The sequence below is a fragment of the Vreelandella sulfidaeris genome (assembly GCF_042429665.1).
GTDB lineage: Bacteria > Pseudomonadota > Gammaproteobacteria > Pseudomonadales > Halomonadaceae > Vreelandella.
Genome location: NZ_JBHMAC010000011.1, coordinates 1 through 57,671, shown reverse-complemented (window position 1 = coordinate 57,671; position 57,671 = coordinate 1). Strand labels below are relative to the sequence as shown.

At 52.7% G+C, this 57,671-nt stretch carries 51 protein-coding genes, 2 tRNA genes and 1 rRNA gene; 30 read left to right on the top strand and 24 right to left on the bottom strand.

Features of this window, described 5'->3' with window-relative positions; translation table 11 throughout:
* The first annotated feature begins 51 nt into the window (after nt 1–51).
* Together ACFFLD_RS12180 and ACFFLD_RS12175 are read left to right on the top strand one after the other, a co-directional pair.
* Nucleotides 52–128: transfer RNA gene (locus ACFFLD_RS12180), tRNA-Val, on the top strand.
* 22 nt (nt 129–150) lie between these two features.
* Nucleotides 151–227: transfer RNA gene (locus tag ACFFLD_RS12175), tRNA-Val, on the top strand.
* Between the two features lie 65 nt (nt 228–292).
* Here the strand turns inward: ACFFLD_RS12175 and ACFFLD_RS12170 are convergent.
* The 4 genes from ACFFLD_RS12170 to ACFFLD_RS12155 all read right to left on the bottom strand — a co-directional run bounded on the left by ACFFLD_RS12170 (nt 293) and on the right by ACFFLD_RS12155 (nt 3,447).
* Nucleotides 293–778, bottom strand: coding sequence for a GAF domain-containing protein (locus ACFFLD_RS12170; RefSeq protein ID WP_386040981.1), 486 nt, complete (start codon nt 776–778; stop codon nt 293–295).
* A 98-nt stretch (nt 779–876) separates the two neighbouring features.
* A complete protein-coding gene (locus ACFFLD_RS12165) occupies nt 877–1,668 on the bottom strand; it encodes a MetQ/NlpA family ABC transporter substrate-binding protein (RefSeq protein ID WP_386040979.1) in 792 nt (263 codons plus the stop codon).
* 101 nt (nt 1,669–1,769) lie between these two features.
* Nucleotides 1,770–2,423 (bottom strand): methionine ABC transporter permease, encoded by a 654-nt coding sequence (locus ACFFLD_RS12160; RefSeq protein ID WP_386040977.1) that lies wholly within the window; start codon nt 2,421–2,423, stop codon nt 1,770–1,772.
* A complete protein-coding gene (locus tag ACFFLD_RS12155; protein WP_386040975.1) occupies nt 2,404–3,447 on the bottom strand; it encodes a methionine ABC transporter ATP-binding protein in 1,044 nt (347 codons plus the stop codon). The genes ACFFLD_RS12160 and ACFFLD_RS12155 overlap by 20 nt, the downstream gene beginning before the upstream one ends.
* Nucleotides 3,448–4,052: 605 nt before the next feature.
* Between ACFFLD_RS12155 and ACFFLD_RS12150 the strand changes: the two genes are divergently transcribed.
* The 10 genes from ACFFLD_RS12150 (at nt 4,053) to moaE (ending at nt 11,880) form a co-directional block, all read left to right on the top strand.
* Nucleotides 4,053–4,679, top strand: coding sequence for a riboflavin synthase subunit alpha (locus ACFFLD_RS12150; protein WP_386040973.1), 627 nt, complete (start codon nt 4,053–4,055; stop codon nt 4,677–4,679).
* A gap of 206 nt (nt 4,680–4,885) precedes the next feature.
* Nucleotides 4,886–6,184: an NCS2 family permease gene (locus ACFFLD_RS12145; RefSeq protein ID WP_386040971.1), complete on the top strand. Its 1,299-nt coding sequence runs from the start codon at nt 4,886–4,888 to the stop codon at nt 6,182–6,184.
* A 40-nt stretch (nt 6,185–6,224) separates the two neighbouring features.
* Nucleotides 6,225–6,770 carry an adenine phosphoribosyltransferase gene (locus ACFFLD_RS12140; RefSeq protein ID WP_386040969.1) on the top strand — a complete coding sequence of 182 codons (546 nt, stop codon included), beginning with the start codon at nt 6,225–6,227 and terminating at the stop codon, nt 6,768–6,770.
* Nucleotides 6,771–6,775: 5 nt separating this feature from the next.
* Nucleotides 6,776–7,255, top strand: coding sequence for a xanthine phosphoribosyltransferase (gene gpt / locus ACFFLD_RS12135; RefSeq protein WP_386040967.1), 480 nt, complete (start codon nt 6,776–6,778; stop codon nt 7,253–7,255).
* A 2-nt stretch (nt 7,256–7,257) separates the two neighbouring features.
* Nucleotides 7,258–7,941: a uracil-DNA glycosylase gene (ung, locus tag ACFFLD_RS12130; protein ID WP_386040965.1), complete on the top strand. Its 684-nt coding sequence runs from the start codon at nt 7,258–7,260 to the stop codon at nt 7,939–7,941.
* 93 nt (nt 7,942–8,034) lie between these two features.
* Nucleotides 8,035–8,664, top strand: coding sequence for a uracil phosphoribosyltransferase (gene upp, locus ACFFLD_RS12125; RefSeq protein ID WP_386040963.1), 630 nt, complete (start codon nt 8,035–8,037; stop codon nt 8,662–8,664).
* Between the two features lie 86 nt (nt 8,665–8,750).
* Nucleotides 8,751–9,983, top strand: a complete 1,233-nt coding sequence (locus ACFFLD_RS12120; RefSeq protein ID WP_386040961.1) for a uracil-xanthine permease family protein — start codon at nt 8,751–8,753, stop codon at nt 9,981–9,983.
* Between the two features lie 57 nt (nt 9,984–10,040).
* Nucleotides 10,041–10,619: a molybdopterin-guanine dinucleotide biosynthesis protein B gene (gene mobB, locus ACFFLD_RS12115; RefSeq protein ID WP_386040959.1), complete on the top strand. Its 579-nt coding sequence runs from the start codon at nt 10,041–10,043 to the stop codon at nt 10,617–10,619.
* A 5-nt stretch (nt 10,620–10,624) separates the two neighbouring features.
* The gene (gene moaC, locus ACFFLD_RS12110; RefSeq protein WP_386040957.1) at nt 10,625–11,422 is read left to right on the top strand and encodes a cyclic pyranopterin monophosphate synthase MoaC; all 798 of its coding nucleotides are present in this window, start codon (nt 10,625–10,627) and stop codon (nt 11,420–11,422) included.
* 2 nt (nt 11,423–11,424) lie between these two features.
* Nucleotides 11,425–11,880: a molybdopterin synthase catalytic subunit MoaE gene (gene moaE / locus ACFFLD_RS12105; protein ID WP_386040955.1), complete on the top strand. Its 456-nt coding sequence runs from the start codon at nt 11,425–11,427 to the stop codon at nt 11,878–11,880.
* Nucleotides 11,881–11,974: 94 nt separating this feature from the next.
* Here moaE and ACFFLD_RS12100 read toward each other — a convergent pair whose 3' ends face one another.
* Nucleotides 11,975–13,588: a ribonuclease J gene (locus ACFFLD_RS12100; RefSeq protein ID WP_386041538.1), complete on the bottom strand. Its 1,614-nt coding sequence runs from the start codon at nt 13,586–13,588 to the stop codon at nt 11,975–11,977.
* Nucleotides 13,589–13,828: 240 nt separating this feature from the next.
* On the opposite strand from ACFFLD_RS12100, the gene purU reads away from it, so the two are divergent.
* The gene (purU, locus tag ACFFLD_RS12095) at nt 13,829–14,683 is read left to right on the top strand and encodes a formyltetrahydrofolate deformylase (protein WP_386040953.1); all 855 of its coding nucleotides are present in this window, start codon (nt 13,829–13,831) and stop codon (nt 14,681–14,683) included.
* Between the two features lie 24 nt (nt 14,684–14,707).
* Nucleotides 14,708–15,379, top strand: coding sequence for an energy-coupling factor ABC transporter permease (locus ACFFLD_RS12090; protein WP_386040951.1), 672 nt, complete (start codon nt 14,708–14,710; stop codon nt 15,377–15,379).
* Between the two features lie 22 nt (nt 15,380–15,401).
* On the opposite strand, the gene lexA is transcribed toward ACFFLD_RS12090, so the two are convergent.
* Nucleotides 15,402–16,079 carry a transcriptional repressor LexA gene (lexA, locus tag ACFFLD_RS12085; RefSeq protein ID WP_386040949.1) on the bottom strand — a complete coding sequence of 226 codons (678 nt, stop codon included), beginning with the start codon at nt 16,077–16,079 and terminating at the stop codon, nt 15,402–15,404.
* A 267-nt stretch (nt 16,080–16,346) separates the two neighbouring features.
* On the opposite strand from lexA, the gene ACFFLD_RS12080 reads away from it, so the two are divergent.
* The 4 genes from ACFFLD_RS12080 to ACFFLD_RS12065 all read left to right on the top strand — a co-directional run bounded on the left by ACFFLD_RS12080 (nt 16,347) and on the right by ACFFLD_RS12065 (nt 19,286).
* Nucleotides 16,347–17,024, top strand: coding sequence for a TetR/AcrR family transcriptional regulator (locus tag ACFFLD_RS12080; RefSeq protein WP_386040947.1), 678 nt, complete (start codon nt 16,347–16,349; stop codon nt 17,022–17,024).
* Nucleotides 17,002–17,538: a L,D-transpeptidase family protein gene (locus ACFFLD_RS12075; protein ID WP_386040945.1), complete on the top strand. Its 537-nt coding sequence runs from the start codon at nt 17,002–17,004 to the stop codon at nt 17,536–17,538. Before ACFFLD_RS12080 ends, ACFFLD_RS12075 begins: the two co-directional genes overlap by 23 nt.
* Nucleotides 17,539–17,630: 92 nt before the next feature.
* Complete coding sequence (gene nagZ / locus ACFFLD_RS12070) at nt 17,631–18,659, top strand: beta-N-acetylhexosaminidase (RefSeq protein WP_386040943.1); 1,029 nt, start codon at nt 17,631–17,633, stop codon at nt 18,657–18,659.
* Nucleotides 18,660–18,707: 48 nt separating this feature from the next.
* Nucleotides 18,708–19,286 carry a hypoxanthine-guanine phosphoribosyltransferase gene (locus ACFFLD_RS12065; RefSeq protein WP_386040941.1) on the top strand — a complete coding sequence of 193 codons (579 nt, stop codon included), beginning with the start codon at nt 18,708–18,710 and terminating at the stop codon, nt 19,284–19,286.
* A gap of 54 nt (nt 19,287–19,340) precedes the next feature.
* On the opposite strand, the gene ppsR is transcribed toward ACFFLD_RS12065, so the two are convergent.
* On the bottom strand, nt 19,341–20,174 hold the full coding sequence (gene ppsR / locus ACFFLD_RS12060; RefSeq protein WP_386040939.1) for a posphoenolpyruvate synthetase regulatory kinase/phosphorylase PpsR: 834 nt from the start codon (nt 20,172–20,174) through the stop codon (nt 19,341–19,343).
* Nucleotides 20,175–20,539: 365 nt separating this feature from the next.
* Here ppsR and ppsA point away from each other — a divergent pair, with 365 nt between their 5' ends.
* A complete protein-coding gene (gene ppsA / locus ACFFLD_RS12055; RefSeq protein ID WP_386041536.1) occupies nt 20,540–22,915 on the top strand; it encodes a phosphoenolpyruvate synthase in 2,376 nt (791 codons plus the stop codon).
* A 112-nt stretch (nt 22,916–23,027) separates the two neighbouring features.
* Nucleotides 23,028–24,818 (top strand): gamma-glutamyltransferase, encoded by a 1,791-nt coding sequence (ggt, locus tag ACFFLD_RS12050; RefSeq protein ID WP_386040937.1) that lies wholly within the window; start codon nt 23,028–23,030, stop codon nt 24,816–24,818.
* A 7-nt stretch (nt 24,819–24,825) separates the two neighbouring features.
* Here the strand turns inward: ggt and ACFFLD_RS12045 are convergent, their stop codons facing one another.
* From ACFFLD_RS12045 to acnB, 3 genes are all read right to left on the bottom strand, one after another.
* Nucleotides 24,826–26,766 carry a glycerophosphodiester phosphodiesterase family protein gene (locus ACFFLD_RS12045; RefSeq protein WP_386072468.1) on the bottom strand — a complete coding sequence of 647 codons (1,941 nt, stop codon included), beginning with the start codon at nt 26,764–26,766 and terminating at the stop codon, nt 24,826–24,828.
* A gap of 9 nt (nt 26,767–26,775) precedes the next feature.
* Nucleotides 26,776–27,273: a ribonuclease E activity regulator RraA gene (gene rraA, locus ACFFLD_RS12040; protein ID WP_386040933.1), complete on the bottom strand. Its 498-nt coding sequence runs from the start codon at nt 27,271–27,273 to the stop codon at nt 26,776–26,778.
* A gap of 286 nt (nt 27,274–27,559) precedes the next feature.
* Nucleotides 27,560–30,163, bottom strand: a complete 2,604-nt coding sequence (gene acnB / locus ACFFLD_RS12035) for a bifunctional aconitate hydratase 2/2-methylisocitrate dehydratase (protein WP_386041534.1) — start codon at nt 30,161–30,163, stop codon at nt 27,560–27,562.
* Between the two features lie 524 nt (nt 30,164–30,687).
* Between acnB and miaE the strand changes: the two genes are divergently transcribed.
* On the top strand, nt 30,688–31,359 hold the full coding sequence (gene miaE / locus ACFFLD_RS12030; RefSeq protein ID WP_386040931.1) for a tRNA-(ms[2]io[6]A)-hydroxylase: 672 nt from the start codon (nt 30,688–30,690) through the stop codon (nt 31,357–31,359).
* Between the two features lie 30 nt (nt 31,360–31,389).
* Nucleotides 31,390–35,289 carry an AAA family ATPase gene (locus ACFFLD_RS12025; protein WP_386040929.1) on the top strand — a complete coding sequence of 1,300 codons (3,900 nt, stop codon included), beginning with the start codon at nt 31,390–31,392 and terminating at the stop codon, nt 35,287–35,289.
* A gap of 59 nt (nt 35,290–35,348) precedes the next feature.
* Here the strand turns inward: ACFFLD_RS12025 and ACFFLD_RS12020 are convergent, their stop codons facing one another.
* From ACFFLD_RS12020 to queC, 4 genes are read right to left on the bottom strand one after another with little or no spacing between them, the layout of a single operon-like run.
* A complete protein-coding gene (locus tag ACFFLD_RS12020; RefSeq protein ID WP_386040927.1) occupies nt 35,349–35,606 on the bottom strand; it encodes a YkgJ family cysteine cluster protein in 258 nt (85 codons plus the stop codon).
* Nucleotides 35,603–36,448 carry a 6-carboxytetrahydropterin synthase gene (locus ACFFLD_RS12015; RefSeq protein ID WP_386040924.1) on the bottom strand — a complete coding sequence of 282 codons (846 nt, stop codon included), beginning with the start codon at nt 36,446–36,448 and terminating at the stop codon, nt 35,603–35,605. Before ACFFLD_RS12015 ends, ACFFLD_RS12020 begins: the two co-directional genes overlap by 4 nt.
* Nucleotides 36,448–37,092, bottom strand: a complete 645-nt coding sequence (queE, locus tag ACFFLD_RS12010; protein WP_386040922.1) for a 7-carboxy-7-deazaguanine synthase — start codon at nt 37,090–37,092, stop codon at nt 36,448–36,450. The genes ACFFLD_RS12015 and queE overlap by 1 nt, the downstream gene beginning before the upstream one ends.
* Nucleotides 37,092–37,802, bottom strand: coding sequence for a 7-cyano-7-deazaguanine synthase QueC (gene queC, locus ACFFLD_RS12005; protein WP_386040919.1), 711 nt, complete (start codon nt 37,800–37,802; stop codon nt 37,092–37,094). The genes queE and queC overlap by 1 nt, the downstream gene beginning before the upstream one ends.
* A gap of 208 nt (nt 37,803–38,010) precedes the next feature.
* Between queC and ACFFLD_RS12000 the strand changes: the two genes are divergently transcribed.
* Nucleotides 38,011–38,439, top strand: a complete 429-nt coding sequence (locus ACFFLD_RS12000) for an SRPBCC family protein (RefSeq protein ID WP_386040916.1) — start codon at nt 38,011–38,013, stop codon at nt 38,437–38,439.
* 31 nt (nt 38,440–38,470) lie between these two features.
* On the opposite strand, the gene ACFFLD_RS11995 is transcribed toward ACFFLD_RS12000, so the two are convergent.
* The 9 genes from ACFFLD_RS11995 to ACFFLD_RS11955 all read right to left on the bottom strand — a co-directional run bounded on the left by ACFFLD_RS11995 (nt 38,471) and on the right by ACFFLD_RS11955 (nt 47,500).
* Nucleotides 38,471–38,710, bottom strand: a complete 240-nt coding sequence (locus ACFFLD_RS11995; RefSeq protein ID WP_386040914.1) for a DUF2789 domain-containing protein — start codon at nt 38,708–38,710, stop codon at nt 38,471–38,473.
* Between the two features lie 88 nt (nt 38,711–38,798).
* A complete protein-coding gene (locus tag ACFFLD_RS11990) occupies nt 38,799–39,875 on the bottom strand; it encodes an asparaginase (RefSeq protein ID WP_386040912.1) in 1,077 nt (358 codons plus the stop codon).
* A gap of 27 nt (nt 39,876–39,902) precedes the next feature.
* Entirely contained in the window at nt 39,903–41,114 is a 1,212-nt protein-coding gene (locus ACFFLD_RS11985) for an MFS transporter (protein ID WP_386040910.1), read from the bottom strand.
* An 8-nt stretch (nt 41,115–41,122) separates the two neighbouring features.
* Nucleotides 41,123–41,626, bottom strand: a complete 504-nt coding sequence (locus ACFFLD_RS11980; RefSeq protein ID WP_386040908.1) for a hypothetical protein — start codon at nt 41,624–41,626, stop codon at nt 41,123–41,125.
* Nucleotides 41,627–41,727: 101 nt separating this feature from the next.
* Entirely contained in the window at nt 41,728–42,984 is a 1,257-nt protein-coding gene (locus ACFFLD_RS11975) for a DEAD/DEAH box helicase (protein WP_386040906.1), read from the bottom strand.
* 286 nt (nt 42,985–43,270) lie between these two features.
* A complete protein-coding gene (locus ACFFLD_RS11970; RefSeq protein WP_386040904.1) occupies nt 43,271–43,762 on the bottom strand; it encodes a helix-hairpin-helix domain-containing protein in 492 nt (163 codons plus the stop codon).
* A gap of 88 nt (nt 43,763–43,850) precedes the next feature.
* A complete protein-coding gene (locus ACFFLD_RS11965) occupies nt 43,851–44,438 on the bottom strand; it encodes a PqiC family protein (RefSeq protein ID WP_386040902.1) in 588 nt (195 codons plus the stop codon).
* A 10-nt stretch (nt 44,439–44,448) separates the two neighbouring features.
* Entirely contained in the window at nt 44,449–46,149 is a 1,701-nt protein-coding gene (gene pqiB, locus ACFFLD_RS11960) for an intermembrane transport protein PqiB (protein WP_386040900.1), read from the bottom strand.
* Nucleotides 46,142–47,500, bottom strand: a complete 1,359-nt coding sequence (locus tag ACFFLD_RS11955) for a PqiA/YebS family transporter subunit (protein ID WP_386041532.1) — start codon at nt 47,498–47,500, stop codon at nt 46,142–46,144. The genes pqiB and ACFFLD_RS11955 overlap by 8 nt, the downstream gene beginning before the upstream one ends.
* A gap of 363 nt (nt 47,501–47,863) precedes the next feature.
* On the opposite strand from ACFFLD_RS11955, the gene ACFFLD_RS11950 reads away from it, so the two are divergent.
* From ACFFLD_RS11950 to ACFFLD_RS11925, 6 genes are all read left to right on the top strand, one after another.
* The gene (locus ACFFLD_RS11950) at nt 47,864–48,838 is read left to right on the top strand and encodes a calcium/sodium antiporter (protein WP_386040898.1); all 975 of its coding nucleotides are present in this window, start codon (nt 47,864–47,866) and stop codon (nt 48,836–48,838) included.
* Between the two features lie 199 nt (nt 48,839–49,037).
* Nucleotides 49,038–50,456, top strand: coding sequence for a cytochrome ubiquinol oxidase subunit I (locus ACFFLD_RS11945; RefSeq protein ID WP_386040896.1), 1,419 nt, complete (start codon nt 49,038–49,040; stop codon nt 50,454–50,456).
* A gap of 2 nt (nt 50,457–50,458) precedes the next feature.
* A complete protein-coding gene (gene cydB / locus ACFFLD_RS11940) occupies nt 50,459–51,460 on the top strand; it encodes a cytochrome d ubiquinol oxidase subunit II (protein ID WP_386040894.1) in 1,002 nt (333 codons plus the stop codon).
* 4 nt (nt 51,461–51,464) lie between these two features.
* Entirely contained in the window at nt 51,465–53,138 is a 1,674-nt protein-coding gene (gene cydD / locus ACFFLD_RS11935) for a thiol reductant ABC exporter subunit CydD (protein ID WP_386040892.1), read from the top strand.
* Nucleotides 53,135–54,838: a thiol reductant ABC exporter subunit CydC gene (gene cydC / locus ACFFLD_RS11930; RefSeq protein ID WP_386040890.1), complete on the top strand. Its 1,704-nt coding sequence runs from the start codon at nt 53,135–53,137 to the stop codon at nt 54,836–54,838. The genes cydD and cydC overlap by 4 nt, the downstream gene beginning before the upstream one ends.
* Before the next feature lie 38 nt (nt 54,839–54,876).
* The gene (locus tag ACFFLD_RS11925; protein ID WP_386040888.1) at nt 54,877–55,869 is read left to right on the top strand and encodes an adenosine deaminase; all 993 of its coding nucleotides are present in this window, start codon (nt 54,877–54,879) and stop codon (nt 55,867–55,869) included.
* Nucleotides 55,870–55,924: 55 nt separating this feature from the next.
* Here the strand turns inward: ACFFLD_RS11925 and ACFFLD_RS11920 are convergent, their stop codons facing one another.
* Complete coding sequence (locus tag ACFFLD_RS11920; protein ID WP_386040886.1) at nt 55,925–56,911, bottom strand: cytochrome-c peroxidase; 987 nt, start codon at nt 56,909–56,911, stop codon at nt 55,925–55,927.
* Nucleotides 56,912–57,401: 490 nt separating this feature from the next.
* Between ACFFLD_RS11920 and ACFFLD_RS11915 the strand changes: the two genes are divergently transcribed.
* Nucleotides 57,402–57,671, top strand: a 16S ribosomal RNA gene (locus tag ACFFLD_RS11915); the annotation flags it as partial.

Sequence of the window (57,671 nt, the reverse complement as noted above, 5' to 3'; positions counted from 1 at the left end):
GCGTAAGATATGCATCCGTTGCTCGGCACGCTTTGTTGCTGACGGTAAAGCAGGACCATAGCTCAGTTGGTTAGAGCGCCACGTTGACATCGTGGAGGTCGGCGGTTCAAATCCGCCTGGTCCTACCAGCTTTATGCAACCCTTTTTCATAGGACCATAGCTCAGTTGGTTAGAGCGCCACGTTGACATCGTGGAGGTCGGCGGTTCAAATCCGCCTGGTCCTACCAGTTACGGTCAAACAGTTTTTTCAAGCGCCCCATGCTTAGTTGCATGGGGCGTTTTTTTATGTGGTCTATGCCACATTTTGCACTAGGTTGGGTAAGTCAGTTTGGCGTATGAAGGTGGCTACCAGAGCTTCAATGCCCGCTTGGTCCTGTTCGCTAAAACGCCCGTGTAGAGGGCTATCCAGATCAAGTACCCCCCACAGGTGGTTATCAACAACGATTGGAACCACTAACTCTGAGCGGGAGTTGGCGTCACAGGCGATGTGATCCGCCACCGCATGAACATCCTCGACCCGCTGAGTGGTTTCCAGGCGAGCGGCAGCGCCGCATACGCCTTTGTTGAACGGGATTGGGTGGCAGGCGGGCTGGCCTTGGAACGGCCCCAGGCCCAATACCTTAGGCTGGCGCTGTAAATAAAAGCCTGCCCAATTTAAGTTGCCGAGCTGTTGGTAAAGAAAAGCGCTGGTTTGGGCGCTATTGGTAATCCAGTCGCGGGTATCAAGCAGTGCTTCAAGCTGGCGATTGAGAAGTGTGTAGTCGACAGAGGAATGCATTCTATTTCCTTAGCTCAAGAGCGCATAAAACCGGCACTAGGCCGGTTTTATTGTATCGTAACCACCCGCAGCAACGCGGTGGGTGGTTAATCGGGGTTTTACTCGGTCCAGCCAGGCACCGCTGCGCCTTTAAACAATTCTTCAGCTTTTTCGATTACTTCGTCGCGCTGATAAGCGTCGACCAGCTGACGGATCTCTTCGCGATCTTCATCACCACCGCGGACAGCGATCAGATTCACATAAGGTGACTCCGGGCCCTCTTTGATCAAGGCATCATCCAAGCTTAAACCGGCTGGCTGCGCGAAGGTGTTGTTAATAAAGGCCATGTCAACATCGGGCAGGACGCGAGGAAGCTGTGCCGCTTCGATTTCACGGAAACGAAAGCCGCGTGGGTTTTCGGCGATATCGAGAGGCGTCGCTTCCAGGAATTCGGGATCGTTTAGCGTAATCAGGCCTTCATTATGCATCAGGATCAATGCACGACCTTCATTGGAAGGGTCGTTGGGTAGCGCAATTTGGGCGCCATCAGGTAGATCGTCGATGCTTTCGTATTTTTCTGAGTAAGCGCCAATCGGGTAGACGAAGGTGTAGCCTGCAATGGCCAAGTCATAGCCACGGTCATCAACCATCGACTGTAAGTAGGGTTCGTGCTGGTAGGCGTTGGCATCTAGGCTGCCATCAGCAAGGGCCGCATTGGGTGTGACGTAATCAGTGAACTCAATGATTTCGACATCCAGGTCGTACTCTTCTTTGGCGATCCGCGCAGCGACTTCCATTACTTCTGTTTCTGGGCCGGCCACAGTGCCCATCTTAATACTGCGTGTGTCGGCATTGGCGACATTAACTGCAAGTGCTAGCGCCGTCAGGCTACCAATAATAAGTTTTTGCATGATGAGTTCTCCAGTGACGTTGTTCATGATTATCAATGATGAGGCAATAAAAAACCGTTGTCTAATGCGTTTTTGTTATAAGTAATGGGAGTGGCATGGGTTTATTTACGGTCACTTTTACGTACAAGGTAGTCGCCAAGGCTTTGGAAGCCCTGCACCATTACCACCAGAATTACCACTGTAATCAGCATGATAGTGGGATTGAAGCGGTTGTACCCATAGCGGATACCTAAATCGCCTAGGCCACCGCCGCCGACCGCGCCAGCCATGGCGGAGTAGCTAACCAGTGTAACCACCGTGATGGTTAAACCGGTCATAATGCCTCCGCGGGCTTCTGGAATCAGTACTTTGCGAATGATTTGCCATGGTGTTGCTCCCATGGCTTGGGCAGCCTCGATTAAACCAGGCGAAATCTCATTGAGCGCTGCCTCTACCAGTCGCGCGACAAATGGGATGGCGGCGATAGTGAGTGGTACGGAGGCGGCGTTGATGCCAATCGACGTGCCAACGAGCATGCGTGTAAAGGGAATGATCGCGACCATCAAAATAATAAACGGAATCGAGCGGCCAACGTTGGTGATAATACTTAGCGTTTGATTTAGCACTGGCTGCGCCAGAATCTGGCGTGGCCGCGTCACATACAGCAGCACGCCTAGCGGTAAACCTACCAGGGTGGAGATAAGTCCCGATACGGCCACCATGTAAAGAGTATCCAGCGTGGCCTGTAAAATAAGATCAATCATTGCGCTGGACATGGCCGAGTACCTCTACCTGTAGTTGATGAGATTCAAGATACGTCATCGCTTGCTGGGTTTGCGCCGGGGTGCCTAAAAGCTCGGCTATCATTAAGCCTAAGGTGCGTTCCTGAATTGATTCTACTTTCGCTTGCAAAATGCTCACATCGACCCCGCACTCCCGGGCAAGACGCGAAATCAGCGGAGTGGACACCGCATCACCTGAAAAGGTAAGCCGTACCACGGGGTGAGTGTTGTCGCCGGGGGTGTCGGCTAGCCTTTCGATTAGCTCTTTGGGAGGAGATAGCTGAAGAAAATCGTTCAGGAAATCACGCCCAAGCTGAGTACTGGGGGCGGTAAAGAAATCGCCTACTTCTGCATCTTCTACCAGTTTGCCGTCAGAGATCAGACTCACCCGATGGCAAATCGACTTAACCACTTCCATCTCGTGCGTGATTAATAAAATGGTAATGCCTAGCTGGTGATTGATGTCGCGCAGTAGCTCCAATATAGAGCTGGTGGTTTGCGGGTCTAGGGCAGAGGTCGCTTCATCGCACAATAAAACTTGAGGTTTGCTGGCGAGCGCTCGGGCAATCGCGACACGCTGCTTTTGACCACCCGAAAGTTGAGCAGGGTACTGGCTCTCTTTATCTGCCAGGCCGACCATCTCTAATAGCTCAAGCACGCGTTCGCGAATAGCGTGGCGCTTTTGTCCCATCAACTCCAAAGGCAGGGCCACGTTGTCAAAGACAGTGCGGGTGGTTAATAAATTGAAATGTTGAAAAATCATGCCGATACGGTGGCGTGCACGATTAAGGTCTGCGTTACTTAATTGAGTCATCTCTTGACCATCCACCGTAACGCTTCCGCTGGTGGGGCGCTCTAGTAGATTAACGCAGCGTATTAATGTGGACTTTCCAGCACCAGAGAGGCCAATAACACCATGAATAGTGCCTTTGGGCACGATGAGGTTGGCTTCTTTTAGGGCATGTACGGCGTTTGCACCGCTGCCATAGGTTTTACTAACGTTGCTAAGTTCGATCATAGCGTCTGCCTTAACGGTAGGCCGAAAACCAAATCCGAAAGTCAATTGCGGGAGTGCGCACTAATGTAGCTATACATTGGCGGCTAATAACCGGGCGGCTAACGTGGGGTGGTCCAAGCATAGCGGATAAAAAAAGGCCACCCTAATGGGCGGCCATCAACGCTGGACACACCCTTTTAGCTGCACTTCACCAGGTCATTGATCTGGTGGACGCCCGCAATCTGGGTACAAATCGGCGCCTTTACATTTGGGGCGGGATTTTAAAGATACAAAAGAGCCATGTCAATTGTAACCGTCTGATTTTGCGGATTTGTCTTGAATAATAACGTTATTTTCTGCAGTGCGCGTATTTATCAGTGGTTAAGACTACTGGCGACACCTAGAAGATTCATATTGAAGGCAGCGTCAGAATGCTTGGTCAAGCTTAAAATGGACAGCGCTGGAGCGTTAAGGACAGCTAATGCGTCAACGGAGAGTGCACAAACGATAGCATCTAGTAGTAAGCTTAGTAATTTGCTGTAGCGATACCCTCGCTCACAATTGCAATTCAGTTTTCCTCATGCATTTTCATCATCCCGTTTTATTACTCAGGAGTAAAAAGCCATATGTTTACCGGCATTGTGCAAGGGGTAGCCAAGGTGGTGGCTGTACGTGAGCTGGACGATTTTCGCGTGCATGTGGTTGAAATGCCTCCTGCCATGCGCGAAGGGCTTGAGATCGGCGCATCGGTCGCTCATAACGGGGTGTGCCTCACTGTTACCGCGATAGAAGGCGATAGCGTTAGTTTTGATTTGATGCGTGAAACGCTGCGACTGACTAATCTTGGTGCAATCTCGCCAGGGCAATGCGTCAATATAGAGCGCGCAGCGCGCTTTGGTGATGAGATTGGCGGCCACTCCATGTCAGGCCATATTATTTCCATGGCAGAGGTGGTCTCAATAGAGGAGGCGCCCAATAACCGTCGTTTGTGGTTTGCGATGCCGGAGCGATTTGCTCGTTTCGTGTTTGAAAAAGGTTACATCGGCGTAGACGGCATTAGCTTGACCATTGGCGATGTGCGGCGTGCTGAAGAGGGGGGAGTGGAGTTTAGCGTCAATTTGATTCCAGAAACGTTGTCTCGCACCACGCTTAAAGATCGTGCCTCAGGCGGGATGGTGAATATAGAAATCGATCCGCAGACTCAGGTGATCGTTGAAACAGTCGAACGCGTGTTAAATCAGCAAGGCCGGTAACCTTGCTATCGGTCCATAAATTGACCGATCGGTTAAGTCATGGCCTAAAGATTGCTTTGCATTAAGGAGCGGGGTGGGGTCCCGCTATTAGACAGTCGCGATGCTGTGGCGCTCGCATCACTCGGTGCGTTTCGGTAGTATGTGCGGCTTTTCTCAGCCCCTTGAATGCACACACATTGGCATTAGCGCTAAGGACAAGAACAGTCATGAAACTTCTGGATAATTATTTCAAGCTCACCGAGCACAAAACCAGCGTCAAAACAGAAGTTATCGCCGGAATAACCACCTTCCTGACGATGGCCTACATCATTTTTGTTAACCCCAGTATCTTGTCTGAAGCGGGCATGGATTATGGCGCGGTCTTCGTGGCAACCTGCCTGGCAGCGGCGGTTGGCTGTTTCGTGATGGGGCTATGGGCTAATTATCCTATCGCTCAAGCGCCTGGAATGGGGCTAAATGCCTTTTTCACTTACGGGGTGGTGTTAGGCATGGGGTATAGCTGGGAGGCCGCGTTGGGTGCTGTCTTCTTCTCTGGCCTCACCTTTTTCGTATTAAGCATTTTTAAAATTCGCGAATGGATCATTAATTCCATTCCCATGACGTTACGGCTGGGTATCGCCGCTGGCATCGGGCTGTTTTTGGCCATGATTGCGCTAAAAAATGCCGGCATTGTGGTGGCTAACCCCGCCACCTTCGTATCGTTAGGGGATCTTTCTCAGCCGCCGGCGATTTATGCACTATTGGGTTTCTTTGCGATTACCGCGCTGTCCTATTTACGGGTTACCGGTGCTGTCATGATCGGCATTTTGGGGATTACGGTCATGGCGATAGTGCTTGGGCATAACGAATACGGGGGATTGATGTCCATGCCGCCGTCGATTGCGCCGACCTTCATGGCCATGGATCTTATGGGCGCGCTGGACGTGGCCATGCTAAGCGTGATCTTTGCATTTTTGTTTGTTGATTTATTCGATACCTCCGGCACATTGGTGGGCGTTGCCCATCGTGGCAAGCTGTTGGATAAAGACGGTAAATTGCCGCGTATTGGTCGGGCGATGATGGCTGACAGCACGGCGTCGATGGCAGGGGCGGCACTGGGTACCTCAACCACCACCAGTTATATTGAATCGACAGCAGGCATTGCTTCGGGTGGGCGTACCGGCTTAACCGCAGTAGTGGTCGGTGTACTGTTTCTTATCAGCCTGTTTTTCGCGCCGTTGGCGGGCTCGATACCTGCTTACGCTACCGCTGGGGCGCTGCTTTACGTGGCGGTGCTAATGGCGGGCAGTTTGGCACACGCTAACTGGGAAGATCCGACGGATGCGGCACCAGTATTGATAGCTGCGCTGGCGATGCCGCTGACCTTTTCTATTGCTGAGGGTATCGCGCTAGGCTTCATCAGCTTTGTTGGGATCAAGACGCTATCTGGTCGTTTTAAGGATCTGAATCCGGCGGTTGTGGTTTTGTCGCTGCTGTTTGCGGCACGCTATCTATTCCTCGTTTGAACGATCTTTACCACTTTTCTATTACTCAATGAGAGACGCGATGAGCATTTACGGCGACTACATTAAGTCCGTTATTCGCACGGTTCCCAACTGGCCTGATCAGGGCGTGAATTTTCGTGATATCACGCCTTTATTACAAAATAGCGCTGCCTTTCGTAAGCTGATCGATAGCTTCGTCCATCGGTATCAAGAGATGAACCTGGATGCCATCGCAGCTATTGATGCCAGGGGCTTTATTATTGGGGCGCCGCTGGCCTACGAGTTAGGCTGCAGCTTTGTGCCGGTGCGTAAGAAAGGCAAGCTGCCTTTCAAAACCATTAGCGAAACCTATACTTTGGAGTATGGGCATTCTGAAGTAGAGCTTCACGCTGATGCGTTTCAAAAAGATGACCGCATTCTGCTAATGGATGATTTGATTGCCACTGGGGGCACCATGTTGGCCGCGGCCAATCTTATCCAGCGCAGCGGTGGTCATGTAGTGGAAACAGCGACCATCATTGACCTGCCAGAGCTGGGTGGATCACAAAAAATTCGCGATGCAGGCTACAGTGTATTCGCCGTTTGCTCTTTTAACGAAGACGAGTAACCGCTATGAGCAGCGAGCGCTACCACCAGCACTTTACGGTCTCCTGGGATCAACTTCACAGAGATGTTCGTGCCCTTTGTCATCAAATGATCGAGCGTGATTTTAAGGGTATCGTGGCCATTACTCGCGGTGGTCTGATTCCGGCGGCGTTGATCGCCCGAGAGCTTAATATCCGCTTGATTGATACTGTATGCATTAAAAGCTATGACCACATGGATCAGGGTGGTCTGGATATTATGAAAGGTGTCGAACATGATGGTGACGGCTGGTTATTGGTTGATGACCTGGTAGACACTGGTAAAACCGCCCGGGCAGTTCGCAAAATGCTCCCCAAGGCGCACTTTGTGACGATTTATGCTAAGCCGGATGGCCGTCCTCTGGTGGATCAGTACCTGACGGAAGTGGCCCAGCAGTGCTGGATTCAATTCCCGTGGGATATGGGTGTGGCTTATGTAGAGCCGCTTGTCGATCAAATAAAGAGGTAAGCATGACCAACCCCCTTCCAGAAGAGTGGCATCAGTGGCTGGGTGATGAATTTCAAGCCGACTATATGCGCTCATTGAAAGCGTTTTTAGCGCAGCAAAAAGCGGCGAAAAAAGTTATCTATCCTCACTCCTCTGATTGGTTTCGTGCCTTTGAGCTGACACCGTTGAGTAACGTGAAGGTGGTTATTTTAGGGCAAGACCCTTATCACGGACCGAACCAGGCGCACGGTATTAGTTTTTCCGTTCAGCCTGGGGTAAAAGTGCCGCCATCGTTGGTCAATATCTATAAAGAGTTGGTCAGCGATGTTGGCTTTAAGCCGGTTCAGCATGGCAATTTAGAAAGTTGGGCAAAGCAGGGCGTGTTACTTTTAAATACCTCGCTGACAGTGGAGCAGGGCAATGCCGGGTCTCACCGCGGAAAAGGGTGGGAGACATTTACCGACCGTGCCATTGAAACCGTTAGCCTGCATGCACCACCCTGCGTGTTCTTTTTATGGGGCAGCCATGCGCGCCAAAAAAAGACGTTGATTGACCAGAATCGCCATTTGGTGCTGGAGGCGCCGCACCCTTCACCGCTTTCGGCGCACCGCGGTTTTTTCGGCACTCGACATTTTTCCCAAGCAAATCAGTTTCTCCAAGCGCAAGGGCGCTCACCCATTGAGTGGCAATTGCCCGAAACCTCTTAACCTCGTTGGTAGTTGCGGGTAGAATGTGCGCAATTTTGCGCCTAGTGAATCCCCCAGGTTGCTATTCTGAACCCCCTGCAGTGAGGAAGTCCCATGAGTGTTTACGCCATTAACCATCCGCTTGTTCAGCATAAGCTGGGACTGATGCGCGAAGTTGATCTGAGCACTAAAAGCTTTCGTGAGTTGGCAGGCGAAGTAGCTAAGCTGTTGACCTATGAGGCAACCAAAGGGCTTGAGCTTGAAGATCACGAAATTCAGGGATGGAACGGAGAGCCGATTGCAACGCGTCGGCTCAAGGGAAAAAAAGTGACCGTCGTGCCTATTCTGCGTGCTGGGCTGGGTATGCTGGAGGGCGTAACGGATCTGATTCCCAGCGCGCGAGTCAGCGTAGTAGGGCTTTACCGCGATGAAAAGACGCTGCAGCCAGTTCCCTACTTCGCCAAGTTTGCCAATGACATTGAAGAGCGCATGGCGATTGTGATTGACCCAATGCTTGCGACCGGTGGTTCGATGGTAGCGACGCTCGATATGCTGCGCGAGCGCGGGTGTGAGCACATGAAGGTAATCGTGCTCGTGGCTGCGCCTGAAGGTATCAAGCGGGTTCAGGAAGCGTATCCCGACATTGAAATATACACCGCGTCAGTGGATGACCGCCTTGATGAAAATGGTTATATCGTTCCAGGGTTAGGTGACGCGGGCGATAAGATTTTCGGTACTCGCTAAGCCTGCTTTACTTAATATTGCCCCTACGCTTCGCGTTAGGGGCATTTTTTTGTACATCTGACGCTATTGATCGTAGGAAAACACTTATGTCTGACGCCGCCCACCCAGCTGATTCGTGGCCCCATATTGCGTTAACGGGTGCCCAAATGCTGTTTGTTGCATTTGGTGCCTTGGTATTGGTACCTCTTCTGACTGGCCTTGATCCGAGTGTTGCGCTTTTTACGGCAGGGGTGGGAACGCTGGTTTTCCATGCCACGACTAAGCAAAGCGTACCGGTATTTCTAGCCTCATCATTTGCCTTCATTGCACCTATACAAGGCTCAGTGGCGAATTTTGGCGTTTCAGCCACTATGGGCGGGCTAATGGCCTCAGGGTTGGTCTATGTGGCGATTTCGCAAGCAGTTCGATTAAAAGGCACTGGCTGGCTGCATCGTCTGCTGCCTGCAGTGGTGGTGGGGCCGGTGATTATGGTGATTGGACTGGCGCTGGCGCCGGTAGCGGTCAGTATGGCAACGGGTGAAACCAGCGATAATATCAGTTACGGAGCGGCAATTTTTCTCTCGATGGCGAGTTTGCTGGTGACGCTGGTGCTTGCTGTTTTTGGTCGAGGTCTGCTTCGTTTGGTACCTATAATGGGCGGTATTGTCACGGGCTATCTACTCTCGTTAATAATGGGAGTAGTAGATTTTTCGCCAGTGCACGAGGCTGCATGGCTATCGGTACCCGCTTTTACCGCCCCCAGTTTTCACTGGGCGGCAATCCTGTTCATGATTCCTGTCGCTATTGCCCCTGCCGTTGAGCACATCGGCGACATGGTGGCGATTGGCTCGGTGACGCGGAAAAACTACCTGGAAAAGCCGGGTCTACATCGCACCTTGTTAGGTGACGGGTTGGCTACCTGCGTGGCGGCCCTGTTTGGCGGGCCGCCAAATACGACCTACTCGGAAGTGACGGGTGCTGTCACCCTGACGCGGGCGTTTAACCCTCAATATATGATAGTGGCAGCGATTATAGCGATCTTGCTGGCGTTTATTTCCAAGCTCGGCGCGCTGCTGCAGACCATTCCTGGCCCTGTAATGGGGGGAATAATGGCATTGCTTTTTGGTTCTATCGCGGTCGTTGGTATGAACACACTGGTACGCGCTGGGCAGTCGCTGACGGCGCCGCGTAATTTAGTGGTTGTGTCGCTTATCCTAGTATTCGGCATCGGTGGCATGCAGTTTGGAAATGGCCAATTTACCCTGCAAGGGGTGAGTTTGGCCGCCCTTGTGGGTATTGCGTTAAACTGGTTGTTACCCAGTGAGCAAGAAGGCGAGTAAGGTAATGCCGCGTATCGGTGGTGATATCAGTGAAGGGCAAGCAGGAGGCTCAGCTGCATGACGAAAGAAATAACGGCATCTTTTCCCATTCTAGGGATTGCAGCCTGGAGCGGCACTGGCAAAACGACGTTGCTAACAAAATTATTGCCACGGTTGGCGGAGTTTGGCCTTAAAGTGGCCGTGATTAAACATGCTCATCATTCGTTTGAAGTAGACCAGCCTGGCAAGGACAGCTATAAATTGCGCAGTGCAGGTGCCGCACCGGTGCTGATAGCGTCCCGCCAGCGGTTTGCGCTGATGCAGGAAACGCCGGGCCAGGAAGAGCCCGACTTGGCTCAGCTCATTGCCATGATGACCCCGCATTGCCCGGACCTTATCATTATCGAAGGCTTTAAAGCGTGGCCGATACCCAAGCTGGTACTGTATCGCGACGGCATTGGCGATAAGGCTATTTTAACCGACCCGTGGGTGCAGGCCGTCGCATTGAGCGCTCCAGCCCCTATTGCCTTGGGCGATGGGGTGGCTGAGCTCAATCTTGATGATGAGAAAGACGTTGCGCGCTGGATACTCGATTGGGTAAGCACCAAAAATCACACATCGGCTTCAACATTGCTGGCTCCAGGAGAGGAAAGGTGAACAATATGCAGCTAACCCACCTAAATGCGCACGGTGAAGCCAACATGGTAGATGTAGGCGACAAACAGTCAACGTACCGTGAGGCAGTCGCCTCTGGCCGTATAGTGATGCAGCCGGAAACGCTTGCATTACTTATTGAGGGAGGATTACCCAAAGGTGATGTGCTGGCGACAGCGCGTATTGCCGGTATTCAAGCGGCAAAGCGAACCCATGAGCTAATCCCGCTATGTCATTCACTGGCGCTCTCTAAAGTGTCGGTAGAGTTCGATGTCGATGTGGCCGCCAGCTGTGTTCACGTGACGTCTTTATGTCGCTTGAAAGGACAAACCGGCGTAGAAATGGAGGCGTTGACGGCCGTATCGGTGGCTTGTTTAACCCTTTACGATATGTGTAAAGCCGTTGATAAAGGGATGCATATAGAGGCTATCCAACTGGATAGTAAGCAGGGCGGACAGCGCGGCGATTACCAACGAATGCGTACGCAGGCGCCAATTGTCACAGGTGATAGCATGGCGGGTGAAGTGAGTTTGGGCCAGCGCTGTGCTTCTCCTTGTGTGCGGGTTAAGTTTTTGGCCGAGTTGCGTGAGCGTGTAGGTGAGAGCGAGGCTGTCGTCAGCCTGGATAAGCTTGCTAGTCGCGATATTCATGGCTTAAAAGCCGCCCTGGCTGAGCGCGACCAACGCTTTAGGTTGCTTACTGACCAGCGAACGCTGTGTGCTATCAATCAAGTGATGGCGAACGACGATGCGCTTGTCACCGACGATGATGAAGTGGCGTTTTTTCCGCCGGTCACAGGAGGATAGCGTTGGATATTAAGGTAGTCATACAAGCCTCGCCTTTTACAATGAACTACGGCTATGACGACGCGTTATCAGAGCGTAGTGACATTGGTGCCGTAGTGAGTTTTACCGGGTTGGTGCGTGATTTTAACGAAACGCCGGATGTCACCGGATTGACCCTGGAACACTACCCAGGCATGACCGAGCGCACGCTGTCTGATATTGGCGAGCAGGCCTGGCAGCGCTGGTCGCTGCAGGCCGTGCGGATAATTCATCGGGTAGGCTACTTGACGCCAGGTGATCCGATTGTGCGTGTGCTGGTGGCTAGCGCTCACCGTCGTGATGCATTTGAGGCCTGTGATTTTATTATGGATTTTCTTAAGACACAGGCGCCTTTCTGGAAAAAAGAGCATTCCACTCAGGGTGAATATTGGGTCAAGGAACGTCACACCGATCAGCAGGACGCAGAGCGTTGGGGCTGAAAGCGTAATAACACTGACGCTTCATGACTAACCCCAACGGCAAGGCAAGCAACATAAGCTGATCCGCTTTTGCGGGCTCAACCAGTAGTGAAGCTCATCGATTGGCCACGCTATCCATGGAAACCGACTCAGACATTTCGGCGGCCATAATTTGTAAATGAATGTCGGGCATGTGCTGTAGATGCTCTGCTAGCCAATGCACTAGCCGTGGCTGTAGTGCCTGACGAAGGTCGGCGAGGGTGTCAGCGGCTATCTCATCAAGCTGATCATCCAGCCAGTCGCTAAAGCTATCTTCGTCGAGCGGGCTGGCGCCAGTGGTATCCAGCATCAAACGACCCATGCGTGTCCATCCCGTCTCGGTGGCAGTCACCGGGAGAGCGAGGTACAAGCTGCCTCGGCGAGCGGTACGGCGTGTGTCGTTGATTTCCAGGCCGGGATGAGGGACAACGCTGTTTTGGCTGACAATGCAGGGAGGCTGCGGGTAGCGTGCTTCACAGCGTAGACCATGACTATCAAAAAAGATCAGGTCGCCGTTAACGGGCGTCAGCGGGGCGCTTGCACCCAACTGTGTGGCAATGGCCTGATGGGCCTGCTGGTGACGTGCTTCCCCATGCACAGGCAAGAGGTGTTTGGGCTGAACCCACTGGTAAAGCTTGATAAGTTCCTCTTGCGCCGGATGGCCCGTTGCATGCAGCTCAGGATGGTTCATCTCATCAAACACATGCACACCTAAGTGCGCAAAGCGGCTTTTGAGTTGCTGGATGGGGCGCTCATTACCTGGAATGGCTTTAGCCGAAAAAATAACGTTATCGCCCGGTTCAAGATCAACAAACGGGTGACGCCCCTGGGCCAAGCGCTGCAGCGCTGCGCGCGGCTCGCCTTGACTACCCGTGGCAATGATCACCACTTCATTGGCCGGCAAGTAGCCTAGGTCATGATTGGGTACCAGTGGCGGTAAATCATCCATATAGCCCAGTCCGCGCGCGACGCTAACCATTCGTTCCATCGAGCGACCCATCAAGCTGATGCGGCGGCCGGCTTTGTGCGCGGCACGGCCTATTGCCAATACCCGTGCCAGATTACTGGCAAAGCAGGAGACGACGACACGCCCCTGACATTGGCTAAGCGTTTTGGTCAGGGCGCGGGCAACATCGCCTTCACTGCCAGAGTGGCCGGGCATGGGCGCATTGGTAGAATCGCCCACTACTAAATCGACTGGCGCTAACGCTTTAAATTGGGTCGAACTTACCGGCGGGCCGATAAGGGGCTCTGGGTCGAGTTTCCAGTCGCCGGTATGTAAAACGCGATAGCCACCTGCCATCATCATCAGCGCACAGCTTTCTGGAATGGAGTGAGTCAACAGCAGGTAACGCAGCGTGAAAGGCCCGCTTTCAAGTGCTTCGCCAGGCTCTATGACGTGAATGGCATCACTGCTCAGTTGATGTTCGGCAAACTTCAGTCGCAGTAGCCCGGCTGCCAGTGGAGTGGCATAAATAGGGCAGTTCCATAAAGGCCATAGCCAGGCGACCGCGCCAATGTGGTCTTCATGGCCATGGGTGATAAAGAGGGCTTTGGGGGTAATGCCTAATGCCCTCGGCGTATCGAAATTAGGTACTTGTAGCGGAGAGTCTGGAAGATCCTGGCGAATCATCATGCCGCAGTCCACGGCAATCCAATGGTCGTCATAGCCGTAGAGCGTTAGATTCATTCCAATCTCACCACATCCCCCCAGCGGCAGCATGCGCAGCGGGGGGCGACGACGGGGACGAATTTGAACGCGGGTTGAATGCATCAGTAATGACAAGCCTGAAAAATAATAACTTAACTATACGGGAATGCAGGGGCGGCTAACAATCTTCCATAGCCTTCCGATACACTAGTAGCTTAGTTAACCGCTTAATTTGCTGGTTTGTCATCATTAGCTTGGAAACGGGTCCAGAGTAGTTATATGTCTCATTATTATCGTTTAGTTGTGTCCTGCCCTGATCAAGTGGGAATCGTTGCCCGGGTATCAAGCTTTATTGCCCAGCAGGGTGGCTCCATTACCGAAGCAAGCCAGCACTCGGACTTAGAAACCGGCTGCTTTTTTATGCGTTATGAAATTTTAGCGGATTCAGTGGGCATGTCGGCGGAAGCACTGCGTACTGCGTTTGAGCCAGTGGCCACTGAATTTAATATGCAGTGGTCGTTAGTGGATACCCAGCAACGTCGCCGGGTCGTGCTCATGGTCTCACGAGAATCACACTGCTTGGTGGATCTGCTCTATCGCTGGCAGGCGGGCGAATTGGACGCTGATATTGTCGGCGTCATCTCTAACCATGACGATATGCGTTCGCTGACCGAGTGGTATGGTATCCCTTATCATCATGTACCGGTCGATCCGGTTGATAAGCAGGCGTCGTTCACTCAAGTGCAAGCCACCATCGATAGTGCACGTGCCGACTGTGTCGTGCTAGCGCGTTACATGCAGATACTGCCTCCGGACTTGTGCGCTCGTTATGCGGGCCGGGTGATCAATATTCACCACAGTTTCTTGCCATCATTTGCCGGTGCTAAGCCATACCACCAAGCTTACCAGCGGGGGGTGAAGCTGATTGGCGCTACTTGCCACTATGTCACCGAGGAACTTGATGCGGGGCCTATCATCGAACAGGATATTCACCGTGTTAGCCACTGCCATACGCCAACTGACTTGGTCCGCTTTGGGCGTGATGTTGAAAAATCAGTACTGGCGCGTGGTTTGCGTTGGCATTTGGAGGATCGCGTGCTAATCCATGGCAATAAAACCGTGGTCTTTAGTTAACGCTTGCTGATCTGAGAGGCCGTCATGTCATTTGCGCACAGTGTGCTCGCGCCATGGGCGTTGTTACTTACCTGGTTACTCTCATTAGGCGTGATCGCGTGGGCCCTTTGTCGGCGGCCTTGGCAAGCGTTAAAAAACGATACTGGGCTTCAGCATCGCTGGCTTGCGGCAACCGTGGCGGTTGTGTTGATGTGGCAGCTACGGGCTCAGGCGGTTGACTGGCTGACGCTGCATCTGGTTTTTACGGTATTGATGACCCTTGTCTTCAAAGCGCCGCTGGCGCTTATCAGCAATGTGGCGATTAATGTCGCGATGGTGCTAATCGGACGTAATGACTGGGTGCTGCTGGGGCCAAATGTGCTGGTCACAGGGATTGTTCCGGCCGTTATTGCTGGAACCATATGGCGGCTGGTAGATCGCCGCCTGCCGGATAATTTGATGATCTTTCTGTTTGCCTGCGGTTTTTTGGGTGCCGCGTTGGCAACGCTGGCAGGAGGGCTTGCCGCGGTGCTGTTAATTATCGTGGCGAGCAACGATCCTGAGGCTGTTTATCTGGCCCAGGAGTATGCGCGTTTCTTACCGTTACTAATGCCTTCCGAGGCGTTTATTACCGGCATGCTACTTAGCATACTGCTGGTTTATCACCCAGATTGGGTGGCCACCTTTAATGACCACCGCTATATCGATATGCAATAAATTCGCTTTGAGGCGCTTGAGTTTATCCGAGGGCTTGGCCGTTGCCGCCACGAATTACGCCAACGCCAACGCCTTCGATATCCAACGCTTGGGAGCGAAGATCAATTTCAATCGGTGCGAAGTCGGGGTTTTCAGCGAACAGGGTTACTTGATGACCTTGTCGCTTGAAGCGTTTAACCGTCACTTCATCATCGATACGCGCTACGACTATTTGTCCATCACGGACTCGCTCGGTGCGGTGAACCGCTAACAGATCGCCTTCAAGAATCCCTATATCCTTCATGGAAAGGCCGCGCACACGCAGTAGGTAGTCGGCTTTAGGCGTAAAGTATTCAGCTGGCAGCGGGCAGTAACGATCAATATGTTCAGCAGCCAAAATGGGACTGCCGGCGGCCACTTCACCAATCACGGGAAGTCCTGCAGGCACGGCATCTGTGTTAACGGCTGGTGTTGTTATAAGGGTATCAACGACTTCCTGAGGCTCCTGGTTAGGCAGGCGTATGCCCCGTGAAGTGTTGCGGATAATGCGAATCACCCCTTTGCGCTCTAGCGCGCGCAGATGCTCTTCAGCCGCATTGGGGGAGCGGAAGCCCAGCGCTTTAGCGATTTCAGCCCGGGTTGGAGGATAGCCAAATTCGCCCATGGTCTTAACAATAAAATCATATACATGCTGTTGGCGAGCGGTTAGTGGACGCGACATACCAGCCTCCCTAAAATGTGAATAGACAGTGACAACGTAAATGGCAGCTTAATCAATAAGTGGTTAAGTATACAGTATGTTCCTCTGTCCAGTATATGGCTTGTCGTTACATATATTTTCTCTCCCGATAATGTTTCTAGTCGTTTAAAACCAGTTTTTTGCTTATACATGACGCCATAATTCGTTAAAAAATCAAGCGTTGAGCCTGGCAAATTTATGGCATAGTATTTTGCAATGTTTTAAACACCCGTTTTTTTGGAGAGCATGATGGCTCAATCTGATACGGTGACCCGTATACTCGATACTGCTGAGGTGCTGTTTGCAGAGCGTGGTTTTGCTGAAACCTCGCTGCGCAACATCACTAGCAAAGCACGCGTTAACCTGGCCGCCGTGAATTATCACTTTGGTTCAAAAAAAGCATTAATTCAGGCTGTTTTCTCCCGCTACCTGGATCCCTTTTCGCTGCGCTTTCATGCCGCGCTGGATGAGTTAGAAAAATATCATGCCGGCGGTGTCACTCCTCTTGAAACATTGCTTGAAACCATGGCAACGACGGTTCTGGCAGTGCCAGCCGAGCGCAATAGTTTAAAAGTCTTTATGCGCTTGCTGGGGCTGGCCTATAGCCAGGCACAGGGCCATCTAAGACGCCATATTCAGCAAGAGTATGGCGATGTATTTGCGCGCTTCACCGAGCTTGTGCGTAAAGCAACGCCTGATCTACCCGACGCAGAACGCTTTTGGCGGCTACACTTTATGCTTGGCACCGTTATATTTACGCTGTCTGGCCTGGATGCATTACGTGATATTGCTGAAAAGGATTATCACGAGCAGGTGACCGTAAGGGATTTAATAAGGCGGTTGCGTCCAGTGGTGGTTGCCGCCATGAATGCGCCGTTACCGTCAGCCGTTGAAGAAGGAAAATATGCGAACGCCCACGCTAGCTGAGCTACCGCCTACGGATAATATCTGGTTAGAGATTGATACCTCCCAACAGCAGTTGCGCTGTTGGCATGGGCAAAAAGTGCTTCATGAGTGTGCAGTCTCTACGGGTGTTGCTGGTAACGGAGAACAGAATGGCAGCGGCAAAACCCCGCATGGATGGCATTATGTACGCTCTGCCATCGGGGCTGATAGGCCGGAAAATGCGGTGTTTCGAGGACGCCGCTGGACGGGGGAAACATACTCAAATGCGCTGGCTGAGGCTTACCCAGAACGTGATTGGATTTTAACCCGTATCCTTTGGTTGTGCGGGTTGGAAAAAGGCGTCAATCGCGGTGGACAGGTAGATTCACAGCGGCGCTATATATACCTGCACGGTACACCGCCTGAGCAGCCAATGGGTGTGGCTGCGTCCCATGGCTGTATCCGTTTACGCAATAGTGATTTGCTCATGCTGTTTGAATGGGCGCTGCCCGGCACCCCGGTATGGTTGCATGGCGGTCGTCAGAGCTTTGATTGATTAGGGTATATTGCCACGCTTAGGGTAGCCATCCTTTGACACCGCGAGACGATCGTCTAGAATCATCGCCCCTTTTATTGGACCTTATCACCATGACTCAACCGTTAGGCCCGGTCATGCTCGACCTGGAAGGCCCGCAATTGACGGCTGCAGAAAAGCGCTTACTGCTTGAACCAACGGTAGGGGGCGTTATTTTGTTTGCCCGTAACGTCGAGGACGGTTATCAAGTTCGCCGACTCTGCAGCGACATTCGCCGGGTGCGTGCTGATTTACTTCTCGCTGTCGATCAAGAAGGCGGGCGTGTTCAGCGTATTAAAAAGGGATTAACCCGCCTGCCAGCCATGGCGCGTATCGGCGAGCGTTATAATGCGAACCCGGAAGAAGGGCTTGCGTTAGCCAAAGATGCTGGCTGGTTGTTAGGGATGGAAATGGCCGCTTGCGGTCTAGATCTGAGCTTTGCTCCTGTGCTGGATGTCGAAAGTGGTGTTTCAAGCGTGATTGGTGATCGCAGTTTTAGTAGCGATCCTCACCAGGTGGCGCAGTTAGGCAGTGCCTTTATTCACGGCCTTCATGAAGCTGGCATGGCCGCTGTCGGTAAGCATTTTCCCGGCCATGGAGGAGTGGCGGCGGACTCTCATGTCGCGCTCCCGGTAGATGATCGGCCGCTAGAAGTGATTAAACAGCATGACCTAATACCCTTTACACAGCTAGCTACTCAGCTAGAGGGCGTGATGCCTGCCCACGTGATTTATAGTGCGTTCGATAAGCGACCCGCCGGGTTTTCACCTCACTGGTTAGGCATGCTGCGTGAGTCATTAGGCTTTAAGGGCTGTGTGTTTTCAGACGATTTAAGTATGGCCGGTGCCCACGAGGCTGGCGATCCGAATGCCCGTGCGCGCGCCGCGCTGGCCGCAGGTTGCGATATGCTGCTGGTATGTAATGATCGCGCCGCGGCACTGGAAGTGATGGAGGCCTGTAAGGGGGTTGAGAATAAACGCCCCGCCAAGCTGCGTTACAGCCGTGCCCGGCCAGACCTGGATGCACTGAGTGCATTAGGGCGTTGGCGTCGTGCCCACGCTAAATTGGAGGCATTGGCCGATCAGCCAACGCCTCACGCCTAATCAATATTCAAAAAGCTTGTCGCTTTTAAACCGCTCTGGAGTTGCTAGATGTCAAAGTTGGATACAGCGTCGTTAGAGTCATTGGACTCGATGCGTGAATTGATGGATAACGCTGACTGCTTAATTTCTCAGCAAGAGGTAGAGCGTGCGTTAGATCGCATGGCGGAAGCAATCAGTCGCGATTTAGGCGATAAACTTCCGGTATTTTACTGTGTGATGAATGGCGGTTTGATTACTACCGGGCACTTGCTTACGCGCCTGGGTTTCCCCCTGGAAGTGGATTATTTACATGCTACCCGTTACCGCAATGAGCTGCGTGGCGGTGAGCTGTTTTGGCGTGTATCGCCCGAAGTGCCGATGGCTGGCCGTCATGTCGTTATTGTGGATGACATTTTGGACGAGGGGGCTACCTTGGCCGCCATTTTGGCTTACTGCAAAGAAGCTCAGGCGGCGAGTGTGACCACGGCAGTGCTGGTTGATAAGCAGCACAACCGCAAAGCGGTACCTGGCCTCAAAGCCGATTACTGTAGTCTCGAAGTTGCCGACCGTTATGTGTTTGGTTTTGGCATGGATTACAAAGGCTACTGGCGCAACGCGCCGGGAATTTTTGCTCCCAAAGGCATGTAATCCCGGCGCACTATCAGCACTGTTAAACCAGAATAGTTAATGGGGCCGGGGGCTTTAGCGAGGTGAAAACCGCCTCGCTAACCCGGTTTCGGCAATCATCCGCGTCGAAATTTCTTCTATTGAAAAGCGGGTCGCATCAATAAACGGAATGTGCATGGTCCGGTATAGCGACTCTGCCTGTTCCACTTCCTGAAGACATTGGTCAATCGAGCTATAACGGCTATTGGGACGTCTTTCGTTGCGGATGGCGGACAGGCGACGTGCATCAATAGTTAACCCAAATAGCTTTTGCCGATAGGGCGCTAGTGCCTTAGGTAGCTTCAACATACCATCTTCGTCTAAATCATCTTCGGTTAGCGGGTAGTTAGCGGCCCGAACACCAAACTGTAGCGCCAGGTAGAGCGAGGTAGGTGTTTTGCCGCAGCGCGAAACGCCGACCAGAATAATATCGGCTTTATCGTATTGGTGGGTGCGGGCACCGTCATCATTATCGAGTGCGAAGTGTACGGAGTGAATGCGGTCCATATAGACGTCATCACTGCCAATCGAATGAGTGCGCCCAACGCTATAGGAGGAGTGGGTGTCCAGCTCCTGCTCTAATGGCTCCAGAAACGTCGAAAAAATATCAACTTTGAAGCCAGAGGCTTGACGAATAACGTTACGAATCTGTTGATCAACGATGGTGTCGATGATGATGGGGCGATGGCCGTCACGATTGGCGGTCGACTCAATAATGGCGGCTAACGCTTGTGCTTTCTCGAGCGTATCGATATAGGGCTTGGTCAGCATATCGATTTCAACATCGCTAAATTGAGCTAAAAGACTGCGTCCTAGGCTTTCCGCTGTGATCCCGGTGCCATCTGAAATAAAAAAAGCCGTGCGTTTCATAACCAAATCCACAGGTGAGTGATAGCTCTATTGTGTGCCGAGCCGTTGGTTAGCACAACGTGTCCGCGCATTGAGCTTGCGCAACTGGCGGTATTACTGACCCAGTGAAGGTCGACGGAGTGCCGTTTGCTTAACGGTTTGTTAATCGCAGTTGCAGCTCGCGACGAGACGATAAGCCTCTGACTACACAATGAGCTAAAAAAGCGTTGCTGTTGTAAAAATCCTCCATCTACTTCGCTATTAGACCAATGGCGAATATGGGAGGGGGGTGCTAGGGTGTTCTGGTGAATTATTCATGCTCCATGAATCATGGTCTTAGCGACAATGAGCGTGGTCATGCCGGTGTCTATGAGCGAGGGGGTTACGTGGAAGAGTACATTCTGTGGTTCGATCAGTTGGGCATGGCGGACGTCGAACGCGTAGGTGGTAAAAATGCCTCGTTAGGTGAAATGATATCCAATCTGGCAGGGGCTGGTGTGACGGTACCCGGCGGCTTTGCCACCACCGCTCACGCTTATCGTGAATTTCTCTCCCACGAAGGACTCAATGAACGCATCAACGCTACGCTGGCACGTCTAGACGTTGATGATGTGAAGGCGCTGGCAGAGGCTGGCCGCAACATTCGACAGTGGATAATCGATACGCCGCTGCCCCCCACGTTTGAAGCTGCGCTGCGCGAGGCCTATGGTCAGCTACAGCAACAGCACCCCCAGCTAAAAGTCGCTGTGCGTAGTTCAGCCACCGCTGAAGATCTGCCCGATGCCTCCTTTGCGGGCCAGCAAGAAACCTTCTTGAATATCGAGGGCTTCGATAATATCAAGCGTGCTGTCCATGAAGTCTTCGCGTCATTGTTTAATGATCGTGCTATCTCCTATCGAGTTCACCGTGGCTACGCACATGAAAATGTCGCGCTATCTGCTGGTGTGCAAAAAATGGTGCGCTCGGAAATTGGTGCCTCAGGTGTGATGTTCACGCTGGACACCGAGTCTGGTTTTCGTGATGCCGTGTTCGTGACCGCGTCCTGGGGGTTGGGTGAAACGGTGGTGCAAGGAGCCGTGAATCCTGACGAATTCTATGTCCATAAACCCACGTTAGCGGCTGGTCGGCCCGCGGTGTTGCGCCGCAATCTCGGCTCCAAGCTGATCAAGATGGTTTACGGCCAGGATGCAAGCGCCGGTAAATCAGTCGAAACCGTCGATGTGCCGCATAAAGATCGCGGTCGCTTCTGTATTACTGATCAACAGGTCATGGATCTGGCGCGCCAGGCGATGACCATTGAGGAGCATTACCAACGCCCCATGGATATTGAATGGGCGCTGGATGGCGACGATGGTGAACTCTATATCGTTCAGGCGCGCCCTGAAACGGTCGTTTCTCAACAGGAGGGCGGCAAGCTCGAGCGCTTCCAGCTGCGTGAAAAAGGCCGTACCTTGATTACCGGTCGGGCCATTGGCCAGCGCATTGGTCGGGGAACGGTGAAGGTGGTGTTGAGTCCTGATGATATGGACAAGATCCATGATGGCGACATCTTGGTGACCGACATGACGGACCCCGATTGGGAGCCGATCATGAAGCGCGCCTCGGCTATCGTCACCAACCGCGGTGGGCGTACCTGTCACGCGGCGATTATTGCGCGCGAGTTGGGTATTCCTGCGGTGGTGGGGTGCGGCGATGCGACCACTCAGCTACAGGAAGGGGTCGATGTTACGGTCTCTTGTGCTGAAGGCGACACCGGTAACGTCTATGAAGGGCTTTTGGAGTATGACTGCAAGGTATCAAGCGTTGATGCCATGCCTGAAATCCCCTTCAAGATCATGATGAATGTCGGCAATCCAGATCGCGCTTTCGGGTTTGCCAGTTTGCCGCACGCTGGTGTTGGTTTGGCCCGCCTTGAATTTATCATTAACCGTATGATCGGGGTCCATCCTAAAGCCCTGCTTGAGTACGATACGCTGCCGGTGGACTTGCAACAGGTGATCGATGTACGTACCGCCGGCTATGCCGATCCGGTCAGTTTTTATGTCGATAAACTGGTCGAAGGCATCGCGACGTTGGCAGCCGCGTTCCATCCCCAACGGGTGATCGTGCGGCTGTCTGACTTCAAGTCCAATGAGTACGAAAACCTGATTGGTGGCAAGCTCTACGAGCCTGGTGAAGAGAACCCGATGCTGGGCTTCCGAGGCGCATCGCGCTACATTTCAGAGGCTTTCCGGCCCTGTTTTGAGCTTGAATGCCGCGCTCTGAAACGGGTACGTGAAGAGATGGGCCTAGACAATATCGAAGTCATGGTGCCGTTTGTGCGTACTACCGATGAAGCGCGTGAAGTGGTAGAACTACTGGCGGCAAACGGTCTCGAGCGCGGTGGCCCATCCGGACTTAAAGTGATCATGATGTGCGAGCTGCCTGCTAACGCGCTATTGGCCGACGAATTTCTGGAATATTTTGACGGTTTCTCAATCGGATCAAATGATTTGACCCAGCTAACATTAGGTCTGGATCGTGATTCAGGGATCGTAGCCCACCTATTCGATGAGCGTAATGAGGCAGTGAAAAAACTTCTCGCCATGGCGATTCAAGCCTGTAAGGCAAAGGGCAAGTATGTGGGTATATGCGGACAAGGCCCCTCAGACCACCCCGAGTTGGCGAAATGGCTGATGGAGCAAGGCATTGACTCAGTATCACTCAACCCTGACGCGGTATTGGAAACGTGGTTTATGTTGGCAGGCCAAACCATAGAGTAAGCGCCTTTATCCTTCAGGTTGTAACACGCCCGGCCATATTTGCCGGGCGTTGTTGTTTTATAAGCTACGCTTGAGTGGTTAGTAATTTCACCTTCTTCAGGAGAGCGCCAAAATGTTCTTAAAAAGGGCTATGTGTGTATTGCCAGGACTACTGATCCTGCCACTGTATAGCTGGGGGTTTAGCTACGAAACGCCTTCCATTTCGCCTGAAAGTGAGACTGGCTATGAAGAGAAGCCCGGCTGGGAGGCCGAGACGTTTGCGGTCGCCGCGGCTAACCCGCTGGCAACCGATGCCGGTTATCAAGTATTAAAGGCGGGTGGCAACGCTATCGATGCAGCCATTGCGGTACAGCTGGTACTCAATCTGGTTGAGCCTCAGTCTAGCGGGATCGGCGGCGGCGCTTTTCTGATGCACTACGATGGCAGCAATGTACAAGCGTATGATGGCCGTGAAACCGCTCCACATAACGTTACCAGCGAGCTTTTTTTGCATGACGGGGAGCCGTTAGCATTTAACGAGGCGGTCGCGAGCGGGCTCTCCGTCGGTGTGCCGGGCACCTTGAAAATGCTAGAAAAGGCTCATGCAGAGCATGGGGCACTGGCCTGGGCAGAGCTGTTTACGCCAGCGATCACCTTGGCCGAGCAAGGCTTTGCGGTGAGCAACCGGTTGCATGCTAGCTTGGCTAATGATGAATTGTTACGCCAGGATCCTATCGCCCGCCAGTTTTATTACGATGAAGAGGGGCAGGCCCTTGCGGTAGGCGCAATACTCAAAAATCCAGCATTGGCAGAGACTCTTCGCCGCGTGGCCGCCAGCGGTAGCGATGCGTTTTACGAGGGTAGAGTTGCCGAGGATATTGTCGAGCGGGTTCAGCAGCATCCTGAGCGCCCTGGCAGTTTGACTAGTGACGATATGAATGGCTACGAAGCGCTTGACCGCGAGCCGCTCTGTACGCCTTGGCAACAGTGGGAAGTGTGCGGTTTCCCGCCTCCTTCGTCGGGTCACCTCACGGTCATGCAGATATTGGGCATGCTTGATCAACTGTCGTTACTGGAAGCCCCGTTTGATAATGGTGCCCCCAGCAGCGGCTGGCTGCACCAGTTTCTCGAAGCCTCTCGCTTGGCGTTTGCCGATCGTGGCCGTTATATCGCCGATCCTGACTTTGTCGAGGCGCCGGGGGGCGACTGGACAACGATGTTGGCGCCTGCCTACCTTGAAAAGCGTAGCGAATTGATAGGTGAAATGAGCATGGGCGATAGCGCCGAGCCAGGAAACCCAGGCGAGTTGACCGTCAGTTGGGCAAGTCAACCCGACCAGCCCGAGTACGGTACCAGCCATATCAGTATCGTGGATCAGGATGGCAACGCTGTGGCCATGACGACCACTATCGAACAGGCGTTTGGCTCAAGAATCATGTCAGATGGTGGAACAGGCCTTCCAGGCGGCTTTTTGCTCAATAACGAACTGACGGATTTTTCGTTTGTACCTGAGGTAGACGGAGAGCCAGTAGCGAACAGGCTCGAGCCCGGCAAGCGTCCTCGTTCCAGCATGAGTCCAACACTGGTGTTTGATCAGGAAAGTGGCGAGCTGGTGGCAAGCTTGGGCTCACCTGGCGGCGCGGCTATTATTCATTACGCTGCGCGCACGCTAGTGGCGCTTCGTGACTGGGGATTGAGCGCCCAGGAGGCGCTGAATTTACCGCATGCCATTACCCTTGGCGGGGATGTGTATGTCGAGGAAGGGCGCTTTCCCGAAGAGACCCTCAGCGCGTTGCGTGAACGTGGTCATACGGTCAGCGAGCGTGAGCTGACCAGTGGGCTTCAGGCCATTATGCGCCTAGAAGATGGCACGTTGTTTGGAGGCGCTGACCCCCGCCGAGAAGGCGTCGTCATGGGAGATTAAGCACCGCTTATTGACGCAGCCAGTTACGCAGTTTTACCAGCATTAGCGCGCCATCGCTTAGCTCGTGACGATCTTGAATAAGCGTGGTTAAACGATCTGGGTAGTCGGTGATAATCGCATCGACACCCAGGTCGATGAGCGCTGACATCCTGGCTTGGCTGTTAACTGTCCATGCATGTATTTCATAACCATACTGTCGTGCTAGACGAACTTCCCCTTCGGTGATGCGGTTATGGCGCAAGCCTAGAGCGTCAAAATCACGACGGTTCAACGTGCCGGGTAGTATCAACTGGGCCAGCAGAGTTACTCTTAGTTCTGGTGCTCGGGATTTGATATACATCAGTAAATCAGGCGACATAGTGGCCATTCGCATGTCTAAAATCGCATTGGGAAACCCGCACGCTGTATATCCCACCAGCGCATTTTGTTGGCTAGCCCAACAGCGATAACGAAGGTCGCTTTCACTATTTAAAGTATCAATAACAGCGTTGGCCAAGGTCTGTTCCTGGCCTGGTAATGGTTTAATATCAATCATTAAACCTGCTTTCCCACGGACCTTTTTAAGCGCTTCATCCAGTCCAGGGATGCGTTCATTCACAAATGCATCGCCAAACCAGCTGCCCACATCGTAGTTGCTTAACTGAGCCCGGGTTAGCTCGTCAAACTCACTATCATCGCCTGTGAGACGGGCCATGCTGCGGTCGTGGTAAAGCATGACCTGTTGGTCATTGCTCAAGCGAACGTCAATCTCAATGTAGTCGGCACCATCGAGCAATGACTGGTCTAGCGCTGCTAGCGTGTTTTCTGGCGCCACCATTGAACTGCCGCGATGAGCGATAACGGCTACATCATCGTGTATTTCGAAACTATTCAGAATCCACCAGGCTTGAAGCCCGGCAAACATAAATACGCTCAACTCTACCGCCCAGGCAAGCTTTCCTGCCTGTGGGTCGGGTGGCGAAGAGGGACGTGGTTCCTGATGGGCTAACTGCGTATAAAGACAAGCAGTCAGTAGCGCATTGGTGGCAATACCAATAAATGTAATCGTCAGCGTGACCAGTACATATCCCAGTAGGTACGCCAGCATTGCCGGAATGAGGACGGCGTTGTGTTCAGGCAGCCACCACAGCAGTGGCGTAAACAGCTCGTCAAATAGCCAAGTGGCCAATAGCGGCAGACTGATTATCAGCACCAAAACCAGCAGCGTCGCCGCGCCGATAGAGCGGCGCCAGCCGCGAGTTAGGCGAACGCTACGTTTAAGTGCCTGCCAAGGGCTACAGCGTTCCAGTGCTACCAGGGGAAGCGCCAGTAACCAGCGTAAGTAAAGCCAGGACGCTGCCCATATCCAGGCGATGACCAGCGGTAGCGCACAGCCAATAAAATACCAGAGTGCAGGCGGGCGGATACGCTGCAGGTAGTAAGGGTCGATACCGCTTAGCCAAACACTGTATAGCCAGGCGAGCGCTGCCATGAAAGGTGCTAGCAACAAGAGGTGAGACCCTACCTGAAGTACTACTAGCCCCGCCAGCGCCGGAAGCCGTTTAGTACTCAGCCAAAGGGCTTCAAGCGCCAACCGATAATGGTTGTCGCGGGGTCTGACGGCTACCTGCAGCATGCCAGCCTGCTGCCAATAGATGATCAAAAACGTGAGCCCAAGGCCGACCAGCATCACCACTAATCCTTGTGGGCTGAACAGCAATGCGATCAACTCATCGTTAGTGACAACGGTGCGATTAAGCTGGGCCAGCAGCGCACGAAACATCCAGGTAATCACCGGGAGCAATAGCGCCGAGGCAAGAAGGGTGAAAAAAACGTGAAAGGCGATCAAGGGACGCAGATGATCGCGTAGCGTGCGCAATAAAGCGGAGCCAAGAAAGGTTAAAGGCTGCATTGTCATTAAAAAGTAAGAATGATTGACCAGGGTGGCAGTAACCGCCACGCCTGGCAAGTGGGGCGCTTATGTTAACGCAAGCTCTTGCTGCGAAACGATGATGCCGTTGTTATCTGCATAAAGCCATAGACCTGACGTAAGCGTAACGCCAGCAAATGTCACCTCGATATCACGCTGTCCTTCTCCTCGCTTATCGCTCTTGCGGGGGTGGCTACCCAACGCCTGGATGCCCAATGGCAACGTCGCCAGAATATCCACATCGCGCACACAGCCATACATTATGACCCCGGCCCAACCGTTGCTGACCGCTTGCTCAGCCAGCATATCCCCGAGCATGGCACAGCGGAATGATCCACCCGCATCGACCACCAGCACTGCGCCGTTCCCTGGCTCGGCAACCGCCTGCTTGACCATTGAATTATCTTCAAAGCATTTGATGGTACGAATGGGGCCGTAAAAGGCCTCTAGACCGCCAACATTGGCAAAGACGGGATCCATCACCATGACTTCTGGGTATGCATCACATAGATCAGGCGTGACTACTTGCTGAGCGGAGGGTGACATTGGGTGTTCCTCAGTGAGAAGACGTGCTGTGGTTAAAGATACTGGTAGCTGACAGCTGGGGTTGTAAAGCGTGTTACCAGCATAGACGTTTAGGTGCCCAGGTGCATGATAACGTTAGGTTAATGTTTATCGATTTCGTAACGGTAGCGGATAAAAAAACGCTCCGTCCTGTAAAACAGTGACGGAGCGTTCGGTCATCGGCTCAGAAAAAGTAACGCGTCACTTGTTCTGCGATGGTGCGAGCATCGGCGATGGGGCGGTTTGCTTGGTTAAGCACTGAAAGAAATCAGGCTTCCTGAGCAACCGGAATCACGTTTGAGGCAATCTTTTGATACTCCTCAATCTCGTGGAAATTCATATAACGATAGATCTCGCCCGCCATGGCGTCAAATTCACTCATATAGCGTTGATACTCCTCAACACTGGGCAGACGTCCTTCTACGGCAGCGACGGCCGCCAGCTCAGCAGACGCGAGGTAGACGTTGGCCCCGTCGCCAAGGCGGTTCGGGAAGTTGCGTGTAGACGTAGACACCACGGTGCTTTTAGCGGCAACGCGGGCCTGGTTACCCATACACAGTGAACATCCCGGCATTTCCATGCGTGCACCGGCACGCCCGTAAATACCGTAGTAGCCTTCTTCGGTCAGCTGATGCTGATCCATTTTTGTAGGTGGTGCAAGCCACAGCCGGGTCTTCAGGCTACCGGCAGGTTGTTTTTCAAGCAGTTTGCCAGCTGCCCGGAAGTGGCCAATATTGGTCATGCACGAACCAATAAACACTTCATCGATTTTTTCACCTGCGACATCAGACAACAGGCGTGCATCATCCGGGTCATTGGGAGCACAAAGCACCGGCTCTTTGATTTCTTCTAAATCAATTTCAATAACTTCGGTGTACTCGGCATCCTGGTCTGCACGCATCAAGCTGGGGTTGGCTAACCAGGCTTCCATACCTTCAATACGACGACTAATCGTTCGCTCGTCGCCATAGCCGTTGCTGATCATCCACTTCAGCAGCGTGATATTGGACTTCAGGTACTCAGTTACGCTCTCTTCTGACAGCGTAATGGTGCAGCCAGCGGCTGAACGCTCGGCAGAGGCATCTGATAGCTCAAATGCCTGCTCGACGGTTAAGTCTTCAAGGCCTTCGATTTCCAACACACGGCCAGAAAAGGCATTTTTCTTGTTAGCCTTATCGACGGTCAGCAGACCCTGCTTGATCGCATACAGCGGAATCGCGTGTACCAGATCGCGCAGCGTGACACCCTGTTGGCGTTTGCCTTTAAAGCGAACCAGTACGGATTCGGGCATATCCAAGGGCATAACGCCGGTAGCCGCGGCGAACGCGACTAAGCCAGAGCCAGCCGGGAAAGAGATGCCTAGCGGGAAGCGGGTGTGCGAGTCACCACCGGTACCGACCGTATCGGGCAGCAGCATCCGGTTGAGCCAGCTGTGGATAATACCGTCGCCGGGACGCAGCGACACGCCGCCACGGTTCATGATGAAGTCGGGCAGAGTGTGGTGAGTATCAACATCAACCGGTTTAGGATAAGCGGCCGTGTGACAGAAAGACTGCATCACCAGATCCGCCTGGAATCCGAGGCAGGCAAGGTCCTTCAGTTCATCACGCGTCATTGGACCAGTGGTGTCCTGAGAACCTACCGTGGTCATTTTGGGTTCGCAGTACATGCCGGGGCGAACGCCTTCCAAGCCACAAGCTTTACCCACCATTTTCTGCGCTAGGGTAAATCCTTTGCCGGTGTCCTTGGGCTGTTCAGAAAGACGGAAAACGTCTGATGTCGGCAAGCCCAGTGATTCCCGTGCCTTACCGGTTAAACCGCGGCCAATGATGAGCGGAATACGGCCGCCAGCACGGACTTCATCCAGAATCAGCTGCGTTTTAAGCTCAAAGGAGGTGATAACCTCATCGCTGTCATGCTTGCAGACTTTACCTTCGTAAGGGTAAACGTCGATGACATCGCCCATGCCAAGGTTGCTAACGTCCATCTCAACCGGTAGGGCGCCAGAATCTTCCATCGTATTGAAGAAGATAGGGGCTATTTTGCTGCCAAAGCAGAAACCGCCAGCGCGCTTGTTGGGAGCATAAGGAATATCATCGCCGAAGAACCATAATACCGAGTTGGTTGCTGACTTACGCGATGAGCCGGTACCCACAACGTCGCCAACATATACGACCGGGAAGCCTTTTGCCTTGACGTCTTCGATCTGCTTGAGCGGTCCAGTAGTGCCGGGTGCTACAGGTTCAATACCGTCACGCTCGTTTTTAAGCATCGCATTGGCGTGTAACGGAATGTCTGGACGTGACCAGGCATCAGGTGCTGGAGAAAGATCATCGGTGTTGGTTTCACCAGGCACTTTAAAGACGCTGAGGGTGATTTTTTCAGCTAGAGCCGGCTTGGACAAGAACCACTCGGCGTCGGCCCAGGACTGAATTACCTCTTTAGCGACGTTGTTGCCATTCTTGGCGCGTGTTTCGACATCGTGAAAGGCGTCAAACATCAGCAGGGTGTGCTTAAGCTGCTCGCCAGCTTCACGGGCAAGCTCATCATTATCGAGCAGCTCAACCAGTGAGACGATGTTGTAACCGCCTTGCATGGTGCCAAGCAGTTTAACAGCGTGGATCTTGTCGATCAGGGGAGATGTCGCTTCACCTTTAGTAATCGCGGTGAGAAAGCCAGCTTTAACATAGGCCGCTTCGTCGACGCCCGGCGGTACACGGTTAGTGATTAAATCGAGGATGAACTCCTCTTCACCGGCCGGGGGTGTTTTTAGCAGCTCAACCAGTGACGCTACTTGGTCGGCGGTTAGGGGTTTGGGCGGGACGCCCTCTGCAGCACGTTCCTCGACATGTTGGCGATAAGCTTCAAGCACGTTTGGCCCTCTCATTGACGTTCTCAATTTACTTTATGGTGTCGGCCTGCACGGCGCACGTGATTAGTGGCGCAGTGCTAGACAACGGGGCCGATCACTTATGTCATACGCTTGACAAACAGCGTGTGGTTGGATGGCTGAGATTCTACGGCAAACTGTCGACAATGTTAAGCTGGCAAGCAAGCAGGGCCGTTGTACTTTATGGTGAGGGCCTGATCTAAACAGTTCAAAAAAGGCTTTTTATTAAGGCATTATCATTCAACGAGACACGCTAATGTGCCTTTATCAACTAACCTGAAGTGTTGACGTGTGATTGTTGTTACTGCGCGTTACCATAGTCTTATTTCATTACCTGACGTCATTCAGATGATGGTGTGCTTACGAAATGTGTGGAGCATGGGTAAGTGCTTATTTATATTAGAATTAACAAACGTAAGCTGGAAAGGGTTGAAAGAAGTAGGGGCTAAGCGTGTAATGCGCTAATATATTGTACAATAGTAATACACAGGCTTGGTGATGGTGTTATGTCTATACAACTCGGTACTTTGCAGTCGAACGTTTTGCTAATGGCGGACCACACGCTAAAAGCGGACGATTTACTGCCAGATAGTCTGCATCAGTTTTTAGCCTGTCCAACCCCTGATGCATGGTTACAGTGGGCACTGGAAAATCCTGAAACGCTGTTAATTGATCACGCACAATGTGAGAAAAAAGCCGCATCAACGGCCATGAGCTTGCTTTATCGCTATGTCGATCAGCCTCTTTTGTTAAGCAAAATGTCGCAGTTGGCGCGAGAAGAGTTGCTTCATTTTGAGCAAGTGGTTGCACTCATGGAGGCCCGGAGCGTGACTTACCGTCATTTGACCGCTTCGCGCTATGCCGAAGGTCTCAGGCGCCATATGCGCAGTAATGATCCCGAACGACTCATCGACGTACTTATTATCGGGGCATTGATAGAAGCGCGTAGCTGTGAACGTTTCGCTTGCTTAATTCCTTACCTAGATGAAGAGCTTGCCAAGTTTTATCGTACGTTGGTGAAGTCAGAGGGTCGTCATTTTGAGGACTATCTATTACTGGCCCGTCAGCAGACCCCGGATTCGATCGATGAGCGGATCGCTTTTTTTGTAGCGCGCGAAGCTGAATTGATCATTTCGCCCGATACGGCTTTTCGTTTTCATAGCGGCGTACCAGTATAAGCCGCTGCTAGCTAAAGCAGGATGTTTATCATGCGCGATGCTCGCGAAACAGACCAGTTGACTCTATTTGGCCACTTTTCGCTGACCCAGGGCGAGGATGTGTTAACCCACTTTAGCTATGACAAGGTCAAGGCGCTGCTTGTTTACCTACTGCTCCACCGTCAGCCAGTGAATCGTGCGGCGTTGGCAGAGCTATTGTGGCCTGACCAGGGGTTATCGTCAGGTAGAACAAACTTGCGCCACGCGCTGCACTGTTTGCGACAATCGCTAGGTGAAAGTGCCGATCAAGTCCTCAGTGTCTCTCGGCAAACGATTGCTTTTCAGCTACCAGCCACCTGGCAGGTAGACCTGCATACTCTTCAACAGTTACTTGAGGGGCCGCGCGACTTAGATACCCTTGATGACGTCATGGGGTGTTATCAAGGCGACCTCATTGAAGAGCTACAACTGTCCAACTGCAGTGAATTTCAGCGCTGGTTAGTACAGGTCCGTAATGAGTGGCGTCAGCGCATCATTCGTTTTGCTGAACAGGTGCTGGAGAGCCATTCCGATGTGCCTGACACCATTTTAGAAACCCTGGTTAGCCGCTTTTCAGGCTATGGCCCTTTCCATGAGAGGCTAGTACGACAGCTTGCCGAGCAGAACCAGATGGCGGCTGCTCACGAGCAGTACAATAGCTATTTACAGCTACTGGCACTGTCTGGACAGCAGCCTGAGCCAAGCTTCCTCCAGTTGGCAAGCTTCTGGTCTGATGGTCACCATGACCCGCGCATGATGAGCCCTCAAGGGGCCTTTTCGCGTGCCTTGGCCGCCGATAGTAAGCCCCTGCGTGATGATGAGATTGAATTACGCCAGCTCTCGGTGATGGCTATTCGGCTACGTTTAAAAGGCGAATGGCAAGATCGTGCCTCGACACGTCACTGTCTTACCCTGCAGTTAGAGTTAATGCGGTGGCTAGAGCAGCAGTGTCATCACCTGGGTGGTTTTTGGTTGCCTGGGGCGACTGGTGGCTTGGGGCTGGCGTGTTTCGGCACTCATGGCCCCGCTCATCAGCTAGCTGAGCTGGTGGCACTTTATGAGCATTGCCGCCAGGCGTTGCCTCAAGAGAGTGCTCGTTACTGGGCGGGTGAGGGCGATGTGCCGCAGTTTGAATTGGCGGCTGGCTTGCACAGTGGTCGAGTGGTTTATTTGCCCGAGCGTCAGTTGGCGGATCCTTTAGGGCAGGTGACCCAGTCCTCGCTGGAATTGATGAGCGCAGCTGAAGGCAGTGAGCTGGTGATTTCGCAAGAGGCCAGCCAGCATATGCCGCCTGCGCTAGATCTTCAGCCTCGGCTGGTATCTCGTTTGGTTGCCAGTGATGGGCGTGTCCGCTTGCGTGCGCTGGTGCTGGGTCAGAACGAAGGCGGCCGTGACGCGTTGCCGCCTAGCCTGGTTGGTCGTGAAACATCACTGCGAACCTTGCGCGATGCGCTGGCGCGTGCAGGCATTGGCTTGCGTCAAAGCGTTTTGGTACGAGGCGCGTCGGGCATGGGCAAATCGGCTCTGATGGTGGGGTTTCGTCAGTTGGAGTTAAGCCTTGATGCCGCTATTTGCTGGCAGCCGACCACACGTTTGTCGGTGCTTGATCCCTACGGTGTCGCACGAACGCTTGTCAGTTGGTATCTCCAGCAGGCACTGACCGTTGATGCTCTTCACTCGCTTCAGTCAACGCTTGGTTTCGATCAGCTCGCGCCTGATCGCCAGCATTTGCTGGAAGAGGCGCTTGGTGTGCACGAGGTGCAGGAGATTACTCAGCTCGCTCAAAACGGTGAAGCTGTCGAGTTAGTGGTCAAGTTTTTACACCGCTTGATTGCGCAGCAAGCGACGACCAATACGCTGGTGTTGATGATTGACGATTTGCAGTGGCTTGATGAACCTTCATTTAAAGTATTGGCAGGGCTTCAGGCGCGTTTGCCCATTAATACTGCTTTTATGCTGGTTGCGAGCCACCATGGTCGGGAGTCCCTGCCTGTGAAGCTGCACTGGGATCAGCAGATTAGCTTGGGTAATCTGGATGGGCCACAATCCTCACGGTTATTGTCGCAGCTATCACGGCGTTATCGTATTCACCTGAGCCCACGACTGCGTAACCAGATTATTGAGCGCTGCGATGGCGTTCCGCTGTATATGCAAGAGATCTGCCGACGCCTGGATATGGATCGTCGTGAAGGTCGCAGCGTGCAGTTTGATGAATTGCCCAAAGGGTTACTGGGCCTGCTGGCGAGCCGTATCGACCAGCTTGAGGGCGATCGTTATATTGCCCACGTAGCGGCGGTACTGGGTAAGCGCTTTCGGTTGGACTTTCTGCTTGAGTGCAGTGGGTTTGAACAAGCACGGCTTAACCAGGCGCTTGAGCATATGCGCGGTCTGGAAATCATTGAGCCTGTCGATAAAGAAAGTGGCGAACAGGAATATCAGTTTAGTCACCAGCTTTTGCAAGAGGCAGCCTATCTCTCGTGCCCGCGGGATGTTCGCGTAACGCTGCATCAGCAGGTCGTCACGTTAATAGAAGAGCGTTTCCCGGTATGGATTAGTCGCCACCCCGGAGATTTTGCCACCCATCTGCGCCGAAGCGGCCATTACGCGCGCGGCGCGCGCTATTTTGAGCTGGCCTCACGGGAAGCGCTTAAAGTCAGTGCCAATCGAACCGCACTGAGAATGGCCGATTTTGGATTGGCGAGTCTGCGCCATGTTGAACATGAAGTTGAGCGGGAAGTGAGTCTGCTCACCGTACGCGGCCAAGCGGCGTTCTCGTTGGAAGGGCATGGCTCGCCGATCGCCCACGAAAGCTTTGTTCGTGCTCGGGAGCTACTGCGCGAGGCGGGCAGTGATCGATTGGAAGATCCTGAAGATTTAGAACAAATATTTCTGGTCAAGTGGGGCCTTTGGGTGGGGCGTAGTCAACGTTATGCCCATGCGGACGCCTTCGCACTGGCGTCGACGCTTGCAGATCTCGCCGCGCGGCTTGAAGACCCCCGTTATCGCCGTTTAGCAGACTATGCTAGAGCTAACTGCGAATATTGGGCCGGCCGCATTCAGCAAGCGCACGATCACCTGGATGAAATTGATCCGCTTAACGCTCCAATGATGATCGAATGGCTGCCGTTCTCTGATCATCCGCAGGTCACGGCGGCGTGTTTTCAAGGGTGGGCACTATGTTTACGTGGTGATTATCAACGGGCCGAGCGGCAAGTGTCATCAGCGATTCGGCTCGCTGAGAAAATCGGCCATCCGGGTAGCCTGGCATTGGCATTGTTATTTGCCGCTGCGCTTTATCGTCAACTGGGTCATATCCATCTGGCTGCTCGACACGCAGAGCGGGCAGCCGCCATGACGGGAACGCCAGATTTACAGCTTTGGCAAATTTCAGCACAGAGTATTCTTGGCTGGCAGCGTGCCATGGCGGGAGACAGTGCTGGTTTAGTCCAACTGCGCAACAGCCTGGATCAAATGGCAGAACTAAATGGTCGTGACCGCTATCAACGTCCCGTCCTTTGGTATGCCGATGCGTGTATTGAGCTAGGCGAATTGAAGGCCGCAGAAGATTATCTCGATCAGTGTTTGGTGATCGCCCGGGAACGTACCACGCTATTTCTGCCTGAATTAGCGACACAGCTGGCTAAGGTACGCAATCTTCTTGGTCATCCTGCCAACGAAGTTAAGGCATTGACTGAGATGGCGATAAACCAGTCACGCGAGCAAGGTAACCGCCATCAGGAGCTAGCGGCGCTGGAGCTATGGCTGACGCATATTGACCCCAGCGATCAGCATGCCAAAGAGAGCTTCAGGCGCTTATTGAGTGAAGTCAGCAACAGTGACGCGCCTGTGCTGACGCGTTGGATCAGCTTGTTGGATCGCCGCTTGCCGCATGCCGTCAGCATTGAGAGCTAACATTGAACTCATAAGGCCTAGGTCAAGGAGCCGTATGACGTGGTGAAAGCGGGAACTGGTTAACAGGTATCTCGCTCAAGCCAGGTCAGTGTGATGAGGGCTTCCTCGCGGTGGTCGCCACATACGCTTGGATCAAAATTGAAGCGCTCACATACTGCTGGGCGGCTAGGGTCGCCAAACAGACGGCAGAGATTCTCTGCATCAAGCTGTACGCAGCGCACCCCCGCCGGCTTGCCTTCCGGCATGCCGGGGATGTAGGAGCTAATCGAGGGGGCAACGCAGCAGGCGCCGCACCCAGCCCGGCATGCGTTGCTCATGGTGCAGCGCTGGGTGAACAGGTGGCAAATGCGCCTTTGTTGATTCCCTCAAAGGCTTGAATGCGCGTGGTCTCGCCGCTTTTCGTGGCCACTTCGTTAGCCAACCAAGCCGCAATGTTTTCCACGGTGGTAGGCCCGGGTAGCACGCTACATAGCGATTGGGGCAGGGTAATAGAAAACTCTCCTTGGGCGGCTTGATAACGACACGTTAGGGTGTCACTTTGGCGTACGGCAATATCCGCTTCTTCAAGTAGATAACGATTATCCAGCCATGTAGCCCACTGTTGTTCGAGCTCAGGCTGGCGCTGTTCATGCTGCCAAATACATAGCCGAGAGCGATGTCCATGCGCAATGCGCTGGCAGTTACCCGTATGTCGCTTCAGACCGTGGCTATAGCCATACGCAGCTTCTTGATGGTGCTCTTCATGCAGGGTCAGGGTAACGCGATGGACATTGTCGGGCCGCTGCTCGGTCAGCTGTTGGCTCAAATGTTCGGCGACAGCGTCAAGGGTGATCGCTGGCCAGGGAAGTAAGCTAAACGCCTCTTGCGGGCCACGCACCTCCATGGGGTAAGGCGAAGTGGTGCGCACGCATATACCTTCTGGGCACTCGCTTACGTTCACCCCTGGCGCCTGAGTAGGAACGAGCAGCGTATGGTCGAGCCCGGCGTCGAGTGTGCGTTTGATCCATGGTTTGACGTTACCAAAATCAAACAGCATGCCATCCTCGCCCAACTCGCCATCGAGCAGTGCGTCCACCTGCCAACTACAGCCAACCAAGCCGCGCTCTGGACACCAGAGGGAAACGTCGATATGGGTCAGTTGCATCACGAATAAAGACATTAATCAAAGCCTGCGAGTTTGTGCATTTGCAACGATAAACGCCACTGCGGGTGGGCCATACAATAGGCGGTAGTATCAGCAACCGTGTTATTGCTCTGCTGTAAAGGCGCAAGGTCCATCGGCTGTAAAAAGAAGTGCCGAAAACCAAGAGCTGAAAACTGCTCAGGGGGTGCGTCTTGTTGCGGAAACACAAGTTTCAATTCATCGCCCTGGGTAATGACGAGCGAGTTGCTCCCCTTGGGGCTCACGCACAGCCAGTCGATACCGGGTGGCGGTGTCAGCGTTCCATTCGTTTCTACTGCCACCTCAAACCCTAATTGGTGAAGCGCCGCTATGAGGGGGGTATCCAGCTGCAGTAAGGGTTCGCCGCCGGTAAATACCACATAAGGCGTTGCCTCAGTGCTGTGGTTGGGCCAAAGGGACGCGATATGCTCGGCGAGCCTATCGGCATCAGCAAACTTCCCACCATTAATGCCGTTGGTACCGATAAAGTCGGTATCACAAAACGTACATTTAGCCGTTTTGCGATCAGCCTCTCGGCCAGACCATAGGTTACAGCCACTGAAACGGCAAAAAATACTGGCTCGACCCGCTTGGGCGCCTTCCCCCTGAAGGGTATAAAAAGCTTCTTTGACGTGATACATCAGCTAAGGCCTACAGCAGTATCTGTATTATAAGCAAGGGGGTCGGTAACGCCGTTCGCAGCAAAGGCAGCCAGTCGTTCACGACAGCTACCGCAAACCCCACAGGCGAGTTCACGGCCTTCGTAGCACGTCCAGGTCTGGCGGTAATCCAGACCCATTGCTAAACCTTCATGTAGGATGTCGGCTTTACTGGAGGTTAGGTAGGGGGCGTGAAGCGTGACAGGCTCAAAGTTGGCAATGCCTGCAACATGGTTCATGGCCTCGACGAATTCGGGGCGGCAATCCGGGTAGAGCACATGGTCGCCCCCGTGGGCGCCATAATCGACTCGTTCCGCACCGATATTGACGGCCTTGGCAATGGCCAGTGAGAGCAGAATCATATTGCGGTTAGGCACCACCGTTGCACGCAAATTATCGCTGGCATAATCACCATGCGGCATTGGCTGGCTTGAGTCGGTGAGCGCTGAATTATCTATTAAACTATGGATGGCGCGAATATCGACTACTTGGTGAGGCAACCCTAAAGAGGCGCAAACCTGACTGGCGACCTCCAGTTCGCGGGCATGTCGCTGGCCGTAGTCGAAGGAGAGAGCGTGGACGCTTATCCCTTCACGTAGTGCACGGTGAAGTACCGTAAACGAGTCCATTCCGCCTGAATAGATAACGACGGTCGTGGCGCTGCTCGGCGCCATAGAGGAAGGAGATGACATGAGAAAATACTCTTTGTCGGAGAATTTATTAATCGCAAGCAGCAGTTAACTGTCGCGGCGCTCCGGGGTCCGGTCCGGAGAGGCGGTAGTTTACGCAATCGGCGTGAATCTGACCAGTTTTAGCATCTATAGCGCTCATGTTAGCGTTGCTGGGCAGTCTTAATATCAACATGCTACGCTAATCATCCACGCCGTTAGAGAGAAGCCAATGGCTACTATTGAACACAGTGAAATTGTCAACGCTTCACCGGAGCGCGTTTTTGAGTTGCTACGTCGTATTGAAGATTTTGCTGATTATTCCGACATGATTCGTTCCATTGATTCGTTAGGCGAGAACCGCTATAGATGGCACGTACGCGCTGTGGGTATGGACTGGTCTTTCGACGTGATGGTGACGGAGATACAGCCGCCACATGTCCTCGCCTGGGAGTCACTGGAAGGGGTAAAAAACCAGGGGCGATATCGTCTTCGCGAAGTGCCGGAGGGAACGGAAGTAGCGCTAACGTTGAGTTACGAAATAGGTAATCGCTTTATGGAAAAAGCGGTTAACAAAGCAGCCAAACCGTTGGTCGGTAAAGTCAGTCGTCAGATACTGGAGCGTGTTGAGGCTCGTTTAAACGCTAATGCGCCTCGCTAGCGGCGCGACGCATTAATAGCTAGCCGAAGATTTAGTGCGGTTTATGCATGGTGGCATCGAGGTGGTCAACTACCTCGGCCCAATCGGCATCATCCTCTATCGCTTCTTGTAAAAAAGCCGCTTGTCCCTCGTTCCAGCAGGGAGCTTCAGAGAGGGGCATGGTTTCCGGCAGGGGAGCATTACGCTGTATAAAACGCTCGATGGACGCCGCGTCAGAGGCAAGGCCCAGCTGCTCAAACAGTTCGCTGAAATGGTGCACTGGTTGTTCCATACTGTATGGCTCCTTTAAATAGTGAAATCGACTTACTACAACATAGCTTGAATTTCAGCATATGCGAGTGCTGACACTTGCCGGAACGCTAGCGTTCGCCCACCAATGGTGTCAAAAAGCGCTGGCGCTGATCTTCTAAGCTAAGCGGTTGAGCTACCAAGTGTATTAGCTTGGTGAAAGCAGCCTCAGGCGTCATGTCATCGCCTGAGAGGATGCCTGCATCGCTAAGTCCATGTCCCGCCGCATAAGCACCTAATTGAACGCCACCCTGCGGGCACTGACTGATCGCAGCGATGAGCTTACCCTCTCCGCTGGCCCTGGCAAGTACGCCTAGCAAGCTGGGATCGTCAGGCAGGTTGCCAGCTCCCCAAAGCTGTAGCAATGCCCCTTTAACGCGGACGTCACTCAGCCAGGCGTCTAGCTGCCACGCGCAAATACCAGGCCATAGGATAATGCGTACGACGGCGCCTTGATTGGCAAGACGGTAGTCGGCTAGCTCGAAACGAGGAGCGCCGCGCTGCTGCAGACCCAATCCTCGGCTGGGGTAGTAAACGAAGTCATCACCTATACGTTCACCGAGCAGAGGGTAGTTGGGGCTTGCAAAGGCATTTGACGCTGAGCTGTGCTGTTTGATCGCCCTGGCGCCACGCAATAATTGTCCCGCAAAGTAAATGGCAACTTCCTGCAGCGCCGGGTTCGCCGCGAACTGAAGCGCGCCCTGTAAATTATCCAAAGCGTCGCTGTCTTCTGCTTCTAGTGGACGCATGGCACCTGTTAATACTACTGGCCGATCTAGGCCTTGAAGTTGATACGCCAAGCTGGCAGCCGTCCAGCTAAGCGTATCGGTACCGTGGATGATGACGAAGCCGGCGTAGCGAGTTAGCTGATCACTAATATCATGGGCCAGCTGTTGCCAAGTAAGCGGCGTAGCGGCGCTGGAGTCAATTAGCGTGGTGTAGCTGATGACATCATAAGCCGGTAGGGCATGCTGCTGGGCAACCGGTAACTGGTTGAGGGCTGATGCCATGCGAGTGGCGAAATCTCCACCAGGCGTTAGGCCCTGCGCATGTTGCTGCATGCCGATAGTTCCGCCGGTGTAAATGACTAAGATGCGTTCCTGATCTGGAAGGCTGCAGGTTAATGGGGGGTGGGGGGGCATAGCCATCTCCTGGGCTGATATGAAAGCTGCCGATCAGTATTTGCTGTTAGGGGGATATACCAAGAGTTCACCGCTATGGTCATCTAGGCGCTGATTGCGACCAGCCAGTAACGCAAAGCCACAACAAACCACGAGGAGAGCGATTAGTAACCAGGTGATATGGGCAGTGTTGGCGCCTGATTGGAGTAGCAATCCGACGCCAAATGGGCCAAGTGCTGCCAGCGTATAGCCGCCGCCCTGAACAAGCCCCGAGAGTTGCCCTGCTAGTCGTGAGTTAGCGGTGCGTAAGACCAGTAAACTTAATGCCAGGCTGAAGCTGCCGCCCTGGCCAATCCCTAAAAACGCGGCGCCGGGCCACTTCCATCCCACAGGAGCGATTAGCAGTAGCCAAAGGCCTAGCGCGGTACACAGTAGTACTAGCAATAGAGCCGGCCGCTGATCTCGTCCTCTGCGCGCGAGCCATGGGGCCGCCAGTGCAGAAGCTAACTGACACATGATCGATACCGCCATGGTCCAACCCGCATCAGCCTCGTTGTAGCCACGCGTAACCAGCAGGGTGGGCAGCCAGCCGAAGACGATGTACGCCATTGATGACTGAATACCCATGAACAACATAACCTGCCAGGTAAGCGGCTGTTTAAGCAGACGTAAAATACCGTTTTTAGAGGGAGAGCGGGTACTGGGCTGCATCGAGTTTGGCATTTGAAAGTGCCATAGCACCAGCGCCGCCAGTGCCAGTAGCGACCAGCTCATCAAGCTGGCCTGCCAGCTACCCAGCAGTTGAGTTAAGGGGACACTGAGCCCGGCACCTAACGCTCCCCCCAAGCAGAGCGCCATGGTGTAAAGCCCTGTCAGTAAATCGGCACTGTCGGGTAGTTCATGCTTAACCAGGGCAGGCAGAAGAGTGCCTGCTATGCCGATTGCACAGCCCGCCATCGCTGAGCCGATAAATAGCACCCCTGGTAAGGGCAAGCCACGTAATATTAATCCGCCAGCCAAGAGGAGTAGTGCGGCGCTTAGGGTTCGTTCACTACCGATGCGCTTTGCAAGGGTAGGTGCCAGCGGAGCAGAGAGGCCTAGAAACAGTACAGGGAGGGTGGTAAGTAGTCCCGCTGCGGCTGCAGAAAGACCCTCACTCTCCTGCAAGCGCGTGAGCAAGGGGGCGACTGATGACATGGCGGGGCGTAAATTCAGCCCCACGATGACCATTAGTGTAATAAATATAATCGAGCGTTGAAGTGGCATGCTATTGCTTACTTAAGGTGGGGGCGCAAATCTCCGCGAACGGCATCAAGCAAGGTAATGAAGTGGTAATCCTGTGATGTATCTAAGCAATCCACCTTAACGCTTGTGCGCATGCCTTTATCAATTTGTAAATGATCATAAATTTCCAGCGTTAGCTTACGGGCAGGCTTGTCACCTGGGGCCATAATGCCATCTTCAAGCGTAAAGGTTTCCAGTAACGTGACACGCACACGGCTACTGTTGCCTTCACTCAAGACGCGGCGCACGAATAACCAGCCTTCGCAGGGCAGAGCGTGTTGTTCATCACGCTCTCGTAAAAAAATCGTGCGATAGCAGGCGCCTTCTACAGAGGCCTTTTCAGCCATGCTGCGATAGGCCTGGACAACTTGATTAGCGGAGGCCCGAGCGTCCTCTAAACGTTGCACAATTCCTTGATGCTCGCGGCTAAGCTGCTCTTGACGTTGAAACGTCAGCCATTGGCGGTACTCAGACATCAGGGGGGATGACGCCATAATCACTCCATGAAAAGTTATACGTAACTAACCATAACCAGCTGGAAGCAGCGGCTAGGAATATGCAAAGGCGACACCTTCGCATATTCCAGCCCGGCGAGCTAGCGCCGAGCGCGTCGCTTGCGTTCGCCACCTGTATTAGCGCTCTGTCCTTCGGGTTTGCGCTTAGCGCGCGGCTGGCGCTGGTTGCGCCGACCATTTTCGATAGGTTCTGGTTTAATGCTGGGGTCGGGTTCGAAGCCAGGCTCAATATGCTTGGGTAGCGTTTGTTTGATCAGCCGCTCAATATTGCCCAGTAGTGCGTGCTCATCGACACATACCAGCGATATAGCTTCGCCATTGCTGCCAGCGCGGCCCGTACGCCCTATGCGGTGGACATAATCTTCAGCGACATTGGGCAGATCAAAGTTGACCACGTGGGGGAGTTCATTGATATCCAAACCGCGGGCGGCGATATCGGTAGCTACTAATACCTGCAGCTCGCCACTTTTAAACGCCGCTAACGCACGCGTGCGCGCCCCTTGGCTTTTGTTGCCATGAATCGCCATGGCGGGTATGTCTTGCTTTGATAGTTGCTCAGCCAAGCGATTAGCACCGTGCTTGGTTCGCGTAAACACCAATACTTGAAACCAGTTATGTTGCTGGATTAAGTGTGCAAGGAGTTCGCGTTTTTTCTCGCGGTCGACCCGGTAAATAGCCTGCTCAATTTTTTCAGCAGTCGTGTTACGGGGCGCCACCTCAATCATCGCTGGGTTATCCAGCAATTGTTGGGCGAGTGTTTGAATCTCGTTGGAGAAAGTTGCTGAGAATAAAAGGTTTTGACGTTTTTTAGGAACCAGACGCAGCAGGCGCTTAATGTCGTGAATGAAGCCCATGTCCAGCATGCGATCAGCTTCATCTAGCACTAAAATTTCAACGCAGGATAGGTCGACATGCCCTTGCTGATGGAGGTCTAGAAGGCGTCCTGGCGTGGCGATTAATACGTCCAGGCCGGCCTTCAGTGCATCGATCTGGGGTTGCTGACCCACGCCACCAAAAATAATGTGTGAGCGCAGCGATAAATGTTGACCATAAGTTGATACGCTTTCACCCACTTGAGCGGCAAGCTCACGCGTAGGCGTTAACACCAAGGCGCGTACCTGACGTTTGGCAGGACGTTTGCCGGTGTTTAGACGTTGCAACATTGGCAGCGTGAATCCAGCGGTTTTGCCCGTGCCGGTTTGGGCACTGGCTAACATGTCACGGCCTTCTAATACGACGGGTATGGCCTGTCGTTGTATCGGGGTAGGTTGACTATAACCTTGCGCGGTGACAGCGCGTAACAAATCGGCGTGCAGGCCAAGTTCAGAAAAGCTCATGCGTTCTCCGCAGTCACCTAGTGAAGTATTGCCAATAAAGGAGTGTTATCACTAGGTTTAGTGTTCAAAAGTCGGGGTGATCTACCGTCGCGGCAGCGAAATTTACTCGATAAGTTAGCGTGCCGCGATGGTCGTTGGTTAGCCGTGAATGGCCATGAATGGGAAGACGTATAGGCTACTTTGCCTATACGCTAATAGCCGGTTTACAAGGACACACCTAAGCATTATATGACCGTAATAAGCCAAGCAGTGTACCACGGTTATACAACTTCAGCTTGTTTAGCTGTCACGTATCAGCGTGGGGAGGATGCGCATGCAGTGGAATTAACCTGGCTAAGCTGGCAGGTGGTAGTGAAAGCTGTGAGAGTTCCTTGGGCGTTAGAGCAAAAAATTGGTCAGGCGTATACACGCCTTGCTCATACAGCTGACGAGCAGTCGCTGGCCCAACCCCGTCTAGGGCGAGTAGCTGGCGTGCAAAAAGGGCCATAAAGTGATTGTGCTGCTGCTCATCAAACTCTTCATGAACGAGGCGATAGTGATCTCCTGCCTGATGGGTAATGAATAGCTCAATACGTTCAAGTGCCGCTATCGCCGAGTCATCTTGGGAAAACGTTGTTAGCTGGTCGCGCAGGATGTCATGGCTCTCAAGGGCAGTCTCAAGCGTCGCTACGGATGCTTGGCTTTCTAAAAGCGTGTTGACTGATTGAGCAAGCTCGGCCACCGCATCGCGTAATTGCTCAGCGAGCAATGCAGCCGTCTGATTCGGTTCATCGTTCATGTGAACATCCCTATTAAGCCTAGTGAGAACGCTTAGTGCCGTTTGATTACCTATACCAGGCACTAAACGACGCATCAAACGATTACTTTTAGTTAAAATAGCCGCCTTGACGTATCTCGTTGGCAATCAGCTTGGCCGTTTTGTCCCAGCTATCGCTCAGGGCGCGTACCAAGGCAGGATAGCCATCTTGTTCGAGGGGAGTTTCGGTATAGAAATTCTCCATAGCCAGCAACTCTCCCTCTTCATCAAGCAACTGCCATTGACCGCTGGCGATAGCGATACCGTCGAAACGGCCCTGGAATTGATCAACCGTGAGGCGTAGGGTCAGCGCGTTAGGTTGTATATCTTCACTACGCACCACCCGAAGCGACGGTAGCGCTTGCGATAAATCGGCGCGCATCCTTCGCTCCAGTTGCCGATTTAAACCTTCTGCCCATTGATGCTCGCGTGCAGCGTTCAGTGTTATGTCGTCAAGCTGCATGACGATGCCATCAACATCCAGATAGTGCGCAAGCCTAGGTGCTCTGACGGCCAACGTGCCGGTCGGCTGAGCCGGCGTACTGGCTTGCTGGCTGCTGGGTAGCATATAGCGTGCAGGAGGTGTCGTGCTGCTGGCGCACGCGGTCACCAGCAAGCAGACAATTAACAGCAATAGATGTCTACACCATGTCGACATAGTTAACTCCTTAGTTTCGTGGCGCACGCGGAATAGGGTCTTGCGCATCCAGGTTATCGAACAGCAATGCTCTGGGATTGTCGTTGAGCGTGCGAGTCAGTGGCTGCAGATCACGCATTAAGCGATCTAATCGTTCAATGGCGGTGGTCAATTCCTGATACGCCGGCGACGATGGAGACAGCCCTTGTAGAGTGGCGCGCAATTCTTCAAGCATGGCATTTAGATTGCCCCCAATCGCTTGGGTGTCGGGGTCATTAAGCAACTGATTAATAGAGGTGCTCACTTCGCGAACTTCGTTTAACACGCGCTCGGAGGCCTCTAGATTGCGATCCATTCCGGCGAGCAATGGCTCAACTTCCAGGGCGTTAAGTTTATCCAGTAAATCGGTCACCTGCGCCTGGATCTGTGCAAAGCCTCCCGCGACGGTGGGGAATACGGTGCGGTCAGAGAATTCTTCGGTTACATATTCATTGGCAAGGTCACGCTGGAAATTAAGATCAACAAACAGAGCGCCGGTGAGCAAGTTGCCGCTTTTTAGCGATGCGCGAAGTCCCAGATTGAACATGCGTTCAAAACGCGCTTGCCACTCATCTAAATCAATGTCGCTATTTTCGATACCAATACGCTGGGGCTCAATCCGAATCAGTACCGGGATGGCAAAACGCGCACGTGAATCAGGCTGGGGAGCGGTAAAGTTCCAGGGTACGGCTGCTACCGTCCCTATTCGAACCCCCCGAAACTCCACCGGCGCCCCCTTGGAGAGACCGCGCACGGAATCATCCACCAGCAGCACGTACTCTAAGTAACGGTTAAAAGTACCTTCCCGGGCGGCGTCTTCATCGGCATAAAGCGTAAAACGAGTATTAGGCTCGACCGGCTGCCCCATCGGCAGTTCTTCAGGGACACCGAAGGTAACCCCTCCGCCGAGTAACGCTTCAAGTGACTCAACGTTAATGCGCACACCATCTGCATCGAGGCGAAAGTCGACGCCGCTAGAGGTCCAAAAACGCGTGCTGTCGGTGACCAAGTCCGTATAAGGCTCTTCTATAAACACCTGATGCTGCATGGTGCGAGACTCGGGCTCAAAAAGACTTTCTTCAATACGTCCTACTGTAAAGCCCTGATAAGAAACCGGGTCGCCCACCCGTAGCGAGTTACCCAAATGGCTAACTAGGCTTAGTCGAAGCCCTGCCTGACCCGCCGGGGCAACCGGGGGGATGTCACTCACCGGGAACTTACGCCGTGGTTCTTCTGCTTGCCCAGGTTCGAGCTGGATGTAAGCGCCCGAAAGAACGGTGCCCAGGCCGCTAATCCCTTCTCTGCCAATACGGGGCTTGACCACCCAGAAGCGGGAGTCTTCGCGCAGCATATCTTCCAGTTCCGGCTGAATGCGTGCGCTTAATACCGCATGGGAAAGATCGTCTGATAGCTGCACGCTTTCCACCCGGCCAACTTCAACATTACGGCTACGGATCAGTGTATTACCCGCTTCAATGCCTTCGGCGTTATCCATGGTAAGTGTGACCAGAATGCCACGGCTGGAATAGTTGTCATAAACCAGCCATAAGCCAATGATGATGGCAACAATAGGCACCACCCAAATAGGTGAAAGACGTTTTTGGCGCGATGTTTTGGCCTTGTTTAAATCCTTGTCATCGGTTGGCTCGGTATTGGTTTGGCTGGTATTGGACGGTGTTGGTTCATTAGCCATCAACTGGTTCCTTGGTGGCCGTTCTACGGCGAAAAATAGGCTGACGAGGAGGAAGGGGAGTATCCCAAATTAAGCGTGGGTCAAAGGTCATCGCCGCCAGCATAGTTAATACGACCACAGCACCAAAGGCTAGGGCTGCGGGACCTGGCGTTATTGACATCAAAGAGCCTGCACGAATGAGTGCCACTAAGATAGCGACCACGAAAACATCAACCATCGACCAGCGACCTATAAATTCAGTCAAACGATATAGCCGAGTACGGCTTTGAGTATTTAGGTCGCTACTTCGTCGAACCACGATGCACAGCCATGTTAACGCGGCTAGTTTACCCATTGGAACAATGACGCTGGCAATAAAAATGACGGCTGCGATGGGCCACGAGCCCATCTCGATGAGTTGAACAACGCCGCCAATAATCGTTGAGGTTGTAGAGTTGCCGAGGCTGGTGGTGGTCATAATAGGGTACACGTTGGCGGGGATATACATAATCGCCGACGCGGCCAGTAGCGCCCAGGTACGTTGCAAGCTATAGGGAATACGCTGATGAAGCTTTTCATGGCAACGAACACAGTAGCTGCGTCCTTGCGGGGATAAGCGATTAATCAGGCCACAAGTAGGGCATCCGGTGACTCCTTGAGCAGCGGCAGTCATGCCGGTTTGGGTGCCTTCCGGCGCTAGCGGTTCCCCTTCCAACGAAAACCACATCCAATCGGCGTCAATCGACTGAGTGGTCATCAATAGCAGTATCGCAAAAACACAAAACGCCCAAAAAGAGATACCCAGTTCAACATCGGCTAGCCCGGCCACTTTTATTAGGCTGACCAACGCGCCGATGATAAAGACGTCAGCCATCATCCATGGGGTCAAGTGGGCTAGTGTGCGGGCAATATCGCGGCTAAAAGGTAGCGGATGATTACGCAACAGGCCAAATTGCAGCCACAGCACCCCAATAAGGTAGACCGCGGGTAGTACAGCAATCGTCATTATGACGGCAATAGCGACAATAGGCTGATGAAAGCCGATTAGGGTGGTTGCCGTTTGAACCAGCTCAATGCGGTTGCTAACCCCGCTTACCGAGAAACTGATAAAGGGGAACGATACGGCCACTATCAGTGCGATAAGGGACGCAATCGCCAAGGCCATGCTTCGCTGCGCGGGGTGTCGGTTGCGCTTGGCCAGTACATGGGAGCAGCGTGGGCAACTGGCATTTTCTCCAGAATTCAGAGGTGGTAGACCAGACACCCAATCGCACTCGTGACAAGCGCGCAGGCGCCTCCGCTGAGTCCTGGCCTCAGGGGGAAATTGGTCAACGAGGGGAGGGTTGACCGGTAATGTGCGGCGTTTAATCAATTGTTGTAGAGGCAAAAAACAAAACTCTCAGTGCGAATTGTTAACAAAACTACTAGGCTGTGGCGAATTAGGCTGGCCACGACCACTTATAACAAGCCTATCTAACTGAAATTAAGCTTAAAAATGTGTGCTAGCTGCTTGACCACAACGTCAGATTAGACAACGATGCTGCGCTGCAGTGTTGTACAGATTAACGCGGTAAGTAAGGTAGCGTACGCTTTTATTAGAATAGCCACTCAGCAAAGTGTCGCATTGACATCGTATGGAGTGCTAGTAATAGCATCTTTCTGCCGATGTTATGAAGTGCTGTTTAGATACCCGCGCCGCTAATAGTGCCAAATATTATGCCACGAAGGATAAAAAATGTTGCTTCCCATACTCGCAGTTGTTGTTGGCCTGATTTTATTGGTTTGGAGTGCCGAAAAATTTATCGATGGTGCTGCCTCAACCTCCCGCTGGCTTGGGCTCTCGCCATTATTGATCGGGATATTAGTAATCGGGTTTGGCACTTCAGCTCCCGAAATGATGGTGTCGGTATTGGCGGCGTTGGATGGGAATCCAGGCCTGGCGGTGGGTAACGCCTATGGCTCGAATATTGCCAATATAGGGTTGATACTGGGCTTGGTAGCGCTGATTACGCCTCTTGCCGTTCATTCCAGCGTTATTCATAAAGAAATGCCGCTATTGATGGTGGTGATGCTAGCCACTGGATTAATGCTGCTAGATGGTTTTGTCGCACGCTGGGAGGCAGCCTGCCTATTGTTGGCATTGGTGATTTTTATTGTCGTCAGCATCATCCGCTCACGTAATCAATCCGGTGATGCGTTGGTATCGGAAGTGGCTGAAAGCCTGGATAGCAAGCCGATGTCTCGTGGCAAGTCCATCATGTGGACGTTGATTGGGCTGGTACTGTTAATCGCTAGCTCTCGCATGCTGGTATGGGGCGCGGTCGAAATTGCGACGCAATTTGGAGTAAGCGACTTGATCATTGGTCTGACCGTGGTTGCCATTGGTACTTCACTGCCTGAACTTGCTTCTTCTATCACTGCCTTGCGGCGCAAAGAGCATGACATGGTGCTTGGTAACGTGGTCGGCTCTAACTTGTTTAACAGCCTTGCCGTCGTCGGTCTGGCGGGCATGATCACGCCTATTGAAGCAGGTCGGGAAGTATTGGAACGAGACTGGGGCGTTATGACGGGGATGACGCTATTAATGATTGTGTTCGCATTCTCGTGGCGTGGTCGCCCACGGCGGATCAATCGTTTTGAGGGTGGCGCACTGCTGGCGCTGTTTATCGCCTATACCGGCTATATGGTCAGTATCGTCGTTTTATCCTGAAGGTTTGAAAACATGATGTGCGTCAATGCGACACGTTTTCGTAGTGGTAGGCGGGTGTATAGTGAGTGGCATTACAGAGGATTGGTAATTTAAGTAAAGAATAAGCTTAGTGCTTATAACAAAATGCAGTACCGCTAAGGCTCAACTAAGCTTGTTTTAACCATAATTGGGATATTAAATCAGGTCTTAGGAGAGTGTGATGGAACTCGATCCCTTATTGCTGTCGCGAATACAGTTCGCGTTTGTTGTCTGCTTCCATGCCATTTTTCCGGTGTTTACCATCGGTCTGGCATCTTATATTGCGCTTCTGCAAGGGCTGTTTTTTAAGACGCAAAATCCTGCCTGGGATCGCCTAGCGCTCTTCTGGACGAAAGTATTTGCAGTGGTATTTGGCATGGGAGTGGTGTCGGGGATCGTTATGTCGTTCCAGTTCGGCACCAACTGGAGCAACTTTTCCCTTGCGACCTCCAACTTTATCGGCCCTCTATTAAGCTACGAGGTGGTGACCGCTTTCTTCCTTGAAGCGGCCTTCCTGGGAATATTGCTTTTCGGGCGAGGAAAGGTACCCCAGGGTATCCATCTTCTAGCCGCCAGCATGGTGGCGCTTGGAACATTTATTTCCGCTTTCTGGATATTGTCAGCCAATAGCTGGATGCATACCCCCGCGGGTGTTGAGCTTATCGATAATCGCTTCCATGTGACCTCATGGAGCGAGGCGATCTTCAATCCTTCCTTCCCTTACCGCTTCACCCATATGGCAATGGCGTCTTTCCTTACCGGTGGGTTCGTCGTGGCGGGTGTCAGTGCCTGGTTTTTACTGCGTGGACGCGACCTTGAGGCCAACCGTCGGGCACTTTCCATGTGCCTATGGTTATTGCTGTTTTTAGCCCCGGCCCAGGCGGTAATAGGTGATTTTCATGGTTTGAATACGCTTGAGCATCAGCCCACTAAAGTGGCTGCTATGGAAGGGCATTGGGAAACATCGACCAATGTACCGCTCTTGCTATTTGCCTTGCCTGATCAAGAAGCCCAGGAGAATCACTTTGAAATTGGTATCCCCAATCTAGCCAGTCTTATTCTTACCCACTCAGTGGATGGTGAAATCCCAGGCATCAGCGAAGTTGCACCTGAAGAGCAGCCACCGGTGATGATTGTCTTTTGGGCGTTTCGTGTAATGGTGGGTATTGGCCTGCTGATGATTGCGACGGCTCTAGTAGGGCTGGTATTGCGCCGTAAAGGGCGGGTTTATGAAAGTCGACTATTCCTGAAAACACTGGTTGGCATGATTTCATTACCCTTTATTGCCGTGCTGGCGGGTTGGGTGGTGACCGAGTCTGGGCGGGCTCCATGGCTGGTTTACGGCCTTATCTCTCATGCTGAAGGCGTGACCCCGTCTCTGACAGGGGGAATGGCGCTATTCACCCTTATTGGTTACGTCCTGGTTTATGCAGCCGTGTTTTACGCTGGTGTGTATTACCTAACCCGTGTGGTGCGTAACGGTATGATGCCCGAGGAGGAACAGCCGGCTGAAAATCATGATGCTGATCGTCCCAAGCGTCCGTTGTCTGCTGCACATACCCCGTTTGATGACGATAACGTTGACCCGGTAAGGAGCTAATCATGGAAATGTTTGATCTATCGATTATTTGGGCTGGCATTATTGGGTTTGGTGTCATCATGTATGTGCTGATGGACGGCTTTGACCTAGGCTTGGGAATTCTTTTTCCTTTTGCGCCCGATGAAGATGCTCGCGACGTCATGATGAACTCCGTAGCGCCGGTGTGGGATGGTAACGAGACATGGCTGGTGTTGGGTGGGGCTGGCTTGTTGGCTGCTTTTCCTCTGGTTTATTCGATCTTCTTGCCAGCGCTTTATATTGGCGTTTTCTTGATGCTGGCCGGGCTCATCTTTCGCGGTGTTGCCTTTGAGTTTCGGTTCAAATCGCGGCGCAATCGTCATTGGTGGAATAGGGCTTTTTCATGGGGCTCAGCCGTCGCTGCTTTCGCACAAGGCGTGGTGGTGGGCGCTTATATTCAGGGCTTTCAAACCGAAAACTTTGTTTATACCGGCGGTGCCTTCGACTGGCTCACTCCTTTCACCGTCTTGACCGGGCTTGGGTTAATGGCAGGCTACGCTCTTTTGGGGTCTACCTGGCTAATTCTAAAATCAGAAGGCCATGTTCAGGAGTGGGCTTATAAAGTCACGCTTCCGCTGCTGGCTATGGTGTTGGTGGTGTTCGTTATCGTTAGTATCTGGACGCCCTTCGTGAATCAGGTCGTTTGGGAGCGTTGGTTTGGAAACCTTCGGTTGATTTGGATTTTTCCTGCACTGGCACTGTTCTTTGCCTATTTGGTGTTTCGCTCGGTGAAGCTGCGCCATGAGGCGTATCCCTTTATCGCTACTATTGGTATTTATGTATTTACTTATCTTGGGCTGATCGTAAGCCAGTGGCCTATGATCGTTCCTCCTAATTATACATTATGGGATGCGGCGTCAGCGCCAGAGTCACAGCTTTTCCTGTTGATTGGTGTGCTGTTCGTTATCCCCGTCATCCTGGTGTATACCGCTTGGACCTACTGGGTGTTTCGCGGCAAAGTACGCGTAGGCGAGGGCTACCATTAATCGCATGGCTTCTGACAGTACGCTGCCCCTTACGCCGCGAAAATGGTTACAACTACTGGCGAAGGGGGAGCGTAAACGCTTGCTGGGATCAGCACTATGCGGGGTGTTAGCAGGTAGCCAAACGATAGTCGTGGTAGTTGGTCTGGCGTGGTTGGTTGATCAGGTAGTGGTTCACCACCACTCACCGATGACGCTTATGCCGATGTTTGCCTTATTGGTAGGCAGTGTACTGCTTCGCGCCTTGTTTCAGTGGGGACATGAAACGTTAAGTCTGGAAGCGAGCCTGCGTATTCGCCAGCGCGCCAGGGGGGAGCTGCTGGATAAGCTCTCTGCTCTAGGTCCGGTTTGGTTGACCAGCCAGCATAGCGGCTCCTTGGCCAACCAAGTGGTGGAACATATTGATGTGTTGGAGGGCTATTTCTCACGTTTCTACCCCCAGCTACGAATCACATTATGTCTGCCGCTATTGATTTTGGTAGTGGCAGGATGGCTGGACTACCTGGTGGCTGTATTTTTGCTACTTTCGGCACCGCTTATTCCTCTTTTTATGGCCCTCGTGGGGATGGGGGCTGAGCGTCTTAATCGTGATCAGTTTGTCGCAGTGTCGCGGCTGTCGGCGCACTTTATTGATCGGGTGCGCGGCATGACCACGCTACAGCTATTCGGTCGCACCGCTAAAGCCCAGCAAGATGTATGGCACGCCACCGACGAGTATCGTCGCTTAAGTATGCGCACGTTGCGCTTAGCCTTTCTTTCGTCAGCAGTACTTGAGTTTTTTGCCTCCGTAGCGATTGCCGTGGTCGCTATGTATGTTGGCTTTGGGTTGCTGGGCTACATTGAGTACGGCCCTTCTTCATCACTTACGCTTTTTTCCGGTCTGGCGGTATTACTGCTGGCGCCAGAGTTCTTTCAACCCTTGCGTACACTCTCCCAGCATTATCATGATCGTGCCGCGGCGCTAGGGGCGGCGGAAAGTGTGGTTGATATTCTTAATCAGCCAGCGATGATTAACGAACCAGGCAGTAAGCCCTCAGAGGCAGGCTCGTCGGCTATCGAGCTAATCGATACGTGTGTGTCTTATCCTGGTCGTGGGCAGGTCTTAGGGCCTATCAATTTAGTCATTCAGTCGGGTGACGTGGTGGCGCTTAGTGGTGCGTCGGGCAGTGGGAAATCCACGCTTTTGGCGCTACTTGCAGGGTTTATCCAGGCGAGCTCTGGCACCTGTCGTCAACTACCTAATGAACATTGCGCTTGGCTCGACCAGCATCCTTGTCTTCTTCACGGTAGTTTGGCAGATAACTTGCGTTTGGCTGCACCTGAGGCTTCCCATGACGAAATGGAGGCGGCCTTGGTACGAGCAGGGTTTGGTTCGCTGCTGAAACAGTTGCCCGCTGGGTTGAATACCATGATCGGGGAAAGAGGTGTTGGATTGTCAGGCGGACAGGCACAACGACTTGCCCTTGCACGTGTTTATTTGAGCAATGCATCCTTAGTGTTATTAGATGAGCCGACAGCGAGTTTAGATCTTGAAACGGAGCAGTTCGTCATCTCGGCTTTGCTTGAACTAGCACAAGAGGGACGCACACTGGTGATAGCGACCCACCATCCTGCCGTCATCGGCGCTGCTCAACGCCATTTCGCTTTTGAGAGCGGAAGCTTGGTAGAGGTGGTCTCATGAGCGCCATTTTTCGCGACTTCTACCCGTGGTTGAAACTTTTAATTGAGCGGCGCCGGCGCTTTTTGGTCGGCGCATTGCTTGTGTTGACTACCTTGATGGCTGGACTGGCACTATTAGGATTGTCGGGCTGGTTTATTACCGCCAGTTCATTGACCGGCATCGCGTTAGCGTTGGGAATCCCTGCCCGACTGGATGTATATGTGCCAGGGGGTGGAATTCGTTTCTTCACGTTGCTGCGCACAACCGCACGCTATTTCGAGAGGCTCTATAACCATAATACCGTGTTAACTCTACTGGCTGATCTGCGTTATCGAGTATTTGGTTATTTAACGCGGCTCGACGATGCCCGTTTACATGGGGAGCGAGCCAGCGACTGGCTAAGTCGTTTAACGGCTGACATCGACACCTTAGATAATTTCTATCTACGCATCCTGGTACCCCCGGTAGTCGCACTATTCGGCATCATCGCGATATCACTATTCGTTGCGATTTGGCTGCCCAGTGTTGCTCTGCTGATGGCAGTCACGCTCGGTCTGTTGTTGATCATAGCAACGCTGTTTTCTGCCGCCTGGGGTTTTTCACATGGCTATCAGCAGGTAGTTGACCAGCAAACTCTTCGCCGCCACGTGGTTGACCAGCTTCAAGCATCTGCTGAACTGATGAGTTATCAAAGTGATGACTGGCACCGTTTACTTATTGCTCAACATGAGCAACAAGCATTTAGTACCCAGCGTTGCTTGGGACGAAAAACAGCATGGGTAAATGGTTTAGTGAGCGCTGGTAGCGGGTTGATGGTGGTAGCAGTGCTTTGGTTAGCCAGCATGGTGTTTATTCAACAAGCGGTCAGCGGGCCCATTTTAGTCATGGTGGTATTGATTGCATTAGGGGCGAATGAGGCGTTGATTAACCTGTCGGCTAGTTTTATGAAACTTGGTGCCAGTTATGCTGCGGTGCGCCGGTTAAATACCATAAGTGACGTCGAACCAGCAGTGACTTCGTCTTCTCATATACCGGCAACAGAGGCCTTTTCGATTCGTGCTTCGGGTCTTTCGCTTGCGTATCCACACACGCTACAGCCTGCGTTAAGCAGCCTTCATTTTCAACTGCCAGCTGGGAAGCGCGCCGTTATTACCGGCAGCTCCGGGGCGGGTAAATCATCCTTGGGCAGTCTATTAATGGGACGCCTAAAACCGACGGAGGGAGAATTGAAGGTCGGTGGGATTTCGCCTTATCAGCTTTCTAGCGCTGACCGCGCCCGTCACTTTGCAATGCTGACCCAGCACGTAGACCTATTTGATGCCACTATTGCCGAGAACCTGCGTATTGCCGATCCCACGGCAAATGATGAGGCGCTGTGGGAGGTTATTAGCGCTGTCGCTTTGGATAGTTGGGTTCAGCAGCTTTCCAACGGATTGGCAACCACGGTAGGTGAGAGAGGTCAGCAACTTTCAGGGGGGCAGGCACGGCGATTGGCGTTAGCTCGCTTGATGCTTTGTAATCCTCAGGTAGTCATTTTAGATGAGCCGTTCGCAAGCGTAGATGCCGCAACGGCTGCGTATATAGCAACTTCATTGGATCGTTGGCTTGCTGATCGAACGGTGATCTATTTTGTTCATCAAGTAGATTCACCGACATTATTGTCTGGTATTGAGTACCGTTGGCATCTGGATGCCGGTAAGCTTACCCAAGGCGTGATTTAGTGATGTTGATTAATTGATGCGACAGTACGGAGCCCTCCATGCATGATTTTTTACGCAATCTTCCTAAAGTAGAACTCCACCTGCATATTGAAGGCTCACTTGAACCAGAATTAATGTTTGCGTTAGCACAACGTAATGGGATTGAACTTCCCTATGACTCAGTACAAGAAGTCACAGATGCTTACCATTTTAAAGATCTACAGGGTTTCCTGACGCTTTATTTCCAAGGTATGAGTGTACTTCGTCACGAAGAAGACTTTTATGATTTGGCGATAGATTATTTCAAGCGCGCGCGGAATGAAGGTGTAATGCATATCGACATGCATTTCGATCCCCAGGCCCATCTTCAGCGTGGAGTGCCGCTAGACGTTGTGATGACAGGTTTACTAAAAGCTAAACAAGAGGCCGAGCAAACCCTTGACCTGTCCATCGGCATGATCATGGCTTTCCTGCGTGACCGGCCCGCAGAAGAAGCGTTGGATGTGCTTGAGCAAGCATCCCCGTATTGGCAAATACTGGATGCCGTCGGCTTGGACAGTGCCGAGCAAAATAACCCGCCCGCCAAGTTTGCCGCCGTTTTTGAGCGAGCAAAACAGTTAGGCCTGGTGCGCGTTGCGCATGCAGGGGAAGAGGGGCCTGCTGAATATATCCAGGAAGCGCTTGATGTACTTGACGTACAGCGAATAGACCATGGCGTTCGTTGCCTGGAAAGTGATGAAGTAGTTGCGCGCCTGCGTAGCGATCAAACGGTGTTAACCGTATGTCCTCTCTCCAACGTGAGTTTAAAAGTGGTCAATGATCTACGTGATCATCCGCTTCCTAGGCTGGTGGCTGAAGGGCTCAAAGTGACCATTAGCTCCGATGATCCTGCCTATTTTGGGGGCGGCATGCTGGCCAATCACATCGCTTGTGCTGAAGCTTTTGGTTGGGATGAGGCAGTGTTTCGACAACTAACCCGTAATGCTATCGAAGAAGCGTTCGTCTCCCCGTCACGTCGCGAAGCGCTGTTGGCCCGATTGTCCTCAGTATAAGAATGGGGATTATGGTGTATGCCGCTTGGCCCACTGGCCAAGCGGCTATGTCAGGCTAAGGCAGGGCGGGTACCTCAAAATCAGGCATTTCACCGGTTAGCGTATGCAGAAAGGCAGTGATATCGCTAATGGTCGCGTCATCAAACTCCCGTCCCAGCATCTCTTTACCCATAATGGCGACAGCCTCTTCCAGTGTTTCTGTCGCGCCATTATTCATATAGGGATAGGTGACCGCCACGTTGCGTAGCGTCGGTGTTCTAAAGCGATACATATCCCCCTCTTGCTGAGTAACGACATAGCGGCCCATGTCAGTTGATCCTGGCACCTGGATGGCGTGGAACTGGCTATCAGTAAAATTGGCGCCGCGATGACAAGCAATACATCCATTTTCTGCAAAGGCGACCATGCCATCTTTGGCTTGCTGGCTGATAGCATCTAAATCGCCATGCAGATAGCGGTCAAAGGGGGAGTTTGGTGTGTTTAGGGTACGTTGGAATGCCGCTAGTGCCTGTGCCAAATTATATTCATTGATGGGGTCTTCCTGGTCAGGGAAGGCTTCGCTGAATTTAGTCTGGTAGAGCTCGAAACCTACCAGCCGCTCTAGCGCCATTTCCAGGTCCATTGCCATTTCAACCGGCGCCTGAATAGGGCCTAGCGCTTGTCCTTCTAAATCCGGTTCACGACCATCCCAAAATTGAGATTCCAAAAACCCGCTATTTAATACAGTGGGAGTATTGCGCTCACCTACCTGTCCATCATGGCCCACTGCGCGCGGGATACGGTCAGCCCAGCCAAGTGCTGGATTATGGCAAGTAGCGCAACTTATGACGCCACTCGACGAGATCCGTGGTTCAAAAAACAGCATATTGCCCAACTCGATTTTTTCGTCTGTTAATGAGTTGTCTGCGGGAATGGGGGGAAGGTGGGGTAGGGCTTCGAAACGTTGGCGATAATTTTCCAGTCCATCATCTGCGATAGCTAACCCTGCGGCAAGAACGCTGCTCATCCCCAGCGCAGGTAGTAATTTAGCTTTTATGGTCATGGTTGTTCTCCCTTGCTTTTATAAACGACATGCTTGCTCGGTCGTGATGGTGCAAAGCGTCTCTGTGTACGCTATTGCTAAGCTTAGGAAGAATGAAAAATAGCCGTTTTGTCCTAGGTCAATTCAAGCGCTGCTTTATGTAGGCGACACCCAAACACTAATTGATAAGGTTTTTTTGACTGAAAGTGTAAAACGCTGTTGACCGTGACGCTGAATCGGGTAGTATACGCACACGTCGACGGGGTCAGGCCACGTTGATAAGCTCTTTAACAATTTGATCAGGTAATTCATGTGGGCGCTTGCTGATGTTGGTGACAAATCACCAAATATCAAGGCAGGCGAACACAACGATACTCTTCATGTCGTTGCTTTTAAGTAACGAGGTGAAATGGGTATCACAGTGAATTCGTTTGAACCTTGAGCCAAGTTTGATTCGCTTTTGTTGTCGTCGGCTAGTCCTTGGATAACAAGTAAGAATCACAATGATTTTAAACTGAAGAGTTTGATCATGGCTCAGATTGAACGCTGGCGGCAGGCCTAACACATGCAAGTCGAGCGGTAACAGATCTAGCTTGCTAGATGCTGACGAGCGGCGGACGGGTGAGTAATGCATAGGAATCTGCCCGGTAGTGGGGGATAACCTGGGGAAACCCAGGCTAATACCGCATACGTCCTACGGGAGAAAGGGGGCTTCGGCTCCCGCTATTGGATGAGCCTATGTCGGATTAGCTGGTTGGTGAGGTAATGGCTCACCAAGGCG

Bases quoted from the DNA above. Each gene is read 5' to 3' on its own strand.
- ACFFLD_RS12170 (WP_386040981.1), bottom strand. From the start codon at position 778: ATGCATTCCTCTGTCGACTACACACTTCTCAATCGCCAGCTTGAAGCA.
- ACFFLD_RS12165 (WP_386040979.1), bottom strand. From the start codon at position 1,668: ATGCAAAAACTTATTATTGGTAGCCTGACGGCGCTAGCACTTGCAGTT.
- ACFFLD_RS12160 (WP_386040977.1), bottom strand. From the start codon at position 2,423: ATGTCCAGCGCAATGATTGATCTTATTTTACAGGCCACGCTGGATACT.
- ACFFLD_RS12155 (WP_386040975.1), bottom strand. From the start codon at position 3,447: ATGATCGAACTTAGCAACGTTAGTAAAACCTATGGCAGCGGTGCAAAC.
- ACFFLD_RS12150 (WP_386040973.1), top strand. From the start codon at position 4,053: ATGTTTACCGGCATTGTGCAAGGGGTAGCCAAGGTGGTGGCTGTACGT.
- ACFFLD_RS12145 (WP_386040971.1), top strand. From the start codon at position 4,886: ATGAAACTTCTGGATAATTATTTCAAGCTCACCGAGCACAAAACCAGC.
- ACFFLD_RS12140 (WP_386040969.1), top strand. From the start codon at position 6,225: ATGAGCATTTACGGCGACTACATTAAGTCCGTTATTCGCACGGTTCCC.
- gpt (WP_386040967.1), top strand. From the start codon at position 6,776: ATGAGCAGCGAGCGCTACCACCAGCACTTTACGGTCTCCTGGGATCAA.
- ung (WP_386040965.1), top strand. From the start codon at position 7,258: ATGACCAACCCCCTTCCAGAAGAGTGGCATCAGTGGCTGGGTGATGAA.
- upp (WP_386040963.1), top strand. From the start codon at position 8,035: ATGAGTGTTTACGCCATTAACCATCCGCTTGTTCAGCATAAGCTGGGA.
- ACFFLD_RS12120 (WP_386040961.1), top strand. From the start codon at position 8,751: ATGTCTGACGCCGCCCACCCAGCTGATTCGTGGCCCCATATTGCGTTA.
- mobB (WP_386040959.1), top strand. From the start codon at position 10,041: ATGACGAAAGAAATAACGGCATCTTTTCCCATTCTAGGGATTGCAGCC.
- moaC (WP_386040957.1), top strand. From the start codon at position 10,625: ATGCAGCTAACCCACCTAAATGCGCACGGTGAAGCCAACATGGTAGAT.
- ACFFLD_RS12100 (WP_386041538.1), bottom strand. From the start codon at position 13,588: ATGAATCTAACGCTCTACGGCTATGACGACCATTGGATTGCCGTGGAC.
- purU (WP_386040953.1), top strand. From the start codon at position 13,829: ATGTCTCATTATTATCGTTTAGTTGTGTCCTGCCCTGATCAAGTGGGA.
- ACFFLD_RS12090 (WP_386040951.1), top strand. From the start codon at position 14,708: ATGTCATTTGCGCACAGTGTGCTCGCGCCATGGGCGTTGTTACTTACC.
- lexA (WP_386040949.1), bottom strand. From the start codon at position 16,079: ATGTCGCGTCCACTAACCGCTCGCCAACAGCATGTATATGATTTTATT.
- ACFFLD_RS12080 (WP_386040947.1), top strand. From the start codon at position 16,347: ATGGCTCAATCTGATACGGTGACCCGTATACTCGATACTGCTGAGGTG.
- ACFFLD_RS12075 (WP_386040945.1), top strand. From the start codon at position 17,002: ATGCGAACGCCCACGCTAGCTGAGCTACCGCCTACGGATAATATCTGG.
- nagZ (WP_386040943.1), top strand. From the start codon at position 17,631: ATGACTCAACCGTTAGGCCCGGTCATGCTCGACCTGGAAGGCCCGCAA.
- ACFFLD_RS12065 (WP_386040941.1), top strand. From the start codon at position 18,708: ATGTCAAAGTTGGATACAGCGTCGTTAGAGTCATTGGACTCGATGCGT.
- ppsR (WP_386040939.1), bottom strand. From the start codon at position 20,174: ATGAAACGCACGGCTTTTTTTATTTCAGATGGCACCGGGATCACAGCG.
- ggt (WP_386040937.1), top strand. From the start codon at position 23,028: ATGTTCTTAAAAAGGGCTATGTGTGTATTGCCAGGACTACTGATCCTG.
- rraA (WP_386040933.1), bottom strand. From the start codon at position 27,273: ATGTCACCCTCCGCTCAGCAAGTAGTCACGCCTGATCTATGTGATGCA.
- miaE (WP_386040931.1), top strand. From the start codon at position 30,688: ATGTCTATACAACTCGGTACTTTGCAGTCGAACGTTTTGCTAATGGCG.
- ACFFLD_RS12025 (WP_386040929.1), top strand. From the start codon at position 31,390: ATGCGCGATGCTCGCGAAACAGACCAGTTGACTCTATTTGGCCACTTT.
- ACFFLD_RS12020 (WP_386040927.1), bottom strand. From the start codon at position 35,606: ATGAGCAACGCATGCCGGGCTGGGTGCGGCGCCTGCTGCGTTGCCCCC.
- ACFFLD_RS12015 (WP_386040924.1), bottom strand. From the start codon at position 36,448: ATGTCTTTATTCGTGATGCAACTGACCCATATCGACGTTTCCCTCTGG.
- queE (WP_386040922.1), bottom strand. From the start codon at position 37,092: ATGTATCACGTCAAAGAAGCTTTTTATACCCTTCAGGGGGAAGGCGCC.
- queC (WP_386040919.1), bottom strand. From the start codon at position 37,802: ATGTCATCTCCTTCCTCTATGGCGCCGAGCAGCGCCACGACCGTCGTT.
- ACFFLD_RS12000 (WP_386040916.1), top strand. From the start codon at position 38,011: ATGGCTACTATTGAACACAGTGAAATTGTCAACGCTTCACCGGAGCGC.
- ACFFLD_RS11995 (WP_386040914.1), bottom strand. From the start codon at position 38,710: ATGGAACAACCAGTGCACCATTTCAGCGAACTGTTTGAGCAGCTGGGC.
- ACFFLD_RS11990 (WP_386040912.1), bottom strand. From the start codon at position 39,875: ATGGCTATGCCCCCCCACCCCCCATTAACCTGCAGCCTTCCAGATCAG.
- ACFFLD_RS11985 (WP_386040910.1), bottom strand. From the start codon at position 41,114: ATGCCACTTCAACGCTCGATTATATTTATTACACTAATGGTCATCGTG.
- ACFFLD_RS11980 (WP_386040908.1), bottom strand. From the start codon at position 41,626: ATGGCGTCATCCCCCCTGATGTCTGAGTACCGCCAATGGCTGACGTTT.
- ACFFLD_RS11975 (WP_386040906.1), bottom strand. From the start codon at position 42,984: ATGAGCTTTTCTGAACTTGGCCTGCACGCCGATTTGTTACGCGCTGTC.
- ACFFLD_RS11970 (WP_386040904.1), bottom strand. From the start codon at position 43,762: ATGAACGATGAACCGAATCAGACGGCTGCATTGCTCGCTGAGCAATTA.
- ACFFLD_RS11965 (WP_386040902.1), bottom strand. From the start codon at position 44,438: ATGTCGACATGGTGTAGACATCTATTGCTGTTAATTGTCTGCTTGCTG.
- pqiB (WP_386040900.1), bottom strand. From the start codon at position 46,149: ATGGCTAATGAACCAACACCGTCCAATACCAGCCAAACCAATACCGAG.
- ACFFLD_RS11950 (WP_386040898.1), top strand. From the start codon at position 47,864: ATGTTGCTTCCCATACTCGCAGTTGTTGTTGGCCTGATTTTATTGGTT.
- ACFFLD_RS11945 (WP_386040896.1), top strand. From the start codon at position 49,038: ATGGAACTCGATCCCTTATTGCTGTCGCGAATACAGTTCGCGTTTGTT.
- cydB (WP_386040894.1), top strand. From the start codon at position 50,459: ATGGAAATGTTTGATCTATCGATTATTTGGGCTGGCATTATTGGGTTT.
- cydD (WP_386040892.1), top strand. From the start codon at position 51,465: ATGGCTTCTGACAGTACGCTGCCCCTTACGCCGCGAAAATGGTTACAA.
- cydC (WP_386040890.1), top strand. From the start codon at position 53,135: ATGAGCGCCATTTTTCGCGACTTCTACCCGTGGTTGAAACTTTTAATT.
- ACFFLD_RS11925 (WP_386040888.1), top strand. From the start codon at position 54,877: ATGCATGATTTTTTACGCAATCTTCCTAAAGTAGAACTCCACCTGCAT.
- ACFFLD_RS11920 (WP_386040886.1), bottom strand. From the start codon at position 56,911: ATGACCATAAAAGCTAAATTACTACCTGCGCTGGGGATGAGCAGCGTT.